Consider the following 57,671-nt stretch of genomic DNA (forward strand, 5'->3'; position numbering starts at 1 on the left):
TGTTCAGCTGCCTGCCAATCATTGCGCGCCTCGGGTAGGTGTACTGTTTGACCGGATTGTAACGCGCGTTCGTATTCGTATTCAACAGAGTAATAGCTTCCTCTTTTTTCCTACAAGAAGTCCCGGGGCATCCGGGACTTCAACCTGGAAATCAAAAAACATGAGAATCACCTCAAAAATGTCCTCTAAGATATAGGGTAATATTACCCTATATCTATTCTATCAAAAATCCTGCATTTCTGCAAGTGAAACAGCGCAGAAATGCAGGAAAATCAACGTTTTTGGTCACTCCGGATCAAGACGGTGTGACGTATAGGGGACTATTTTTCAGGAAGTTCACACTTAACTATTCTCATGATCAAATGCCCTCTTTCTCTTCTCATTAAGAACCTTATAAGCAATCAAACGAAGAACATACTCCGGCATAACGCGGCGACCAAGCTCCCATTCCTGCATCGTCCTATAAGGAATGCCAAGCCAATCTGAAAAATCCTTACGGTTCATTCCTGACTGCTCTCTGATCATTTTAAAAGCATAAGCCATCATGCGTCTCGATGAATCCGTATCATTCTTTTCCATTGCTTCAATCTCAATTTCAAGTCCCTCAATATTTAGAAAGTTTTGCATATAGTCACCTTTACAAAGGTAGTCATTGCATATATACTATGACAATTATAATGTAGTCACTGACTACATGTCAACCTCGATCAGATATCTATAATTTGTCACTTTTTATTTTTTTGCCGAATTATAGTTGTATTATCAGCATAAAGGTGCTATCATCTTTACTATGAAACGGCAATTTTCTTTATTTTTGCCGAATTATAGTTTTAGAGAGATCGAGGTGAACATTCGCTATGAATGCAAATAATATACTACCATTACTTCCGAACGATGGAGCCTTCAATAAGACAACCTTTCGCGAAACAGTCCACTCCATATACCCGGACTGCACCGAAGCCTCCATCAACTGGATGCTTGTCACCCTGCGCAAACAAGGCAGCCTTGCATCCGCAGGCACCGGGAAATACTACCGCATCCCTCAGGATGCTCCTGCAAAGAAACAGTATTTCTACCCTCATTCCCCGGAATACCTTGATCTCGAAAAAGAGATTACCGAGGCCTACCCTCTTGTGAATTTTCAAATATGGGAACTGATCCAGATGAACGATTTCGTCAATCATCAGATCGCAAAGAACGTAATATTTATAGAAGTGGAAGCAATGCTTGTGGATACCGTCTACGAACTGCTGCATGAAAAACACCCTTATGCCATGATCCAGCCGACATATGACACCTTTTACAAACAGCGTGCTCCCGAAACAGATATCATCGTCCAAAAGCTCCTCTCTGAGGCTCCCTCACCGGACGCAAATCATTCTTGCGTGATAGAAAAGCTGTTGGTGGATCTGCTGTCCAAGAAGCTTTCAGGAAGCCTGATCGAGCGAAGCGAATATCCACGCATATATGAAGATGTCTTTCGCAAATACAATATTGATGAAACCCGTATGTTCCGGTATGCCAAACGCCGCCATCTCTATGACAGCCTGCTATCCTTCATAAAGACAAAAACCGACATACAACCGATGACCATTTGATAAGGAGAACCCCATGATAACAAAAGAAACCTACACTATAGAATATGTGAACACGCTTCGTGAGAAATATAAGAAAGACCCTTCCCTTTTGGAAAGAGTCCTGTTTGCCTTTGGTCTGTTGGAAGCCATCACCCGTGTCGGAATGCCCTTCATTTTTAAGGGCGGTACATCACTGATGCTAATTCTTGACCATCCCTTACGGCTCTCAACCGACATTGATATCCTCGTACAACCTGGCACGGATGTTGACCACTATATAGATGAAGCAGCCAAGATATTCCCGTTCAAGACCTTCGAGGAAGACCGACGTGTCGGCAAAAACAATATAGAGAAGCGCCACTTCAAGTTCATCTATGACTCACCACTGAGGAATGATGACTTTTATATCCTTCTGGATATTGTCTTTGCTGATAGTCCATATCTTGCCACACAGACCTGCGAAATAAAGAACGACCTGCTTGTCACCGACAGTACACCGATAACAGTAACCGTTCCATCACCGGAATGTATCCTCGGAGACAAGCTCACTGCCTTTGCTCCGCACACCACCGGCGTACCATTCGGAATAGACAAAGAGCTTGAAATCATCAAGCAGCTCTTCGATGTTGCAAACCTCTCGAAAAAGATAGACAACTACCAGAATCTCATTGCCACCTATGACCGCGCTATTCTGGATGAGATCGGCTACCGCGACATAACGGCAACCCGTGAAGATGTCCTCCGGGATACCATCCGCTCCTGCGCCTGCATCATTGGAAAAGGTGTCTACGACAAAGATGAATTCCCGCTCTTTATCAAGGGAATTCACTCCATCGGCGGCCATGTCCTGTCCATGAAATACAGTACCACTATCGCCGCCAACCAGGCAAGCCGTGTGATGTACCTCGCCTCCTGTATGCTCACAGGTCAGCCCTTCACACCTATAGAAGATCCCGGACCATATCTTCAGGCAAATATAGGAAAAAGCCAATACAAAAAGCTTTCCTATATGCGCAGCCAAAGCCCTGAAGCCTTTGCCTACATTGTTGAGGCTCTGCGAATGATTGAAGGATGAGAAAAAGCCTGTACCCTGTGTATATTCCACGTGAGTAGCCCACTTTGCACGGCTGAATAGCCCACCTGCCACGGCCATTTAGCCCAGTTTTCACGGAAACGAGCCCAGTAGGATCAGTCACCTTCCGCCAGCCTTGACAGTCGACATCTGCGCGATATGCCCACATCGGCGATGGGGACTCAGGGATATCAGATACATAAGCCTTTTCATCCCCATCGCAGCAGCCATTGTATTGCGCATCTGCCGCCGGTCAAGTCCAGGCCGCTTGCGCGGTGGCTGTTATTCTGGCCGCCATAAGAATGGTGGCTCAGAATGATCTTGGGATATCAACTGCGGCTGCGCCGCCTGAACAAGCCGCTATGGCCTGCCCAGACGGTCAGCATCCTCAGTTGTTACAGATATCCGTGCCAGCAGGGCAGTTGCCTTTGCAGGCTTTCTGTACCTTGACATGATAATCGCGGAATTCCATCGGATCACCGCCGCTGTAGAGGATGCTTTTGAAGAGCTCCTAGACGGGATCTCCTTCATATCTGCCAGTCAAATGTGACAGGATATCCATGCGAAGCAGTTCTCCTTCTTCTTGATTGTGAACTTCCTGAAAAAATTCCCCTAAAGCCCCTCAGGTGAACGGCAGGTCTTTATAGTCGTTCAAGATATCCAGTAATTCGTCAAGTGACATCCCACTCTCCTGATAGGCTTTGTAGAGAGCCTCCTTGAGATTCTCTTCCCTTCTTTCGGGATACCGCTCATCCAGCAGTTCTTCAAGCTGTTCTGTCAGTTTGTTGTATTCGTCACGATTGACAGACAGCTTCTTTTTGATATTTTCGATTTTTTTGTCGAGTTCTTTCTGACGATCCGTTTCTTTCATAATTTATGCTTCCTGCTCCCCGGTATCCGCGCCCGGATCCGATCTGACAAAGGCAAGGATCTCGCTGTATGTACGTTTACTCTGACGGATTGCTTCCGCCAATTCCTTATTTCGCAGAGCCTTCCTCTCATCTGTCAGCTTCTTCAGCTCTTCAACCGCTGTATTGTGAGCAGCTCTGGTCTTTGCAACCTTTTCTTCAGTCTGCTCGATCTTCCGCTCCAGCAGCCGCATTCCTGTTCTTCTGATCCCGGCCATCATTGTGCCTCCTTTTCTCCACCGCCCATGATCTGTTGCAGGAGTTTCCCGATCTTTCCCGTTCTGTACCGGACATTTGCATCGCTGATTCCGAATGCATCAAGAATCACCTTTTCATGCTTTGTTACTGCATGATCCAGCCGGTAAATGCCGTCGAGCTGACGGATCATTACTATCTTTTCCAACTCCTTCAGTGCTGCCGGGACCGTGAGATAATTAGGGCGTTCACTCATGGATTCCTGCCTGTCTTTCAGCACGGTGTAGAGCCGGCACCGTATGATCAGCGCAATAAACTCGACAAAAATCCTGGCAGAAGCGGCGTCACCGGATCCCGTCCGCATACTCCTGTTGCCGAGGAATGTCTTGTCGGAGCGAAACAGCTTCTCGGATGCGTCGCGGCTCTTGTAGAGCGTTATGGCTTCCCTGGCTGTCATCTTTTCGGATGTGATGATTGCAAAATAGCCGCAGAGCGACAGCTCCTGCTCGATAACGTCTGTTCTCTCTTCTGCAATCGCGAACGTCTTCCCGTCTTTCTCATAGTGGAGATAGAAGTATTCCTCAAATCCGGCTCCGAGTTCCTTCTCTTTTCCCTCGCAGTTGTCCAGAAATGCCTTCATCCGGCAGATTTTTTCTTTCACCTGCTGTTTCCCGCTCAACGCCTTGACATCACTGTAGTAAACATGGATATATCTAGTCTGTTCATCCCCCTCATACAGTTCATCGGAAACAGTGGTCCCATATACGTCGTACCTGTCGATGTATTTCGCCCGTTTGTTCTCGAAAGCGCCCATCTGCCTAAGAATGATGCCGCGGATGAACTTCTTCATCCCTTTCACCATGATGATGAAGCTGTAATCGTTTTTATCCATGTAGGCCAGGTTCGCACGGCTGAAGTAACCGCGGTCCAGGATAAATCCAAGTTTCCTGTATCCATAGGAATACGCTTTATCCACGGCGTATCTCAGCTGTGACACGTCGTTGATGCTGCCTGGATACTGCTCATAGAAGAGAGGCTCGCGGTTGGCAGTGTCATAGGCGACAGAATAATGGAAGACCGGAAGCCCCGCATCTTCCTTTGGATGGCCGAACTCCACCATGTCGATGTCCCCGGACTGACAGTTCTTGTTGGTGGAGTCATAGGAGATATAAATCTTTTCTCTCTTATTCCTTCTTTCATTCCAGCCGTTCAGAAAACCGACCGTCTGTTCCGCTCTGATGCTGTGAAGGAAATCTGACACCTTCGAATCACTGTAAATTCTCATGTCACTGGTGAACAGAGGATGGCAGTATGCGTAATCAGGATAATACTGGCCTGCATTATCCTCCGAAACAATGGAGTAGCACGCAAGATCGAGTAGGAGTCCCGCGTCCTTCCTGTTCATGTATTTCTGCAGAAGCTCAGGCAGATGATACTCATCGATGAGCTTCTCCAGCACGATGAAGCTTCCTGCGCTGAGATAAGGACTTCTTGCTGTCCTGTCCATCGCTTCCGGAAGCTCCGCATCTGGAAAATATTTCAGGAAGTTCTCGTTGGGCCACATTTTCCGGTCATCTTTGTTCAGCTGCCTGCCAATCATTGCGCGCCTCGGGTAGGTGTACTGTTTGACCGGATTGTAAGCGCGTTCGTATTCGTATTCAACAGAGTAATAGCTTCCTCTTTTTTCCTTACAAGAAGTCCCGGGGCATCCGGGACTTCAACCTGGAAATCAAAAAACATGAGAATCACCTCAAAAATGTCCTCTAAGATATAGGGTAATATTACCCTATATCTATTCTATCAAAAATCCTGCATTTCTGCAAGTGAAACAGCGCAGAAATGCAGGAAAATCAACGTTTTTGGTCACTCCGGATCAGGACGGTGTGACGTATAGGGGACTATTTTTCAGGAAGTTCACACAAACACTGCTTCATTCCCTCGAGGTTTCCTCTGAGCGGAACAAAAGCGCTCGGAATATGCCTTACGGAAAAACAGCAGAAACAGCGCCAGTGCTGCAGCTCTCTCCCACTCTCCTTTGAATCCTTACCCAATATAAAAGAGCCGCCCGTGTAAATGAGGCAAGCTCTTAAACAAAAGCACATTTCAGGCGGTCATCGGAGAGAGCATCCTGTTTAGCGCAGTCTGGATCTTCAGTTCTTCTCTTCCTCCTCGGAAAAGCCCGTGAGATCCATCCCCTTCAGCGTCTTTTCCAAAAGCTCCGGAAGGCGCTGCGGCGAACAGGCGAAGCAGGGGATCTGCATCTGGGCAATGCGCTCCGCGATCCGCTTATCATAATAGGGTTTTCCGCCGTCCTGAACCGCGAGGAGACAGACCACGGTGACGCCGCTCTCCTTCATCCCCTGAAGTCTCCTCAGCATCCCCGCCTGATTTCCACCCTCGCAGAGATCAGAGATCAGAAAGAACATCGTCTTCCCCGGATTTTCGATCAGACTTTCGCAATAAGCGATGGACCGATTGATATCCGTCCCGCCGCCAAGCTGAAAGCCGAAGAGGAGATCGATCGGATCATCGGACTTCTCCGTCAGATCTACGACATTCGTATCGAAGGCGACGATCCTCGTCCTGAGAGAGCTCATGCTTGCCAGAATGCAGCTCATGATCGAAGAGTAGATCACAGACTCCCCCATGGAACCGCTCTGATCAATGTCCAGGATAATAGTATGCTTATTCGCGGCAGTGCGCGCACTCCGCTCGAAAAAATAGTACTTCTCCGGCACAAGCTTTCCAAACTCCGGTCTGTAATTCCGGATCCCTCTCCGGATCGTCGTCTTGAAGTCGAGAGCGGAGGCAGAGGGGATCGGGGAATGCGCCCTTCGGTTCAGCGCCGCTGTCACAGCTCTCCTGAGGTCTGACTCGAGAAGCGCATTGATTTCCTCCACAATCTTCTGAATGAAGGCTCTCGCATCCTCCTTGCTCCGCTTCGGAATTTCGTCCTTCAAAAGAAGGAGCGTGCTCGCGAGATGAATATCCGGCTCCAGACTCCTCAGAAGCTCCGGCTCGAAGAGAAGCTGCTTCAGGCCGCATCTCTCCATCGCATCCGTCTGAATGATCTTCACAAGCTCCGGATCAAAGAGCGTCCTGATATCCCCGAGCCAGCGGCTGATCGTCGGATTTGAGGGACCGCGTCCGCCGGGTCCGCCCGGGCCATTCTGCGGACCGCCCTCACCGAAACGAAAACGGGAATTGCTGTTGTAGATCGCGCTCAGCGCCGCATCCAGCATCTGATCCTCCTCGCTGAGAGCGGGCCCGCCGGCCTCAGAGTGTGAAAAGCGCTCCTCGCTCTCCTCTCCGAGAATCAGACGCCATCTCCGGATCCGGGCCGCCGTCTCATCTCCGAGCGCTGCCTCCCCTTTCTTGCCCATTTTCTTCACCCTCTCTCCTGTCAAAGGACTCCTATGCCCTTCCTTCGCGCATGCTGTATCCTCTGCACTGCCTGCAAAAGCAGACTGCGCCGTGCTTCACTTCTCCCAAGACCCGCCGTCCCGGCGTTTCAGGACTCGGCTTCGCCCGGGTGGCTTCAGCCGATCTCCCTCCGGGAGACACTTCTCCTTGAGAAGACTCAAGGACGCTCCGAACTGCCGCCCTGCCAGTTTGTCTGTCCGCGTACAGGCCGTCTGCCGCCCCGGCGACTCGGCTTCGCCCGGGTGGCTTCAGCCGATCTCCCTTCGGGAGACACTTCTCTTCGAGAAGTGGTCAAGGACGCTCCGAGTCTGCCTGATGGCAGACTTCTACGCTTTTTCTTCGCTTCTTCGAAGCTCAGAGACTCGGCTTCGCCCGGGTGGCTTCAGCCGATCTCCCTTCGGGAGACACTTCTCTTCGAGAAGTGGTCAAGGACGCTCCGAGTCTGCCTGATGGCAGACTTCTACGCTTTACAACAAGTCACCGAAGTCAAACTCCGAGAGCTCCTTCACGCTTTCCGTCTCCTCTTCATTCAGTCTGTCATTCAGGATTTCGCTGAGCTCCCGCGGATTTACGCCCCAGATCTCCGAGAGATTCTCCGCGATTCGGTCCTTTTCCTCCGCGCTGTAGTTCGAAAAAGCACGGCGCAGGAAGACAAGCGCCCGTCTGAATTCCTCCTCCGACAGACTGTCGAGATAGGAAGCAAGTCCCTCCCAGAGAGAGAGCCTTGCGATGATGGCGTAGTGATTTTTCAAGGACAGGCCCTCGAACCAGCCTGCCCCGAGCTCCGCCGGCATTCCGGGAGAGAGTCTCCTCGCAAGCTCCCGGGAGAGCTCCTCCGGGCTGAGCTCGGAAAGATCCAGGAGAAGAGCGGCGGAGAGACCGGATATCCGGGTGTTCCGATCATCAGAGAGCGCGACCTCCCGGAGCGCTTTCTTCCAGAGAGAGAAATTCAGTTCCTCCTGCTCGCTGAAAACCTCGTGGAGCTTCAGAAGATCCTCCGCAAGAAGAAGGGAGGCCGCCTCATCACAGGCGGACTCCTCAAACAGCGTGAGGGAGGCACGGACTGTCAGGCGGCTTAGGATCGGAAGCAGGGGTCTCCTGTCCAGCTTCCGGATATCGCCGTAGCGAAGGAGACCCGAGAGGGAGCGGGAGGTATCTGCGATTTCTCTCATGGAGACAGCGGATACCGTTCTCTCATCCAGAAGGGAAAGCGCATTTTGGAGAAGCTCCGGCATCCCGCAGTAAAAGGCGGTCTCGATAAGAGAAGCGATCTCCGAAGCGGAGTTCGCATCCTGAAGCTTTTCCTGAAAGGCAAAGGCCGCGGCCTTTGCCACGCTGTCTCCCTTCAGTACAGCCTCCACGATCTGGATCTCCGCCTCCGGCGTCCATTGCAGCACCCAGTTCTCCGCCCAGGTCGCGTTCTCCTGCTCCCCTCCGGCGGGACGCGCGAAGTCGATTCCAAGAAGCAAAAGGCGATGCAGAAAGAAGGAGCGGTTTAGATCCAGGAAGGCACTCTCCTCTGACTTCACCCGAAGATTCTCTCTGAGATCCAGGCGGAGAGGCCTGGCCGTCATCTCCCGGTACTGCTCGAGGCGAAGCCGCCGAAGCTCGGAATAGAAGTCCTCCTGGATCGAGGTCCGGGAAAGACCTCCCGGGACCGAGCCGATCTTCGTCCCGATGTCTGCCGCGGCGAAGCCCAGGGCGAGCTCTCCGAAGCTCCCGTGCCCCATACAGCTCACTGCCGCGTCCCGGAGGTCCCCGTGGGTCGGAATCCTGCCGCCCCGCAGCGCGGCGAGGCTTTCCGCGAGAAGCATCGCTTCGATCAGCTCTGCGGAGGAAACGATGCCTCCGTGCTCCCGGAGCTTTTCCGAGAGCCGGCTCAGATAGGAAATCCCCGCGTAGGAGGGGTCCCCCCGCCGAAGCCCCTCAAAGAGAAGCTCGTAATAGGCGGGAGCACGGTTTCCCGCCCCATAGCCGGAACGGCTTGTGAGCCGGTAGTAGGAATAGGGCATGAGCGTCCTTTTTGCGGGAAGGTGCGGAAGGCGCTGAAGCTCCTGATCCGAGAGAGGAGGGCAGGAGGATGCCCTCTCTTCCTCCGAAGAAGCTGATCCGACACAGACCGCATCGGTATGAAAGGCCCCCGTGATCACGGCGATCCGCTCCGCCGGAATCCCGGATGAGATCTCCTCTCGGATCACACGCCGCATATAGGCTTCCCGGATGAGATTCTCCGCGCGCTCCTTCTGTCCGTCCTCCGAGAGCTCCCGGAGGCTTTCCCCGAAAAGGCGGCTCCCGGAAAGATAGGCGGAGAGATCGGCGCTTTGCTCCAAAACCCTCTCCCAGAAAAGCTCACTGTCCCCCTCCTCCGTCGCCCGGTCAAGGCGCTCCGAAAAGCTCCGCTTCGGAGCAGGGCCCTGATTCGGAGAAAAATCCCGGCTCAAAGAAGAATCCTGTCCCTCCCGGAGCAGGACATTCTCCTCCTCTTCCTTTTTCTGCATAAGCCCGAGCATGATCTCCGACGGAAGATCAAAAAACGAGGAGCGCACTCCGTGCTCTTTGCACCAAAGAAGCGTCTGATACTCCGGGGAGTAGCGCGCAAAGGGATAAAGCAGCGTTCTGACCGGCGTGGAATCGCTGTAGGCCATGACGGCGAAGGGCGGCTCCAGCCCCGGATCCGAGAGATCGGAAAGCAGCTCGTTAAAATCGGCGGGCCCCTCGATCAGGACGAGCTCCGGCTTCTGCTGATCCAGAAACTCCCCGACAAAATGTGCCCCCGCCGGAGACAGATGCCGGATGCCGAAGGCCCGGACCTCTCCTCTTCTTTCCTCTTTTCCTTCTCGCATAATTCTCCGCTTCGCTCTCTTCTCAATGATTCCGTGCCCTGCACTCCCGGTAGTTTGTACAGCACGAGAAATTGCTTTCATTGTCTTTCCTTCTCAATGATTCAGCGCCCTGCACTCCCGGTAGAGCGGAAGCCACGCACCGCCCCGCTTTTTCATGATATTTTCCAGATACTCTTCCCAGATCTTCTGATCCTTCCTGTCATCTTTCACCACAGCGCCCTGGAGCGCGGCCGCAAGATCCGCATCCGTCACCCCGCCGTCGCCGAAGCTCCCGGCAAGAGACATGCTGTTTGCGAGGAGAGAGATCGCCTCCGCGGTGGATAGCACGGATCCCGTCGTCTTCACCTTCTGCTTTCCGTCCAGGCTCTGCCCAAGACGGAGCTCTCGAAAGACCGTACAGATCTTCCGGATGACCTCTTCCTCCGGGATCTTCGCGCTCAGATCCAGCCCCCTGGAGAGCTGTGTGATCCTCGTCCCCACGATATCCATCTCCTCCTCCAGACTTTCCGGACTCGGGAGCAATACGATATTGAAGCGGCGCTTCAGGGCGGCGGACATCTCGTTCACGCCCCGGTCCCTCGTATTCGCAGTCGCGATGATGGAAAAGCCCTTCCGAGCCGGGATCTCCTCGTTGAGCTCCGGGACGGAGACCCTCTTCTCGGAGAGGATGGAAATGAGGGCGTCCTGCACCTCCGAGGCGCAGCGGGAGATCTCCTCCAGCCTCGCGATCCTTCCTCCCTCCATGGCGCGGAAAATGGGGCTTTTCACCAGTGCCCTTTCCGTGGGCCCCTCCGCGATCAGCATCGCATAGTTCCAGGAGTAGCGGATCTGCTCCTCCGTAGTCCCCGCCGTGCCCTGTACGACACAGGTGGAATCCCCGTTGATCGCGGCGCTGAGATGCTCGGAGAGCCAGGACTTCGCCGTCCCCGGCTCCCCGATGAGAAGGAGGGCGCGGTCCGTGACCAGTGTCGCGATCGCGATCTCCACCGTGCGCTTCTTCCCGATATACTTCGGCGTGATATCGATATCCCCGCATTTTCCGCCGATAATATATCGGAGAACGGAGCGGGGCGACATGCGCCAGCCCTCCGGGATCTCATATTGCTCCGCCGCAATGAGGGCATCCAGTTCCTTCTGAAAAAGCTGCTCCGCCGGGAGCCGCTGCATTCTTTCCTCTGCCATTCCCTGTCCTCGCTGATTCTGATCCTTTTCCATCACATTTCCGATAGCGGCTCTCCCCGCTTAAGCTTCTCGATTCCCTCCCGAAGCCTCTTCCCCTGAGTCCCCGGAGAGAAACGCACCGCCCTGTCATAGAGCGTCTCCAGCTCTCCGATGAGCGCCTCGCGGCTGAGCGGAAGCTCCTCCGAGACGGTCCGCAGACACCAGTGCTGATAATAGGAATATTCCTTCTTATAGCGCGCCTCACATCCGGAAAAGACCCCTCGAAAGTCCTTCCAGCCCCATTCCTTAAGACTCTGGACATCCTCTGCCTGCACCGGCCGCCTCTTGATGCAGCGAAAGAGGAAGCCGGCGTAGAGGAGATCTCTCTCCGGGCAGGATGGCTCTCTCAGATCCTTTAAAATCCTCTCGTAGCCCGCATGGGATCCCTCGCCCAGATAACGAATATATTTCTCCGGCATCTCATACTTGAGAAGAAGCGGATACCAGCGGGGATCCAGCTTCTCTTTTCGAAGTGCCTTTCGGGAAGAAAGTGTCGACAGCGCCTCGAATATCCCAACGATAGGGGAATTCTCCGGCGCCGGAAGCTCTCCTCCTCCGAAAAAGTCCTTCAGACCTCCGATCAGACCCTTTCCCCCCGAAAAATAGGGAGAGAAGCTCTCGTAGATCTCCGGAGCCGTTTTTTCCCTTAGGGCGAGAAGGAAACGATACTTCACAGAGCGCCCTTCGGAAACGCTCCCGGACAGCTTTTCCACAGCCTCTGAAAAGCGCGGGCTGAAGTTCCGGTAAAGTCCGTTTACAAGGTAAATCTCTCTCTCCTCCGGGACCAGGCTTCCCGAGCGGGGGAGCTGCAGGAGGAGCTTTTCGCTCTCCTTCCCCACGGCGGCTGTCCAAAGGGAGGGGAGATTCGATTTCCGAATCTCCTCCGAAGATCCCCTCTTCCCCTCTCCGGAGAAGCTCTGATATTCCTCCTCCATCTCCTCCGCGAGGAGATCGGAGACCCAGTCCTGTCCGCTTCCTCTGATCAGCCGGATCCCCTTCTTCGGATCCTTTCGGAAGATCTCCGTGATGTAATCCTTGGATGCCGGGAAATTGCTGAGCGCCTTGAGCGCGCTCTCCCGCATGCTTCCCCGCTCCGTCAGGGAGAGCTCCTTGAGGATGGTGAAATTCTCCTCGGAAGAGCCAAGAGCAAGAATCGCCTCCGCCCGGAGCTCTCCCTTCGCCTCCTTCACAAGGCGAAGATAAAAGGGATTTTCCTCTGCCTTCCCGATCTCCTCTATGATGTGAAAGCGGCGGAGCATCTCCTTTCCCCCGGACTCCGGATCAAAGCCGTCCTTTAAAAGCGGAAGGATCTCCCTCCCCTCCTCCTTCAGCCAGCCCTCGATCATATCCGCAATCTCCGAGTAAGAATCCCCGAGACCGGAGATCAGCCTTCTCCGGAGCCGATAGTCCTGAAAAAGCTCCGGACTGTCCCGTCTCGCTTTTTTTAAAAGCTCATATCTCCCGCTTCCCCTCGTCGTGAGCGCACTGAGAAGGGGAGAGAGCTGCCGGTAGCCGGGCGGAGAATAGAGTCCCTCCGGCACCGTCTCCTGATCCTCCACCGCTTCTCCACGGGGAAGCGGAGAAAGCTCCCCCTCTCCCCCGGAATGCGCCTGCGTGACAAGAACCGCCGAAAGCAGCGCAAGAAGGTCGAGGAGCTGATCTGCCCTCTCCTCCTCCGGCGCACTCAGAAGAGCGCGCCCTCTCTCCTCGATTTGACGAAATACGGGAGCCGCTTTACTGAGAAGAGCCGTGTTCTCCACCGCCCTTTGCAGCCGAAAATCCTCCGGAAGAAGCTTAACTCCCGCGATAGCCGCCTGCTCAAGCCTCTCCCTTAAATCATAGATCGCTTCCAGATTCATAAAAATCCTCTTCTTTTTCGGAAACTCCGCTTCCCTTTAGCTCGCTTTTTGGCATCTCTCTCCTGCAAAATGCCCCGCCGCGACATCAAAACATCAGGCGGACGATCCCCTGCTCTGTCACAATACTCCGCGGCAAAAGCAGGAGCTCCTCTCCCTTCCTTTCGTAGCAGACCAGGCCAAAGAGCACCTGCTCCCGGAAAAGCCCGGGATAGGGGAGCGCCCTGAGGGAAAAAAGCGCGGTATCGTTCCCCGCATCCTCTGAAAGCCGGATTCTCTCCCCCAGCCTGTCCTCGAGATAGAGCTTTCCCTCTCCGCTTTCCCCGATCCGCTTATAATGGATGAGGATCCCGAAAGTATTGTCGGAGAGTGTATTTTTCAGCTGTGCCTTCGCCTTCTTCAGCGCCTCCCGAAGCTCCGTCTCTGAAAAGGAGCGAATCCGGGAGAAGCTCTCCGGCGGGATCTCCCCGAGAGAGGCTTTTTCCCAGCGAATTCTCCGGAGCTCTCCCTCCGCGGCGGGATAGATGCTCACGCTCTCCGCTCTTAAGAGCGAAAAGGAGCTGTCCTCCGAGCGGATATACTTCGCGGCCTTCTCCGGGCGGTAGTTCGCGCTGTAGGAAATCTCCCCGTCCCTCAGATCGATCCAGTAGGCAAGATCCGTATAGAGCTTCTCCACGGGATCATAGCGCTCCTCAAAGGAGAGCTGAACGAGCTCCGCATTCTCCTTTTTCAGCCCGAGGGCGTTCAGCTCTTCCAGCCTCCAGATCCCTCCGAGCGCCTCATAGAGAAGATTATCGTCCGCCTCCGGACTATCGCTTTGAAGCCTCTTCTTTAAGTATTCCTCCGATCTCCGGCCCAGATATCGGAGCTTCGTGAGATAGGAGAGTGCCTCCCTGTAGCGCTCCCCGGGATCCTCCCCCCTTCCCCGCGCTCTGGCAGCGCTCCAGCACAAAAAGGAGCTTCCGAAAAAGAAGCTGGGGACCCGGCAGATAATAATCTCCCAGCTGCCGGGCGAGCTCCTTATAGTCCTTAAGCGGCGCACTGGAAAGCGCGGCGAGTCCGCTTCCGAGAAGACGGTCCGTAAGCGCCTTTAAAAGCGCCAGCCCCTCGAGCTGCTTTTTGAGCTTTCTGGTCCTCGCAGCCTTCCCGGCCGCGCTCAGCTTCTTCGGCTTTGCCTCTCCCTCTGCTGCCTTCTCCTCCTTCTTTTTCTCCCTGGCCGAGAGCTTCCTCTGCTTCTCCAGGATATCCTCCGGAATTTCGCAAAGCTCAAAGTCCTTCTTCGCCGCCATCTCAAACATCAGGGCAATGCTGTGCTTACAGGGAAACTGCCTGCTCGGGCAGGAGCAGCGAAATACCGGGGCCGCGCCCTCCTCGAAGAAAACGGAAACCCTGTAATTATTCTTCCCCGATCCCTTGCATTCCCCGCCGTAATAGCGCTCATCCTCGGAGCGCATCCTCCTCACAAAGCCGCCGGATCCGGAGATTTTCCGTCCATTTGAAAGCGCATTCTGGTTCGGCGCCGCCGCTGTGATTTCCTCTTCGCTGAATGTTCTCATCCTCTTCCCTCAGATCTCATCGTCCCTTCACCCGCACTGCCTAAGGCCATCCGCCGTCCGAAAGCCCCCATCCATCCCGCCCGGCAAAAAATGTCCTTAAGGGAACGGCAGATCCCCACGTTCCCTTCGCATTCACATTAAAACACATATTCCCCGTATCATCAATACTTCGCTGCGGCCATAAGTCTTTATGATGCTGACGGGGCTCTGTCGAGCCGTCCTGCCGCTCTTCCTGGCGCTTTTCCTGCTGTTTGTCTGCCTGGCGCAGGACGCTCTCGCTTCGGCTGCCGCAGCCAGCGGCGCATAAGCGATCTTTAAAAACCAGATCGCTAAACGCCGGGGCGGCAGACGACCTGTGCCTAGACAGACAAAGCAGCAGAGCGGCAATCTAAACCGATAAGCCGAGTCACTGAGCGTAGAAGTCTGCCATCAGGCAGACTCGGAGCGTCCTTGACCACTTCTCGGAGAGAAGTGCCTCACGAAGGGAGGTCGGCTGAAGCCACCCGGGCGAAGCCGAGTCCTTAAACGCCGGGGCGGCAGACGGCCTGCTTATGGGCCGGCAAAGCGTCAGGGCGGCAAAATATGGACAGCTGTTGTTGAAGCGGAATCTTCAATGGAGAAAACTGTCTCCCGAAGGGAGATCGTAAACCGACGGCAAAAATTCAATTCACGAAACAAACTTGATATTATCCATACAATTTTCCATTTACGGATAATCAGCTGTAAAAATAAAAAAGAGGGAGAAATCTTCTGACATTTCAAGCAGAAAGGATCTCCCTCATATTCCGAACTTTCCATATCTCATTTTGACTTTAAGCATTCCTTTCATCAGATGCTTCCACGATATAATGTTCCTTTGATTCTTCTCGTTTTGCAAGGAGTTCTTCTCTCCTTTTCCATATCAAAAAAGCTATGATCGTGATTATAATATAGTTTACCGCCAGATTTGCGAGATTATGGTTTAACAGAGGGAAAAGATAGACTTGTTTCTTCGCAACAAAGCAGCTTGCCAAGATGGAATAAACTGCCATGGAACTTATAAATGAAATGGCGAAGTTTAGAATTTTCCCAATGAACCCAAGTTTTCGATGAATGATTTTAAACAGAACAGAATATATCACGACCGCCAATATACCAGCTAACACATCCCAGAAATAAACTGCATTTCCGGACGAGAATCTCACCGAAAAATAGTAGTGCGTATAATACCAACTTGCAATAAATATGGTAAGCTTATCCATTGAAAAAAGGCTAGTTTTTACTAATTTCGCCACTGCAAACAGAATAAGGCCCAGCCATGCGGCTACAATAATAATTCCCATATCACTTCCTCCTTCTCTAACAGTTTTATTTTTTAGTATAACACTCCTTATACATACTCACATAGCGTGATGGGATTGCGGTAGATATAATACTTTCGCTGATCCAGCTCAATTCTGATAATATGATCTTCTGTGCGAGAAGGTGTTTATAGAAAAAGATCAGAAAACAAGATGGACCTTCCGCAGCGCCAGATACCGGTAACGATTTTGATTTATCCATTCCACATATTATATAAATGAAACGATCAAGGTAACAAACACGTTTTATATATACATTCACCTCAAACTTTTGGCGCATTCGTCCTAAGTATGATGGGAATATAGCATGAGGATGTGAACAAATCAATATGACACAGCTCCCGCGACGGCGTAAGTTTACTGTAGAATTCGATAGTGTGAGAACCTCCTTTCTGGGATTCCGGGAGACACGGTTCTGAGTCCAGAGAGGCATTTCTTATTTCAAAGATAAGTGCCTTCCGGGCGAAGCCGAGAGAGATGAGATTCTGCCGATTTTTGCCGCCGATCCGACGCTTTGACCGTCGAAAAGCAGGCCGTCTTCCGCCCCGGCGCTTAAGGACTCGGCTTCGCCCGGGTGGCTTCAGCCGACCTCCCTTCGGGATGCACTTCTCTCCGAGAAGTGGTCAAGGACGCTCCGAGTCTGCCTGATGGCAGACTTCTACGCTTACGCGCCGCTGGCCGCGGCAGCCGGAGCGAGAACGTCCTGTGTTAAACGGGCAAACGGCGGATCGAAACACTCCTATCTAATTCTAAGGCCGAATCTCGAGTACAGAGCACAGCGAAAAAAGGGCGGCCAATGGCCGCCCGAAAATCTCATCCCTGAAAAGCCCGAAAAAGCTTTCCCCTTTTGAAGCTCAAATCACAGCACCTTGGAGAGAAAGGCTCTCAACCGTTCGTTCTCCGGATGAGAGAAAAAGCTCTCCGGAGCTCCTTCACTCAGGAAGCATCCTCCCTCCAGAAAGATCACTCGGTCCGAGACCTCCCGCGCGAATCCCATCTCGTGCGTCACGACCACCATGGTCATGTGCTCCCCGGCGAGGTCTCTCATGACCTGCAAAACCTCTCCTACCATCTCCGGATCAAGGGCGGAGGTGGGCTCGTCAAAGAGCATCACATCCGGCTTCATCGCGAGTGCCCTGACGATCGCCGCGCGCTGCTGCTGCCCTCCGGAGAGCTGGAGCGGATAATTCTTCGCCTTCTCCGAGAGTCCGACTCGCTTTAGGAGCTCCATCGCCTCTCCCTCCGCCTCGTCCTTCCCCCTGTGGAGGAGCCGGATCGGCGCGAGTGTCAGATTCTCGAGAATCGTCATGTGCGGGAAGAGGTTGAACTGCTGAAAGACCATGCCCATCCTCTGCCGCACCTTGTCGATATCCGTCTTCGGATCCGTGATGTCCACCCCCTCGAAGAGGATTCTCCCGCTGTCCGGCTTCTCCAGGAGATTGAGACAGCGGAGAAAGGTGGATTTCCCGGAACCGGAGGGGCCGATCAGGCAGAGCACCTCTCCCTTTCGGATCTCCGTCGATATCTCCTTCAGCACCTCCAGCTTCCGGAAGGTCTTTCCGAGTTTCTCCACCCGGATCAGAACCTCTCCCTCTCCCGTCCTAGCGCTCACCTTGCTTCAGCCTCCTCTCCAGCTTCTTCTCCAGCGTCGTGAAGAACATCGTCAGAATCAGGTAGATCAGTCCCGCCGCAAGGAGCGGAAGCCAGGCGTCATAGGTCTGCGCGCGGATATTGTCGGCTCCCTTCGTCAAGTCCCGGACGGAGACGTAACCTGCCACCGCGGTCTCCTTGATCAGGACGATAAACTCATTGAAAATCGCCGGAAGCACATTCTTAAAAGCCTGCGGCATGATGATATAGCGCATGGTCTCCACATAGTTGAAGCCGAGAGAACGGCCCGCCTCCATCTGCCCCGCCGGAATCGAGAGGATACCGGAGCGGATGATCTCCGCCACATAGGCCGCGGAGTTCAGTCCGAAAGCGATGGAAGCCACGAAGACACCGGAGAAAAAGCGCCCCACAAAGATGCAGTAATAAAAGATCATGAGCTGAATCATCGTGGGCGTCCCGCGGATTACGGTCAGATAAATCCTGCAAAAGAAATCCGGGATCCTCCATTTTCCGGTCCTGTCCGCCGTCGTCCGGATGATCGCGATCAGAAGTCCCAGCGCCACGCCGATCAGAAGGGCAAAGACCGTGATGGTCATAGTGTTGAGAAGGCCCCCGAAGAGGTCCATCCAGCGCTGATCCTTCACAAAATCCACATAGAATCTGTCGATAAAATTCAAGCTGTCCTCCGCTCTCTCTGGCTCATTCCGCCCTGATACAGCCTCCGCTTAGTCCGCCTTGATATACTTCGCGACGATCTCATCGAGCTTCCCGGACGCCTTGAGCTCCTTTAAAGCCGCGTTGATGCCGTCCCTAAGCTCTGTATTCCCCTTCTTCACGCAGATCGCGTATTCCTCCTCCGCATAGGCGCTGTCCAGAAGCTTCAGCCCCTTTTGGTCCGCCACAAAGGCCTTTGCGGTATTTCCGTCGATGATGACCGCATCGACCTTCCCCGCTCCGAGCGCAAGGACCGCATCCACTCCCTTCGGGAAGGGCTGAATGGCATCCTTTCCGTAGTCCTTCGTCGCATAAATATCCCCGGTCGTTCCCTGCTGCACGCCGATCTTCTTCCCCTTCAGATCATCGATCGACTTAATGTCGGAGTTCTCCGGTACGATGACGGACTGCACGGATGTCGCATAGGTATCGGAGAAATCGACATTCTTCTTCCTGTCCTCCGTGACCGTCATCCCCGCCGCGCCGAAATCGGCCTTCCCGGAGTCCACCGCGGAGATAATCGCGTCAAAGGCCATGTCCGAAACCTCAAACTTCGCCCCCATCTGTTCCGCGACCGCCTTCGCGATCTCCACATCGATACCCACGATATCCTTCCCCTCATGATACTCGTAGGGAGGAAATTCCGCATTCGTCGCCATGATCAGGGTCTTCCCGGCATAGCTTCCCTCCGCCTTTGCCTCCCCCGCACTCTCCGAAGACGTATCCTTTGCGCTCTCCGTCCCGCCGCTCTTTGCGGCGGAGGACGCGCAGGCCCCCAGAGAAAGCGCCGTTACTACCGCCATCGCCGCTGCCAAGATTTTTTTCATAGCATCCTCCCGCAAATTCAAAATGGATATTTATTCATCTATGATGGATATTATAGGGCACGGAATTCATTTGTCAAGCAGATTTTTTCCAAGCCGCTCCGTCACAAGCCCCGCGAGGAGCCCGATGACGCCCCCGGAGAGGACGCCGGCGAGAAGGAGCACAGGGAGGTAGGAAAAGAGGGCGGAGGATCGGAGAAGGAGGACGGCGGAGAAAATCTGTCCGATATTATGTAAAACTCCGCCTGCGATGCTCACCGATACCCGGGAGAAGCCGCCGATTTTTTTAAGAAAAAGCATCCCGGAAAAGCTCAGAAGAAATCCTGAGAGAGAGTAAAGGAATGTGACGCCGTTTCCAAAGGACGCGGAGATCAGGAGAATCCTGAGAAGGGTGATCAGAAAGGCCGGAAGCGCTCCGATCGAATAGAGAGCGATTACCGTCACGATATTCGGGATGCCGAGCTTTACACCGGGAATCCCGAGCGGAATGGGAATCATGGACTCCACATAGCCGAGCACGATGGAGAGCGCAAGCAGCATGCCGTAAAGACTCAGTTTCCTCGTCGATCTCTTCATAGACCTCCTGATTCTGCTCTCCAAAGCGGAGCGGGAGAGACGAAAAGGGCGGTGCCCTTCGGCACCGCCCCGCTTCTCATTCCTCGTTTCGATTCGATTGCAATTCGCTCTTTGCGCTCTATGGGCATAAACGGATACTGCAAGCTGTATTGACAGTAAAGTTTGATCTATCCTATCAAAATCAATCTATCAGAGAAAACTTAAAGCTTCACCACGTTCGTAGCCTGGGGACCCTTCGCGCCGTCCACGACATCGAACTCCACCGCCTGTCCCTCCTCCAGAGACTTGAAGCCTTCGCCCGCAAGTCCGGAGTAATGGACGAATACGTCCTTGCCTGTCTCATCAGAGATAAAGCCATATCCCTTCTGATTATTGAACCACTTTACTGTGCCTCTCATTGCGATAACCTCCAAAATCCGATTGCAACCGAAATTGATTACAATACTGGAATATTAGCATAAAGCCCTTTCAGCGTCAACGGTAAACTATACAGGAAATTACGGTATATTTCCGCTTATTGTGTCCCTTTTCCTAATGTTTATTCTCCGTTCTCTTCTAACATTTGGGGCCTTCGAAAGGGGAAGGATATCAATAATCTTCCTAAGCCGCTATTCTCTTTCTTCCTCTGATACTTCTTCTTTTGCGCTTTTAAGGTAGGAAAGAACGATGAAAATAAGACCCGTTATAAATAATAAAACCGTAACAGTGAGGAGAAGAGGAAAAGAATCAGGGAGATCCGAGTAGGCCCCGATTCTGGTCCGAACGCTCCAATAGATGACCCTCGCGATAAGTGCCAGAGCAAAAGTAAGAGACGCAAAACAGATCCAGAGAGAGCCCAGAAATATATAAAATTGTTTTTTACTCATAAATCTGCTCCTTAGATTTTTCTGTTCCAGATCCATTTATCACGCCGTTCTCTAATTCTGCTGAAAGCAACAGTTTCTTCCTTAAGAATTCATCCTAATATCCGCTTTTCCAGCTATAGTCCCACCCGTTAAAGACTCGCACATAAGAAGTTTCCTTTTTTATTAATTTGGCTCTTCCAGCCGCATTTACAGGTAATTTATAATACCCCGTCACGACTCTATATATCTTGATTTTTGGTCTAAGAAGAATTGTTTTAATTTGTCCCTTATTCAACTGGATAGTATACGAAGTACCATGAGTTTCACTTTTTCCGATTGAAACTCCAAGGGAAAGTCCTATATTTCCCTCTCCCCAAGAATATGCACCTGAAATCGTATTCGTGAAATTTCTATTTAAAGTAGAGCCCTCATTTATTGATAAACTACCAGGTCCTCTTCCTGTAGGGCCCTTTCTCCAATTTCCAAAAGAATATCCTGACACAGATTTGGAAATCACTCGCCATGAGTATGTATAATTCTCCACAGGGAAAATATCTGCACTTGCATTCAACATCCTATCATCTCTTGCAAGTTCACGCTCATTAGCATACACATTAAATGAGCCAGCCATAGCAAAGAGGCAGCACACAAGCAATATAGTTATTTTTCGGAATCCTCTCATAGAAAATTATCCTCCTTATAAAATTCCGACACCATGAAAATATTAGTTAATATGTTTTTAAAAAACATATTACTCCAGCAAGTTCGCAGAAGGCTCGCTTTCCGTTATGATAGTAATCTCTTTTGATCTTTTATGTTAAATTCTATTTTATACTACACATGCTGAAACTATATGTCAATAATAAACCAAAAAGGCGATGGAGTCAAGTCTGGATTTGTGTGTAAATTACTCTACCTGTAGGATTACCATACATGTGTTGCAGCAGAAAAAACAGAAAACGGAAGAACTCGCTTTGTGTTAAAGTGAAGTTCGCCACAGACAACCACTCACCCAAGGAGGTCTCCCGTTGTGGCTACTGTAAACACAGGATATGCGTTTTCGACTATCCCTCATTCACTATGCGACGGCGTAAGTTTACTGTAGGATTTGATTGTGTGAGAGCCACCGATGATGCGAAAGAGTATCCGCATTTCGTCTATAAATATAGTCCTACGATGCAGCCCATGTCAAATCAGAGTAATTCCAGTGTTGTTCACTAAATTAAACGCGACTTCATTCTTCACTTTATTTGCCGCCATTTTGCTGAGAAAAATGAGATTACAGCATTTTATTTGATGCTGTTTAGTCACTTTGTTTCTTATAAAGATGGCCTCCCGCAGATTATCCACGGGAGTCCATTGCCTTAAATACTCCGTCGTTTTCTTAAAAGCGATAGTGCCCTGGCTCTTGCCGTGACATCCTCGTATGTAATCAGGGGTGTTCGCCTCCGCATCGAATTCATGTCCCGATTCTCACCATCCAGTTCCGCAGGCTCAAAGCCAAACTGCCAGTTGGGGATGCACAGGAAGAATCCATTGATCTGGTGTCCGAAGATCAAATAGAAGCTTCTGTCCATGGTGTCCGCGCTTGCTTCGTATGGCTCCTGTTCTAGATTTAAGGGTCAGAGAATTGCCTTTTCCGTCTGGATTTCTGTATCATCAGGATCATCGCCTAAAAGTAAACAACAGGAAATTCAAAGGTTGGTTTCATCCTGTACCTCTTGTTCAGGCAAGTATGCTGTCATTAACTGCCTGCATAACTGTGTCCGCAGTTATCAGGTTCTGGCCCTGACTGTTCCCAATCATCAGCGAAGCATGACAGAGTTTGCTGATCATCCGAGCGGTGCCGTCAGAGGCATTCAGTGCTGCCTCTATTGCTTCCTCTTCGAAGACAGTCTGGCTGCAGCCTGCACCAGACAGTTTCTTTTCAATGTATTCTCGTCCCGGGGATGCGGGCAAAAACCTGGACTCTGACAGGACCCGGGAGGGTATGAAAGAATGTATTCTAAGAAGCAGGGAATGAAAGCATTAAAGCTACATCACAAATGTGGTTCGGTGACAAAAGCAATCCAAACACTGGGATATCCCAGCAAAGAAATGCTTTATCAATGGGAGAAAAGCAGTGATGGGAAGGAACTAAGAGAGCATCTGGGCGCATGCGCCATCTATCCGTTGAAGAGAAGAAAAATTTCTTGGTGCTCCCTCTTGACAACGCGGGCACTTCATAACAGTTTTATGATACAACACAAAAAAAGATGTCACTCAATCGAGCAACATCTCCTTTAGAACACCTTGTTCTATTTGTACTGCCCAGCTGACAGCTAATACAACATTTACAAGGAGTTCCGACATTTCTCTCCTCTTCTCACGCCTGACGCCAGGATAATTATTCAGCATTCTCCCTCATGCAGCACTTTTTATATTTCTTTCCGGAGCCGCAGGGACAGGGATCATTCGGATAGATCTTTCTCCCCTCCCTCCGTACCGTTCCGGACCTCTTCTGCTCCTTGTAGAGCTCCTCTCTCCTCTCCTTCGTGAGGATCTGATCCCACTCGGGGAGGCCGTAGAGCCAGTTTGCCTTCGCCTCCACCATATTGTAGTAAAGCTTCTCGGGATCGATCTCAATCTTCACGACCGTATCCTCATCCATGCTCTCGATCGGATTGTGATAGCCCTTCAGAGATTCGTCGATGCCGTCCAGCACTCCGGTAAAGAAGAAACTGTCGATCTTAAAATGCTCTGCGAGCTCCTTAAGGCTCCCCTCATAGACATGGGAGGGGTCCTTCAGAATCTCCTCATAGAAGCCCTTCTCCAGGGAAAAATACTTCTGCCAGAGCTTTTTCTGCTCCTCCTTCCCCAGCTCATCTCCGTAGGCCTTCGTTCTCCAGTTCTCCAGCAATGTCGCCATTTCAAAACTCTCCTTTTTTCAATCTCCCTTATTTCAGCGAAGCTCCTCCATCTTCACGGGATCCATATCATCAAATTCCTGGTTCTCGCCTCCCATCGCCCAGATAAAGCTGTAGTTGTGGGTGCCCGCCGCGCTGTGAATGGACCAGGAGGGGGAGATCACCGCCTCCTCATTCCGCATGACGATATGCCGGGTCTCATCCGGCTCCCCCATCAGATGAAATACGACCTGGTCGGAGGGAAGCTCGAAATAGGTATAGATCTCCATCCTCCTCTCATGCGTGTGGCAGGGCATGGTGTTCCAGACCGAGCCGGGCTTGAGCTCCGTGAGTCCCATGGAAAGCTGCGCGGTCTTCAGGACCTCCGGGTGGATGAACTGATTGATCACGCGCTCATTGGAGAGCTCCTTCTTCCCCATCGGCCGATGCTTCGCCTCCTTCATCGTGAGAAGCTTCGTCTCATAGGCGGCGTGGGCCGGCGCGGAGACCATATAGAATTTGGCGGGCTTCTTCCCGTCCTTTGAGCGGAAGCTAAGCTCCTTCGTGCCCCTCGTGACATAGAGGCAGTCCTTATAGGAGAGCTCGTATTTCACGCCGTCCGCGCTGATCTCTCCGTCTCCTCCGATATTGAAGATCCCCATCTCCCGTCTCTCGAGGACATAGTCCGTGCCGAACTCCTTCCGGCTGCTGATCTCCCGATCGAGCGTCACGCTTCCCTTGACCGGCATACAGCCAAAGACCACCATGCGGTCCACATGGGAATATACAGCGTGCACCTTGTCCGCCTCGTAGAGCTTTTGGATCAGAAATTCCTCTCTGAGCTCCTCGCTGTCATAGTATCGTGCATCCTTTTGATTCGCGCTGTATCGAATATCCATTTTTATTCCTTTCCGTCTGCATTTTTTCCGTCTGCATTCTTTCTGTATGCGTTCTCTGTATCACTTCTTCTCTTCTCCGCGTGCGCTCTCCTTCTCCTCCTTCCCCGGATCTCCCCGCGCCCTCTTCTCCGGCAGCTCTCCCTCCCGGTAGGCCTCCGAGGAAAGGGGAAGCCCCTTCTCCCGCAGCCTCCGGTTTGAGATCCGCGCGATCAGATTCAGAATCACCGCCCAGGTGGGGACAGCGATAATCATTCCGACAAAGCCGAAGAGCCCTCCGAAGAGAAGGATGGAAAAGAGCACCCAGAAGCTGGAAAGCCCCGTGGAATTTCCGAGAATCCGGGGACCGATCACATTGCCGTCCAGCTGCTGGATCACCAGGATCGCGATGGCGAAGTAAAGTCCCTGGAGCGGATTTGCGAGGAAAATCAGCACAAAGCAGGGGATGGCGCCGATGAAGGGCCCGAAAAAGGGGATCACATTGGTGATGCCGACGATCACGGAGACCAGCATGGCGTAGGGCATCCTCATGATGCTCAGCACGAAAAAGGTCAGGATGCCGATGATGATGGAGTCTAGGATCTTCCCGATGATGAAGCCGCCGAACATCCTGTTGATATAGTCGAGCTCCTCCACCACCGAGCGCGCCGCGTCCCTCGGAAGCAGTGCGAAGAGGAGCTTATGGAACTGCGCGATCAGCAGCTCCTTCAGGTTCAGAAGGTAGGCCATGACGATGAGTCCGATCAGGATATTCTTCACCCAGGTGAGAGTGGACCAGATCCCGCTGGAAAGCTTCGAGAGGTAGAGCGCCGCCATCTGCAGATTCGGGATCAGCGTGCCGCCGCCGGAGCCGGAGGAGGATCCGGGCCCGGAGAAGTAGCCGTAGGCCTCTTCATACAGAGCGCTCAGGGCCTCCCTCGCCTCGGGATAGGATTTCAAAAGGCCGCTGATCTTCTCATAGTAGAGCGTAATACTGTCCGGAAGCGTCGAGCTCAGCCTCGTCAGGGACTTCATCAGCTCCGGAATCATAATATAGACTAAGCTGCCGCTCACAAGGAGGAGGAGAAGGAGAGCGGAAAAGGTCGCAGCGAAACGGGCAAAGGAATGAGGGAAACGCTTCCCCGGAAAATAGCGCTCCATCCTCTCCCTGAGCTTTCGCTCCGTGAGATCATAGACCGGTGCCATGAGATAGGCCATCACTGCCCCATAGATAACCGGCGTCAGGATATTCAGAATCCTTCCGAGTCCAGCCCGTATGATATTCAGGTTAAATACCAAAAAGGCGACTCCCACCGCCGCAGAAATCACCGCGAAGGCCGTAAGTCCCCATTTAATCTGCTCATCCCACTTTTCTCTGTCCATGGAACCTCCGAAGGTCCGCGCCTCCTACCCCGCAATTCTGAAAGCTTCGACAGCCGGCTCCTGTCCTCTCAGGTCCTCTCAGATGCCGAAATCCTATGGCATCCATTCTCCGCCTTCTGGCGGAGGCCTATACAGTAAAAGCAGCTCCACACCCCGCGGGATATGGAGCCGAATGCTCTTCTTGGTACAGGGGCCCCGGAGCGCCGTGCTGCGCGTTTGACTCCTAGCATATTGCCAGGTGGGTTACCTCACGGATAGCTCTATAGTCCTTAACCAAACGGAAGGCATTATATCAATATCACAGATATTTGGAATCCCGTACGTCATATTTGTAGGTTCAAATTGCGAAGACGCGCACGTTCCAGAAGCTTCCCTGCAAATGGATTATAGCAAAGGCCGGGCGACTTCGCAAGTTGAAAGAAAGCCCATGAACAGCCGTAAGTTTGTTGCAGGAATCAAGGGTGATATTGTTAATGCTACTTGAAACATTTTCTTCACGGAGCTTTATGCGGCCTGCCTCAATGAGTCATAGTATTGCTGCCTCCTGATTTATGATATCGCTTTATCTATCTAAAGGAACCTTCAAATAACGCCTCCTGTTCGTCTCTGCTGTTTTATTCAGCAGTCCCTTATCAACAAGATCATTTAATAATTCTCTTGTGCGTGAACCTTTGATCCCAAGAATTCCCGCAAGCTCTGCCGCACTATATTCTACCCCATACTCCATTTTGCTAAGAACTTCTTTTTGCCGAGCATTTAACTGGTATTTATCTGCCGGATCTGCCGGATCTGCCGGTCTATCTGCTGGTCTATCTGCCGGAATTTCTGCCAAATAGTTTAAATTAGGCAATGTCACAAGGAACTGAGACCGGTCCGAATAGAAGACAGGTTCCTTGTCCTTTGAATAGTTGGCCGAAAACTCATAGGCTTCCCGCATCTTGCTCAATCCGCTGCCGGAGCGTTCCATATAGCCGAGTCTTGCAAAAATATCAGCAAGTACCGGATTTCGGCGGACGGATGGAACCCCTTTGATATTACGGTCTTGTATGAACGTTCCGTCCGGCATTCCGCCGGGGGAGTAAATCTCCAGACGGTCATCAAAAATATCCAGATGTACTTCACTGCCATTGATCAGGTAGTCTCGATGAATCAGGGCATTGACCAAGGCCTCAAAATAACTGCGGTGCACATAATCCGGCAGTTCAAGCCTTGAGTCGGGTAATTTCCTCCAAATGGTTTTAGAATTATTCTTGATAAAAGATTCCGCATCATTCAAAAGAGAGATCAGACTTCCTGCATACTCAGAATGATTCAGCGCATCCACGATACCTCCGCCTTTTGTTTTGCCGTTCCAGCGAGTGCAGAATACCCTTGAGCACCGAACAGGAGATTCATCCGCAAGAAGGGCACCTGCATTCGTGAGCTTCCCATTTGCAGCGATCATCTCAAAAGATGAGAAGTCCTTCTCTTCCAAACTCTTCCCGGTCCAGACTTTGAATCGCTCTTTCAGCTTGGTAAAGGAATAATCCGCAGCTTCAAAAGATGAATTTTGCGAATCATAGCTCGAATTTCGTCCTCTGAGAACTAATCGCTTCAAATCGGTCGAATCCGCGGGGACGCTTTCGTTTCCGATACGAATATAGGCCTCTGTTGTCCCATCTGCGGAATAGTAATATGGCGTCTCTTCCCCTTTGAAAATATGCAGCAGCAAAAGTTTCTTTCCATTTTTTGCCGCATAAAAAGACAGCTTAAACTCCGGAACAGGAGATAAGCGGTTTTTCATGATTTCACTGATTGTTTCTGCATCATGCTCTGCATCCGGAAGGCCGACAATAGAATCGTCATTGGCAATCCCAAAGATCAGGGTGCCTCCGGATGTATTGGCAAAGGCACTCACGCTTTTACACCAGCTTTTGGGCTTCTTAAGCTCTACCGCTTGTTTTTTATCATACTCAGTTGCTTCACCGATCAGTTCTTCAATATGGTTGAATTTCAGCAAATTTATCCCTTTTCAGCAGCTTATCCTGCAAAACTTTACGCCAAGAAGCCCATGCCGACTTCATAGTGCCAGGACAGGGGCTCAATACGGCGGTCCATAGATGAGCAGGAGCGTGCCCTCCCGGACAGAGATCTCCGCCTCCTCTCCGATAAATTCGTTGGAAAGTCCCGTCGGGAGGAGGTTTGTGAGTCTGACATCCTCTATGAGATAGCGAAAGCCTCTTTCGCTCACGCCCAATGAGAAATCCGTGAAGGAGAGGGCGGAGAAATATCCCCTCCTCTCCGAGGAGAAACGGCGGCTCCCGTTTCGAAGCGCAGTCACAATCTCCGTCTCTCCGTGGAGATAGGCCCTGCATCCCTTCTCCGCGAGAAAGGCAAGGAGCTGGAGGTTCGCTATACTGTGATCGATCCTCTTCCCTCCCGCTCCGAGGAGGTGGAACTCCCGGAAGCCCTTTTTCAGTCCGATGCGGCAGGCGGCGAGCAGGTCGGAATCATTTTTCACCGGATCGATCCTCCCGGTCTCCACGCCCTCGTACTCCCCGCGCACGATCCGCGAGAGATAGTCCGCCCTCTCCGAATCAGAAAAGATAGAGATCCCCTTCCTCTCCTCTCTGCCCCGCTTCCCTCCGGGAAGCTCCATGGAATCAAAGTCTCCGATCAGAAGGTCCGGCTTCACAGAGAGCGCCTTAAGATGGAGATATCCCGCATCCGCCGCGATCAGATAATCCGTCTCCCCGATAGGAAAGGGAAGGCCGAAGAAATCCCCGGCCCCGACCAGGATGCACCTTCCCTCATGCCCGTTCTCTCCCCGCTCTCCTCCCGCTCTTTCCTCTCCCTCCTCCTTCATCCTCTATCCTCTCTTTTCCCTCTCTACAAGGCCTGCTCTCTCAGTATCTTTCTTCCGGCATTTCCATTCTGCTCATTCTTCACTGTCGGAATGAGCCCGGAGCCTTCCGAAAAAATCCGTCATAAGCCTTTTACAGTCCTCCCGGAGAACCGGCGGCAGGAGCTCTACCCGGTGATTGAGTGCCGAAAGCTGCAGGATATCCAAAACGGAGCCGCAGAAGCCTGCCTTCGGATTTTCCGCCCCGAAGAGAAGCCTCGGTATCCGCGCCTGCAGGATCGCCCCCGCGCACATAGGGCAGGGCTCCAGCGTCACAATCATCGTGCAGTCCTCCAGCCTCCAGTCCCCGAGCCTTCTGCACGCCTTCGAAATCGCGCTGATCTCCGCGTGCTTTAAGGCGCTTTTGTCGCGGTTTCTCCGATTATAGCCCCTTCCGATGATTTCCCCGGGCCGTATCGACTGCTCCTCCGCCCTTTGATCTGCGCGGCTCCCCGGGAGTCTCCCGTCATAGACGATGAGGCAGCCGATCGGAACATCGCCGTTTCGCTCCGCCTTCTTCGCCTCCCGTATCGCAAGGCGCATGAGCTCCTCCGGGGAATAGGGAAGCTCTCTCATCGAAGGAGCGGAAGGAGAGAAGCTCCGATGCAGTTTTCCGGAAGGCTCAGAGAGAAATTATCCGCGATGCTCGCGCCGATCACCGCGAAGCTCTCCTGCTCCGGCAGCTCTCCTCCGGACAGTTTCTCATTATAGAGAAGAAGAGGAACCTGCTCTCTCGTGTGATCCGTCCCCCGGAAGGTCGGGTCATTGCCATGGTCTGCACTGAGCAGGAGAAGATCGTCTTCCCTGAGAAGCGGGAGAAGCTCCCCGAGCTTTGCATCGAATCTCTCGATCTCCCCCGCGTAGCCCTCCGGATCCCTTCTGTGCCCGTAGAGCGCGTCAAAATCCACGAGATTTACAAAGCAAAGCCCCGTAAAGTCCCGCTCTCCCGCGATCTCTATCGTCTGCTCCATGCCGTTTACGGAGCTTTTGGAGCGGATCGCCTCCGTGATTCCCTCCCCGACAAAGATATCATTGATCTTTCCGACGGAGATCACGTCATAGCCCTTCTCCTTCAGCACATTCAGCACCGTGCGCCCCGTGGGCTTTAATGCGAGGTCATGACGGTTCGCGGTCCGCTTGAACTCCCCTCTTTTCTCACCGACATAGGGTCTTGCGATGACTCTTCCGACTCTCCACTCATCCCGCATCGTGATCTCCCTCGCGATCTCACAGCAGCGGTAGAGCTCCGAGAGGCCGAAGATCGCGGGGTCCTCATGGCCCGCGATCTGAAGGACAGAATCCGCGGAGGTATAGACGATCATACTTCCGTCCCGGATCTGCTCCTCCCCGAGCTCATCCAGAATCTCGGTCCCGGAGGCCGCCTTGTTCCCGATCACTTTCCTCCCGCAGCGCTTCTCAAGCTCCTCCACGAGCTCCTTCGGAAAGCCGGTCTCCGTAAAGGTAATGAAAGGCTTATCGGTCCGAATGCCCATCATCTCCCAGTGTCCGGTCATCGTATCCTTTCCGTTGCTCGCTTCATTCAGTCTGCAATAATAGGAAAGAGGCTGTGCTGCGGGGCTTATGCCCCTTAGGCTTGTCAGGTTTCCGATCCCCAGGCGGCCCAGATTCGGGATCCGCATCCCGGGGACCCGCTCCGCGATATGCGAAAAGGTGTTGGCCCCGCTGTCGGAAAAGCGCTCCGCGTCTCTCGCATTCCCGATCCCCAGGGAGTCCAGCACGATCAAAAATATTCTCCGATATCTCATAGTCCGCATCCCGTCCTTTCTGCGCCTCCGCGTTTTCTTCTCTCTATTTCCGGCATTCCTTCTCCGTTTCGGATTTCCCCTTCTCCTCCCGGATCAGCTGTCGGATCGCCTCGACAGAGCAGCGGATCGCCCGGTCCGTATCGTGCTCTATGGGGTTGGACAGCCCCGCCTTATTTCGCTCCTGATTGGACATGATGAAGAGGACCGCCGCGGCCCGGACCCTGAGATAGGAAGCCACCGTAAAGAGCGCCGCGCTCTCCATCTCCGAGGCCTTGCAGCCAAGCTTCTTCCAGGCCTCCCACTTTTGAAGAAGCTCATAGCCCACGGGAAGCTCCTCCGGCTTATGCTGCCCGTAAAAGGCATCCTTACATTGCACGACTCCGACATGATATCGAAATCCCAGCGTCTCCGCCGCCCGGACCAGCATCTCTGTTAGATGAAAATCGGGCACGGCCGGCCACTCTATGGGGGCATACTCCCGGCTCGTCCCCTCCATGCGCACCGCGCCGCTCGCGATGACCAGATCCCCGCTCTCGACGGAGAGCTCCATCCCTCCCGCCGTGCCGACCCGGATGAAGCAGTCCGCGCCGCAGATCCGAAGCTCTTCCATCGCAATGGAAGCCGAGGGCCCTCCGATCCCGGTCGAGCAGACACTGACCGGGACTCCCTCCAGCTTTCCCGTATAGGTGACGAATTCCCGGTGCTCCCCGACCTTTTCCGCTCCCTCGAAATAGGCCGCAATCTTCTCCGATCTCCCCGGATCCCCCGGAAGGATCACATATCTCCCCACCCGGGACGGCGCAACTCCGATATGATAGAGTCTCTCGTCCTCAGAATAATTGATCATCTGCTCTCCCTGTCCGTTCTCAATCGATCTTGAGCGCCGTATTCAGCGCGATCTCCATCATCTCCGTGAAGCCGTTCTGCCTCTCCTCCGCGCTCAGCTCTCCCTCCCGGAAGAGGTGGTCCGAGATGCTCAGAATGGCGAGAGCCCTCTTCCCCGCGGCAATCGCGTTCATATAGAGCGCCGCCGCCTCCATCTCCACGCAGAGAACCCCCATGGAAGCCCACTTCCGGTTCACATCCGTGAACTGATTGTAAAAGATGTCGGAGGAGACGACATTCCCGACCCTGGGCACTGTCCCGCGCTCCCTCGCGGACTGCACTGCTTTCTCCAAAAGTCCGAAGTCCGCGATCGGCGCAAAGCTCCCGGGAAGCTCATATTGATAGGCGTAGTTCGAATCCGTGCACGCTCCCATCGCGATCACGATATCCTTAAGCTCAATATCCTCCTGGAGCCCTCCCGCTGAGCCGATTCTTATGATATTTTCCACAGCATAGTGATGGAAAAGCTCATAGGAATAGATCGAGACAGAGGGGATGCCCATCCCCCCTCCCATGACGGAGATCTCCTTTCCCCGGTAGCTCCCCGTAAAGCCGAGCATATTCCGGACCGTGTTGAAGCAGCGCGGCCGATCCAGATAATTCTCCGCGATGAACTTTGCCCGGAGCGGATCCCCCGGGAGCAGGACCGTTCCTGCGATCTCGCCCTTTTTTGCGGCGTTGTGCGCTGTTGGCATGATATCCTCCTTTATGATAAATCCATTCTGTCCGTTTATCTCGAAAGGTGAGCGGGGAGAAAGGCGTGCGGAAGCAGCTCCCCGAGCCTTAAGATCCTGTAGTCCGTCTCCGATCTCGCAAGAAGGACCTGAAAGCTCTCAAGATCGCAGAATTCAGCGAGAGCCTGCCTGCAAATGCCGCAGGGCTCACAGTAGGAGAATTCCCCGCTTCCGGAGGCTCCGCCGACAATCGCGATCTTACGGAAGCTTCTCACTCCCTCGCTGACCGCCTGAAAAAGGGCGCTCCGCTCCGCGCAGTTCGAGGCCCCGTAGGAGGCATTCTCGATATTGCATCCCCGGTAGATTCTCCCATCCTCCGAGAGCAGCGCAGCCCCGACCTGAAAGCCCGAGTAAGGGCTGTAGGAAAAGTCTCTCGCGCGGAAGGCCTCCCGGATCAGCCGCGCGTCCTCGAACTTCTCCATTCCCTCTGCTTTGATCTCCTCTCTTCTCTTGCTCTCCTCCGCCATCCTCCGGCCCCTCCCTCTTTCCATAACATTTTGTCCCTCTGAACGCCCTATATCATGCTGCCTCTTGCCCCCACTGAGTCCAGTCCATCATCTCCCTATGACATTCTTTCTTCGGAACGCCTTATCTCATGCTGCTGCCCTTTCCTCTTTGAAGTCCGCCTTCGTCCCATGGCATTATCATCGGAATGCCGTGAGTATCGCTACTTCAAAGAAGGGAAAAAGCGCATGGCTTCTGCCTATTCTTATGCCAAAGGCCCCGGAATAAAGCTCACAGTATCAGCATCGCATCCCCAAAGCTGAAGAAGCGGTAGCGTTCTCTCACGGCCTCCGCATAGGCCTTGAGGATATGCTCCCTCCCAGCGAAGGCGGAGACCAGCATGACAAGGGTGGACTCCGGGAGATGAAAGTTCGTGATGAGGCCGTCCATCGCCCGGAAGCGATAGCCGGGGTAGATGAAGATATCCGTCCAGCCGCTTCGCGCCGGGATCCTGCCGTCCTCCTCCGCCGCGGACTCGATGCTTCGGCAGGAGGTCGTCCCGGTGCAGATTAGTCTCCCGCCCTTCGACTTACAGCGATTCATCTTCTCGGCCTCCGACTTCGGGATCCGGTAATATTCCGAGTGCATGTGATGCTCCTCCAGCCTCTCCGCCTTCACCGGGCGGAAGGTCCCGAGTCCCACATGGAGTGTGAGGCGCGCGATCTCCACTCCCATCTCCTCCACCCTCTCGAGGAGCGGCTTCGTCCAATGAAGTCCCGCCGTCGGCGCTGCCGCGGAGCCGTCGTGCTTCGCATACACGGTATTATAGCGGCTTCTGTCCTGGAGCTTATGGGTGATATAGGGAGGAAGCGGCATCTCGCCGAGCCGGTCCAGAACCTCCTCGAAGATCCCCTCGTAGAAGAAGCGGACCACACGGCTCCCATCCTCCGCGGTCCGGAGAATTTCCGCTCTCAGAATTCCTCCCCCGAACTCGACTCTGGCTCCCTCCCGAAGCTTTTTCCCGGGGCGGACGAGACACTCCCACTCATCCTTCGTCTCCCGCTTCAAAAGAAGGAGCTCGACCTTCGCTCCGCCCCCCTCCCTGCATCCGAGAAGCCGGGCCGGGATCACCTTCGTGTCATTCAGGACAAGGCAGTCGCCCGGGCGGAAATAGTCCGTAATCTCATAAAAATGTCTGTGAGTGAGCCTCCCGCTCCTTCGGTCCATGACGAGGAGACGCGAAGAAGCGCGGTCCTCGAGCGGATCCTGAGCCACCAGCTCCTTTGGCAGCTCAAAGTAAAAATCCTTTGTATCCATCCGTCTTTGATCCTTCTATTCTCTGGCGGCCTGCCGTTTTCCCGCCCGGCCCAGGACGCTCTCGCTCCGACTGCCGCAGCCAGCGGCGCGTAAGCGATTTACAAAACCAAATCGCTAAACGCCGGGGCGGCAGACGGCCTGTGCACAGACAGGAAAACGGCAGGTCGCCAGGCATAAGTGTGAATGTCCGCCAACGATGCAAAAGCGCAGAAGTCTGCCATCAGGCAGACTCGGAGCGTCCTTGACCACTTCTCGAAGAGAAGTGCCTCCCGAAGGGAGGTCGGCTGATGCCTCCCGGGCGAAGCCGAGTCCTTAAACGCCGGGGCGGCAGACGGCCTGTGCACAGACAGGAAAACGGCAGGCCGCCAGGCGTAAGTGTGAATGTCCGCCCACAAAAGTCTTATCCTTGCAGTGCTCTCTTGCTGACAGCCACAGCGGATAGAACTGCGGTGCCGCTGTTTTTCAGCGCCGATCTGACGTCTGTCCGTCTATAAGCAGGCCGTCTGGCGCCCCGGCGCTTGGCGATTTGGTCCCTCAAAATCGCTTACGCGCCGCTGGTCGCGCCAGCCGGAGCGAGAGCGTCCTGCGTTGGACGGGCAAACGGCAGATCGATTCGTTCCTATCCAAAACCCGATCCTGAACACACGGGACTTATCTTCACAGTGATGCTAAACGCCAGGGTGGCAGACGACCTGTGCCCAGACGGGCAAACGGCAGATCGAATCACTTCTATCAGAAGCCGAGTCGTAACCACACGGTACTTATATTCATGCTGATTCGAAACGCTGAGGCAAGACGCGGAAATGCTCAGGCCCCGGGGTTCTCCCCGGCTTCGATGACATCCCCGCTTCCGGCCGGGCTCTTCTGCTCTCCGGCTCCTCCCGCATCCGGGCTCTTGCTCTCCCCCGATGAGGCATTGCTCTGCTCCTGCGCCGTCGTCTGCGCGCTTTGAGACTCGCTCTGCTTCGCAGACGGCGCGGACGAAGCGCCTCCCTCCGTCGGCGCCTGTCCGACGGAGATGACGTCATTGGAGGGCGAGCTGCTCTCTGTGCTCCCCGCCGCTCCGCTCTTCTTCCCCGAGGCGGAGCTCTTCCCGCTCCCGGAGGAGGCGTTGGCCGCCGCGCTCTCCCCAGAGGACTCCGAGCCGCCGTCGACGGAGATCAGGGAGACCTCGGAATCGATCTTCGACTGATCCTCTTTATAGATCCGTCCCGTCTGAAACGCGTCGTAAATCACAGCGAGGCGGGAATCCGAGGAGAGAGCCTGCAAAAGCCTGGAGTTCGTGGAATTGATCAGCTCCACTACCTCCTGATGATTCGTCGTGTAGTCGTTCACGAACTTCGCCTGCTCCGGGCTCATATTCTCCACAAGCTCGAACTGATTCGCCTCATTCACCTTCATATAGCAGTACATAATGGCCGGAGCCAGAGTGTCGGAGCGGCGGAATTTCACATTATAGGTGATGAATACCAGCTTCGCATTCTCCTCCAGGCCCTTCACGGCATAGATCGCGATGTCCTGGTAGCGCTCGATATAGCCGGCCTGCGTCTTCAGCTGGGAGGCGAGCTGCGCCTTCTGCGCCTCCGTCTGATTGGTGACGCCGCTCATCTGGTAGAGCGTGTCCACATCCGCCGCGAGCTTTGCGTCGAAATATCTCTTAAAGAAATCCTCCAGGACATTGTCGTGATATTCCTTCACAATCGTCGGATCCTCGGTCTCCGGGACGGTTGTCTCCTCCGTGCTCTCCGGAAGCTCGCTCTGCGTCGCGGCTTCAGGGGAAGGCGGGGAGCTCGGATCTCCCTTCATTCCAAAACCCGCCCTCTCGAGGATCAGAACGAGGACGATGAGCACCAGAATGGCAGCGGGAAAGCGGAGGAGGGAGCCCGCCCCCGCAAAATCCTCCGGCCTGAGCCAGCGGGAGAGGTCGAGCGGGATAATGGAGCTTCCTCTTCGCAGCTTCCTGAGCTCCTCTTCCCTCTTCGGGCCCCCGCTTCCCTCCGCCTTCCCCGTTCTCAGCTCCCGATTGACGTCGTCTAAATCCTTTATCCTTCTGTCCATAGTACCTTCTCTGATTCTGCAGTCCCCCGGACCCGTCCGGGTGGAAATTTTTCGAAAACCGCAAACATATCATACACGAAATCGACGCAAAATACAGTCAAAAGGAAAAGAAATCCTCAAAAGAAATCCATCTCCCGTCAAAAGCGATAGGAAAAGAGCCACCGATTCCGAAGAATCGATGGCTCCCTCCTATGAAATCGGATCTCAGAATCTTAGATCAGTCAAGAATCTTGACAACTCTTCCGGAGCCGACCGTTCTTCCGCCCTCACGGATAGCGAAGCGGAGTCCCTCCTCCATCGCTACCGGATGGATCAGATCGACCTCCATCTCCGTGTTGTCTCCGGGCATGCACATCTCCGTACCCTGCGGAAGCATGCATACTCCGGTCACATCCGTGGTTCTGAAGTAGAACTGCGGACGATAATTCGTGAAGAACGGAGTGTGGCGTCCGCCCTCATCCTTGGTCAGGACATAGACCTGCGCCGTGAACTTCTTGTGGCACTTCACAGAACCCGGCTTGCAGATGACCTGTCCTCTCTCGATCTGGTCGCGGTTGATGCCGCGGAGCAGAAGACCGACATTGTCTCCCGCCATGGCCTCATCCAGCTGCTTACGGAACATCTCGATTCCGGTGATAACGGACTTCTCGGTCTCCTCGGAGATTCCGACGATCTCAACCTCATCGGCGACGTGGAGCACACCTCTCTCCACTCTTCCCGTCGCGACGGTTCCGCGTCCGGTGATGGTGAAGATATCCTCTACAGGCATCAGGAACGGCTTATCGGTCTCACGGGCCGGCTCTGGGATATAGCTGTCCACAGCGTCCATGAGCTCCATGATCTTGTCGCCCCACTCGGACTTCGGATCCTCCAGCGCCTTCAGCGCGGAGCCCTTGATCACAGGAACCTCATCGCCCGGGAAATCATACTCGGTGAGGAGGTCGCGGACCTCCATCTCCACAAGCTCAAGCAGCTCGGGATCGTCGACCATGTCGCACTTGTTCAGGAATACGACGATAGCCGGAACACCGACCTGGCGGGCGAGCAGGATATGCTCTCTGGTCTGCGCCATGACGCCGTCCGTAGCCGCGACGACGAGGATCGCGCCGTCCATCTGTGCGGCACCGGTGATCATGTTCTTGACATAGTCCGCGTGGCCCGGGCAGTCGACGTGGGCATAGTGCCTCTTCTCCGTCTCATACTCGACATGGGCCGTGTTGATCGTGATTCCTCTCTCTCTCTCCTCCGGCGCCTTATCGATATTTGCGAAGTCGGTCGCCGTATTGCCGGCCACTCTGTCCGCAAGCACCTTGGTGATCGCAGCGGTCAGAGTCGTCTTGCCGTGATCGACATGTCCGATGGTTCCGATGTTACAATGCGGCTTCGTTCTTTCGAAATGTGCCTTTGCCATTTTAAAAACCCTCCTGATTCTGCATGTAATACAACGAAAATCATGCCAAGCACCAAGGCATGCGTAGCATGCTCCGTGCAGTACATCACCGCCCCCCGCGGGGAGCCAGTATTTATGATTTTATCATCTGTTTCTTTATTTCGCAAGCCCCCATTCCGGGGGCCCGGGCCCTTCCGAAAAGGGCCTCTCTCCGCCCTTTCCGCTTCCGCATTCCGCCCTCGTTTTGGCTTTAGGGGCCGGAATGCGCGGATTGTGGATTGCTGCGAAAAGCAGCAGGGCCATAAACGCGGCAAAGCGTTTCCGGGCTTATCGCTCATCCCGATCGCCGCGCGGCAGGCTCCCGGCCTTTCCTCAGCGCTTCAGATCCGAGAGGATCTTGTCCTGTACGTTCTTCGGGCACTTCTCGTAGTGGTCGAAGAACATGGAATAGTTCGCTCTTCCCTGGGTCTTGGAGCGGAGATCCGTCGCATAGCCGAACATCTCCGCCAGAGGGACGAGACCGTTGATCTGCTTTCCGGACGGGATATCCTCCATGCTCTCGATGCGGCCGCGGCGGGAGTTCACGTCTCCGATGACGTTCCCCATGTACTCCTCCGGCGTCGTGATCTCCACCTTCATGATCGGCTCAAGGAGGATCGGATCCGACTTCTGCATCGCATTTTTGAAGGCGATGGAGCCCGCAAACTCGAAGGCTCTCTCGTTCGAGTCGACCTCGTGATAGGAGCCGTCGTAGACATTCGCATTGACGCCGAGCACCGGGAAGCCCGCGAGTACGCCGCTGTTTGCAGCCTCTCGGATTCCCTTTTCGATGGCGGGGATATACTCCTTCGGGATCGATCCGCCGACGACCGTCGACTCGAAGTGGAAGATCTCCTCTCCGTTTGGATCCATCGGAGTGAACTTGACCTTGCAGTGCCCGTACATTCCGCTTCCGCCGGACTGGTGAATGTATCTTCCCTCGGCATCCACGGCCTTTGTGAAGGTCTCCTTGTAGGCGACCTCAGGCGCGCCGACATTCGCCTCCACCTTGAACTCGCGGAGCAGTCTGTCGACGATGATCTCGAGATGCAGCTCTCCCATACCGGAGATGATGGTCTGACCGGTCTCCTCGTTTGTCTTCACGCGGAAGGTCGGATCCTCCTCGGCGAGCTTCGCCAGGGCATCCGACATCTTCCCCTGGGAGACCTTCGTCTTCGGCTCGATCGCGACGGAGATCACGGGCTCCGGGAACTCCATGGACTCCAGAATGATCGGATGCTGCTCATTGCAGATCGTATCCCCGGTGGAGGTGAGCTTGAAGCCTACGGCCGCCGCGATATCTCCGGAGAAGACCTCTTCGAGCTCGGTCCGCTTGTTCGCGTGCATCTGGAGCAGTCTTCCGACTCTCTCCTTCTTTCCCTTTGTGGAATTCAGGACATAGGAGCCGGTCTTTAATGTGCCGGAATATACCCTGAAATAGGCGAGCTTTCCGACGAAGGGGTCCGTCATGATCTTGAAGGCGAGGGCCGCGAAGGGCGCCTCATCCGAGGACGGCCTGCTGTCCGCCTCTCCGTCCGGATCCGTGCCCTGGATATCCGGGACATCCGTGGGAGCCGGGAGGAAGTCAATGACGGCATCGAGGAGCTTCTGCACTCCCTTGTTCCGATAGGCAGTGCCGCAGAGGCAGGGAATCGCCCTTCCTTCAATCGTGCCCTGCCGGAGTGCCTTCTTCATCTCCTCCGCGGAGGGCTCCGTGCCCTCCAGATAGAGCATCATGAGATCATCGTCCAGCTCCGAGATCTTCTCGACCATCTTCTCGTGATACTCTTTGGCCAGCTCCGCGTACTCCTCCGGAACATCCGTGATCTCGATCTCCTCTCCCTTGTCGTCCTTATAGAAGTAGGCTCTCATCTCGAAGAGGTCGATGATACCGACGAAGCTGTCCTCTCTCCCCATCGGAACCTGCGTGATCACGCAGTTCTTTCCGAGGCGGTCCACGATGGTCTGCACGGAGTGGAAGAAATCCGCTCCCACGACATCCATCTTATTGATGAAGGCGATTCTCGGGACATTGTAGGTGTCCGCCTGCCGCCATACATTCTCGGACTGAGGCTCCACGCCGCTCTTTGCATCGAAGACGCCGACAGCGCCGTCGAGAACGCGGAGAGACCTCTCGACCTCCACCGTGAAATCGACGTGGCCCGGGGTATCAATGATATTGATGCGGTACTCCGGCGCCCCGGGAATCTTTACGTGCTCCTTCTCCGGCGTCCAATGACATGTCGTTGCGGCCGAGGTGATGGTGATGCCCCGCTCCTGCTCCTGCGCCATCCAGTCCATGGTGGCGCTTCCCTCGTGCGTCTCTCCGATCTTATGATTTACGCCGGTGTAGAAGAGGATACGCTCCGTCAGAGTCGTCTTTCCGGCATCGATGTGGGCCATGATGCCGATATTTCTCGTGTGCTCAAGGGAATATTGTCTCTCAGCCAATGTCGTTCCTCCTCTCCCTTAGAATCTGTAATGAGCAAATGCCTTGTTGGCCTCGGCCATCCTGTGCATCTCCTCTTTCCGCTTCACGGCCGCGCCGGTGTTGTTCGCCGCGTCCATGAGCTCATTCGCCAGCCTCTCGGCCTGGGTCTTCTCCGAGCGCTTCCGGGAGAACTCGGTGAGCCAGCGGAGAGCCAGCGTCTGTCTTCTCTCCGGCCTGACCTCCATCGGAACCTGGTAGGTGGCGCCGCCGACCCGCTTTGCCTTGACCTCGAGGACCGGCATGATGTTGTTCATCGCCTCCTCAAAGATATCAAGCGCATCCTTCCCGGTCTTCTCGGCGACTCTCTCGAATGCGCCGTAAACAATCTTCTGTGCGATTCCCTTCTTGCCGTCCAGCATAATGGAGTTGACAAGCTTTGTCACAATCTTGGAATTGTAAATCGGATCCGCCAGAACGTCTCTGTGCAGAGTATGTCCTTTCCGTGGCACGTTACTTCCCTCCTTAAATATAAAATTCAGATCACAGGTACTGCCCCCTGGGGCTTCATGCGGTTGCTGGACAACTCCGTGCGGGGCCAAGGCCCCGGAATTCTCTTCTGAAAAATTCTATATCGAAATGTTGACCAAAACAATCCGTCATAACCATGTCTAAAATGTTTTCCCGAAAGTATCAGGACTTCTTCGCCTTCGGCCTCTTTGCGCCGTACTTGGAGCGGGCCTGCATGCGGTTTGCGACGCCTGCGGTATCCAGAGTCCCTCTAATGATATGGTATCTGGTACCGGGCAGATCCTTCACACGGCCGCCGCGGATCATGACGACAGAGTGCTCCTGGAGGTTGTGTCCCTCGCCCGGGATATAGGAGGTCACCTCGATTCCATTGGAAAGACGGACTCTCGCGATCTTTCTGAGCGCGGAATTCGGCTTCTTCGGGGTGGCGGTCTTCACCGCCGTGCAGACGCCCCTCTTCTGGGGCGCATCGTTCGTGGTCGCTCTCTTTCTCAGGGAGTTGAAGCCTCTCTGGAGCGCCGGGGCCGTGGACTTTTTCCGGGAAGTCTCTCTGCCCTTTCTGACTAGCTGGTTAAATGTTGGCATTTTGGTCTCCTTTCCTTTGGCTTTTCTTCTCCGCCCGGAGGAAAAACCGGCGCGAAGAAAGGCGCGCGAAAATCGCACGCCCGCTAAATATAGTAAAGATTTTCCGCTTTGTCAAGGCGGAGAGCGCCGCTTTCCTTCCTGAGCCGCGCTCTCAGAGCCACCGGGCCGAAAGCGGAAAATCCGCTCTCGCCCCGGTGCCCGGCGGGCAGGCTCACGCACTCTGAGAGAGATCAGAGTTCGTTGTGAATTTCCCGGTTGAGCAGCTCTTCCTCCGCCGCCGTCTCGACGGCCGCCGCATTCACATCGAAGGCTTCGTCCTCCGTGAAGATACTGTCGGCATTGGCCTCCAGGTCCTCCGGATCCGTGGAGAGCTGTACGCTCCGATAGCGTCTCATGCCGGTTCCCGCGGGAATGAGCTTTCCGATGATGACATTTTCCTTCAGTCCCACGAGGTGATCGACCTTTCCATTGATCGCCGCCTCCGTCAGGACCTTCGTGGTCTCCTGGAAGGAGGCCGCCGACATGAAGGAGTCCGTCGCGAGAGAAGCCTTGGTGATTCCCAGCATCGTGCGCTTCCCCTCCGCGGGTTTTTTCCCTTCCCTTATGAGGCGCTCGTTTTCGTCCTCGAAGTCGAGGCGGTCCACCGCTGTGCCGGGGATGAAGCCGGAGTCGTTTGCCTCGCTGATCCTCTCCTTCTTCATCATCTGATGGACGATCATCTCGATATGCTTATCGTTGATCTCGACGCCCTGAAGGCGGTAGACCCTCTGGACCTCGGAGATCATGTAATCCTGCACCGCCTTGACTCCCTTGATCCGAAGGAGATCGTGGGGATTGATGGAGCCCTCGGTCAGGGTGTCCCCGGCCTCAAGCCTCTTTCCCTCGTTGACCTTCGGACTGATCCTGGAGCCATAGGGAATCAGGTAGGTCTTCGACTGCCCGCTCTCATCATCCGTGACGATGACCTCCCGCTTCTTTCCCTCCTTGATCTCCGCCATGCCGGGGATCTCCGTCAGAATCGCGAGTCCCTTCGGCTTCCTGGCCTCAAAGAGCTCCTCGACTCTGGGAAGACCCTGGGTGATATCTCCTCCCGCCACGCCTCCGGTGTGGAAGGTTCTCATCGTGAGCTGGGTTCCCGGCTCCCCGATGGACTGCGCGGCGATCGTGCCGACGGCCTCTCCGACCTCCACCGGCTGCCCAGTCGCAAGGTTTGCTCCGTAGCACTTCGCGCATACCCCGGCGCGGGAGCGGCAGGTCAGAACCGTCCGGATGCGGATGGAATCGCGGCTCGATTTATTGAGAGCGGCGATGATCTTCGGCGCTCTCTTCGGCGTCACCATGTGATCCGCCCGGATGACGATCTCCCCGGTCTCCGGATCCGTCACATCCTCCGCGACGAATCTCCCGGTGATTCTCTCCTCCAAAGACTCTATCTTCTCCTGTCCGTTGGAGAGGGCCGTGATCTCCATGGAGGGGATCGTGTCTCTCCCCGCCGCGCAGTCCAGATCCCGGATGATGAGATCCTGGGTGACATCGACAAGACGCCTCGTGAGATAGCCGGAGTCCGCGGTGCGGAGCGCCGTGTCGGAGAGTCCCTTCCTCGCTCCGTGGGCGGAGATGAAATACTCGAGCACGTCGAGGCCCTCCCGGAAGTTTGACTTGATGGGGAGCTCGATCGTCTTTCCGGTCGTATCCGCCATGAGGCCACGCATGCCGGCGAGCTGCTTGATCTGCTTATCGGAGCCTCTCGCTCCGGAGTCCGCCATCATGAAGATATTATTGTAATTATCGAGTCCCTCCAGGAGGTCCTTCGTGAGCTGCTCATCCGTCGTCTTCCAGGTGTCGATGACCTCCTTGTAGCGCTCCTCCTCCGTGACCAGTCCCCGGCGGAAGTTCTTCATGATCCGGTTCACCGTGCTCTGCGCGTTTTCCAGAAGCTCCTTCTTCGAAGCCGGGACCGTCATATCGTGGATGGAAACCGTCATCGCGGCTCTCGTGGAGAAGCGATAGCCGATCGCCTTGATCTCATCGAGCGTGAGCGCGGTCTGCGTCGCCCCGTGCACATCCATGACCTTCTCCAGGATCTGCTTCAGATTCTTCTTCTTCACAAGGAAGTTGATCTCCGGCAAAAGCTCATTCCCCGGAACCGAGCGGTCGACGAAGCCGAGGTCCTGCGGGATGATCTCATTGAAGAGAAGTCGTCCCACCGTGGTGTCGATCACTCCCTCGCAGCGCTTCTCCGTGCCGTCCTCCCGTCTTTCGATCCGGTCCACCCGGCAGTGGATCTTCGCGTGCAGGGTGACATACTTATTCTCATAGGCGAGGATCGCCTCATTGATGGATTTAAAGAACTTCCCCTCTCCCTTGTCCCCCTCTCTCTCCTGCGTCAGATAATAGACCCCCAGCACCATATCCTGGGAGGGGACAGCGACCACACCGCCGTCCGAGGGCTTTAAGAGATTGTTCGGGGAGAGCAGCATAAAGCGGCACTCCGCCTGTGCCTCCTGGGTGAGGGGGAGATGGATCGCCATCTGGTCTCCGTCGAAATCCGCGTTGAAGGCCGCACAGACCAGCGGATGGAGCTTGATCGCCTTTCCCTCTACCAGGATCGGCTCAAAGGCCTGTATGCCCAGACGATGGAGCGTAGGGGCGCGGTTTAACATGACGGGGTGCTCCTTGATCACGCCCTCCAGGATATCCCAGACCATCGGGTCCAGTCTCTCCACCATCTTCTTCGCATTCTTGATATTGTGCGCCTTCTGGGACTTGACGAGCTCCTTCATGACGAAGGGCTTGAAGAGCTCGATCGCCATCTCCTTCGGCACGCCGCACTGATAGATCTTTAACTCCGGTCCGACGACGATTACAGAACGGCCGGAGTAGTCCACCCGCTTTCCGAGCAGGTTCTGACGGAAGCGCCCCTGCTTTCCCTTGAGCATATCGGAGAGAGACTTCAGGGCCCGGTTTCCGGGGCCTGTGACCGGGCGGCCCCGGCGGCCGTTGTCGATCAGAGCGTCCACCGCCTCCTGCAGCATTCTCTTCTCATTTCTCACGATGATCTCGGGCGCTCCGAGCTCCAGAAGACGCGCAAGACGATTGTTCCGGTTGATGATCCTCCGGTAGAGGTCATTCAGATCCGAGGTCGCAAAGCGGCCGCCGTCCAGCTGCACCATCGGGCGGAGATCCGGCGGAATCACCGGGAGATTCGTGAGAATCATCCACTCCGGCCGGTTTCCGGAGGATCGGAAGGCCTCCACGACCTCGAGGCGCTTCACGATGCGGGCTCTCTTCTGCCCGGAGGACTTGTCGAGCTCCGAGCGAAGGTCTGTATACTCCTTCTCGAGATCGATGGCGCGGAGAAGCTCCAGAACGGCCTCCGCCCCCATGCCGGCGCGGAAGGTTCCGCTCCCGTACTGCTCCAGTGCGTCCCGGTACTCCTTCTCGGAGAGGACCTCCTTATACTCGAGCCCCGTATCCATCGCATCTAACACGATATAGGAGGCGAAGTAGAGCACTCTCTCCAAAACCCTGGGGCTGATGTCCAGGATCAGTCCCATCCGGGAGGGGATGCCCTTAAAATACCAGATATGAGAGACCGGAGCCGCGAGCGCAATATGGCCCATTCTCTCCCGGCGGACGGAGGACTTCGTCACCTCGACGCCGCAGCGGTCGCAGATCACGCCCTTATAGCGGATCTTTTTGTACTTGCCGCAGTGGCACTCCCAGTCCTTGACCGGTCCGAAAATGCGCTCACAGAAGAGACCGTCCTTTTCGGGCTTTAAGGTCCTGTAGTTGATGGTCTCCGGCTTCTTCACTTCGCCGTGAGACCACTCCAGGATCTTTTCCGGAGAGGCGAGGCCTATCTTGATCGAATCAAACTGAATCGGCTCATTTACATTCTCAAGCTGTGCCATTTATTCCTCCTGTGATTACTGCTCTTCGCCGTCTTCCGGGTCCTCCCCCTCTTCGGCTTCCTCCTCGTCCAGTGAAAGCACCGGCTCCGTCTCCGCGGGCTCTGCGTCCTCCGCCTCGCCGAGACTTGCCGCAAAGTCGGAATCCTCGGAGAGATCCTCCTCAAGCTCCGTCTCGAGCTCCGCCTCCAGCTTATCCTCCGGCTCCTCGTCCACAAGCTCGCCGTCCCTGAACTCCTGCTTCGTATAGCCATAGGAGGCGAAGTTCTCCTCCTTTCTCCCGAAGCGGTTCTCCCCGCCGGAGAGCAGACGATGCATATCCTGGTTCGCGTCGTAGAGATCCTCGGTGATCTCCACCTCATTCTTCTTCTCGTCCAGCACTCTCATGTCGAGGCAGAGCGCCTGCATCTCCTTTAACAGGACCTTGAAGGATTCCGGGACGCCGGGGGCCGGTATATTCTGTCCCTTGATGATCGCCTCATAGGTCTTCACACGGCCCGCGACATCGTCGGACTTCATGGTCAGGATCTCCTGAAGCGTATAGGCCGCGCCGTAGGCCTCGAGCGCCCAGACCTCCATCTCCCCGAAGCGCTGTCCTCCGAACTGTGCCTTACCGCCGAGGGGCTGCTGCGTGACGAGGGAGTACGGTCCCGTGGAACGCGCATGGATCTTATCATCCACCAGGTGGTGGAGCTTCAGATAGTGCATGAAGCCGATCGCAGTCGGCCCGTCGAACATCTCCCCGGTGCGGCCGTCCCGGAGCTGGACCTTTCCGTCGACGCTGATCGTGACGCCCTTCCACTCCTCCCTGTGCTCAAGGTGCTTTCCGAGGTAGTCATATACCGCCGGGTCCAGCTCCTCCTTATGCTTCTTCGAGAAGTCCTCCCAGGACTCATTCACATAGTCATTGGCGAGGATCAAAGTCTGCTGGATATCATTCTCATCCGCCCCGTCGAAGATAGGCGTGGAGACATCGAGCCCCAGCGCCTTCGCCGCGAGAGAGAGATGGAGCTCCAGAACCTGTCCGATATTCATTCGGGACGGCACGCCGAGGGGGTTCAGGACGATGTCCAGCGAGCGGCCGTTCGGGAGATAGGGCATATCCTCCACCGGAAGCACGCGGGATACGACGCCCTTATTTCCGTGGCGGCCGGCCATCTTATCCCCGACTCCGATCTTCCTCTTCTGCGCGATATAGATGCGGACGGACTCGGAGACACCGGGGGCGAGCTCATCGGAGTTCTCCCTCGTGAAGACCATCGTATTGATGACGGTCCCATAGGCACCGTGCGGCACCTTCAGGGAGGTATCCCTGACCTCTCTCGCCTTCTCTCCGAAGATCGCGCGGAGCAGTCTCTCCTCCGCCGTGAGCTCCGTCTCCCCCTTCGGCGTGACCTTTCCGACCAGGATGTCCCCTGCCCGGACCTCCGCACCGATCCGGATGATGCCGCGCTCATCCAGGTTCTTCAGGGCCTCCTCCCCCACTCCGGGGACATCCGAGGTGATCTCCTCCGGGCCGAGCTTCGTATCCCTCGCCTCGCACTCGTACTCCTCGATATGGACCGAGGTATAGACATCCTGCTGAACCAGTCTCTCGGAGAGGAGAACCGCGTCCTCGTAATTATATCCCTCCCAGGTCATAAAGCCGATGAGGGGATTCTTCCCAAGGGCGATCTCCCCCGCGCTCGTGGAGGGGCCGTCCGCGATGATATCCCCCTTTTCCACATGCTCATGGGGGGAGACGATCGGCTTTTGATTGTAGCAGTTCGAGGGGTTACTGCGGACGAACTTCATCAGCTTATACTCGTCCAGCACCCCGTCCTTGTCCCTCTTTATGACGATGCGGTTCGAGGCGGAGACCAGAACCTCGCCGGAGTTCTCCGCCACCACACAGGCTCCGGAATCCACCGCGGCCTTCGCGGACATTCCGGTGTCCACCACCGCAGGCTCCGTCACCAAAAGCGGCACGGCCTGCCTTTGCATGTTCGAGCCCATCAGGGCGCGGTTTGCGTCGTCATTTTGCAAAAAGGGGATCATGGAGGTCGCCACGGAGAAGACCATCTTCGGGGAGACATCCATCATGTCGATCGACGCCTTCGGAAAGGCCGAGGTCAGCTCCCGGTATCTCCCGGAGACGCTGTCGTTTACGAAATGCCCCTCGGAGTCGATGGGCTCGTTCGCCTGCGCGACGCGGTAATTGTCCTCCTCGTCCGCCGCAAGATATACCACCCGGTCCGTCACGACCGGGTCCTTCGGATCGGACTTATCCACCACGCGGTAGGGGGACTCGATGAAGCCGTATTCATTGATCCTGGCATAGCTCGCAAGAGAATTGATAAGTCCGATGTTCGGGCCCTCCGGCGTCTCGATCGGACACATCCTGCCGTAGTGCGTGTAGTGGACATCCCGCACCTCAAAGCCCGCCCGATCTCTGGAAAGCCCGCCGGGTCCGAGGGCGGAGAGCCTTCTCTTGTGCGTGAGCTCCGAGAGCGGATTGTTCTGATCCATGAACTGGGAGAGCTGAGAGGAGCCGAAGAACTCCTTCACCGACGCTGTCACGGGCTTTATGTTGATGAGGGACTGCGGCGTGATCTCCTCGATGTCCTGCGTGGACATGCGCTCCCTGACCACTCTCTCCATGCGGGAAAGACCGATCCTGTACTGGTTCTGCAAAAGCTCCCCCACCGCGCGGATCCTTCTGTTTCCGAGATGATCGATATCGTCGGGATTTCCGATCTCCTCCTCCAGATTCATGCAGTAATTGATGGAGGCAAAGATATCCTCCCTTGTGATATGCTTCGGAACCAGCTCATGGATATGCTTCTTCACGGCCTCCCGGAGCTCCGCCTCGGAAGCCCCCTCCATTTCATCGAGAAGCGCGCGAAGTGCCGGATAGTAGACAAGCTCGCGAATTCCGAGGGATGCGAGATCGAAGTCCTCCGGAAAATAAGAGGAGGCGTCCACCTGCAAAGAGGAAAGGACCTTCTCCTTCCGGCTCGGCCCGTCAATCCAGACATAGGGAACACCGGCGTTCTGAATCTCCTCCGCCTTCTCCCGGCTCAGCACGGTCCCGGCCTCTGCAAGGAGCTCTCCGGTTGCGGGATCCGCCACGTCCTCCGCGAGGCTCAGACCGCGGATCCGGTTTTTGAAATGAAGCTTCTTATTGAACTTATATCTTCCGACCTTCGCAAGATCATAGCGCCTCGGGTCGAAGAACATGGAGCGGAGCAGGGATTCCGCGGAATCCACGGAGAGGGGCTCTCCCGGACGGATCTTCTTATAGAGCTCCAGAAGGCCGTCCTGATAATTGTCAGAGGGATCCTTCTCAAAGGAGGCGAGCAGCTTCGGCTCCTCCCCGAAGAGCTCGATGATCTCCGCGTTCGAGCCGATGCCCAGGGCGCGGATAAAGACCGTCACCGGGACCTTTCTCGTCCTGTCCACACGGACAAAAAAAACATCGTTCGAGTCCGTCTCGTACTCGATCCAGGCGCCCCGGTTTGGGATAACGGTGCAGGAGTAAAGCTCCTTTCCGAGCTTGTCACGGTCAATGCTGTAGTAAATTCCCGGGGAGCGCACGAGCTGGGAGACGATGACCCGCTCCGCGCCGTTGATGACGAAGGATCCGGTCTCTGTCATGAGAGGGAGATCTCCCATGAAAATCTCATGCTCGTTGATCTCGTCCTTGTCCTTATTGATGAGGCGAACCTTGACCTTGAGCGGCGCGGCATAGGTGGCGTCCCGCTCCTTGCACTCCTCGATCGTGTACTTCTTCTCCTCCTCGCAGAGCTTGAAATTCACGAATTCGAGGCTCATGTGACCCGCGAAATCCTGGATCGGGGAGATGTCGTCGAACGCCTCCCTCAGCCCTTCCTTCAGAAACCATCGATAGGAGTCCTTCTGAATTTCGATGAGATTCGGCATCTCCAGAACTTCCTTGCTCTGAGAGAAAGTCATTCTGACGTTTTTTCCGGTTCTCACCGGGCGCATTTTGCTTTTTTTCATTGACCGTTCACCCCTGCTGTTTCGGACGGGTTTCCCCACCTTCTCGTTGAAATTCACAAAAAAGCTTGTCATATACCGTCCTGAGCGGTATAATCGAGAAAAGCAGCATGCTTTCTTATCGTTTTTTCGCGAATCAGGTTCTGAATTTTCTGACAATCAGGGACGTCTGCCTGAGACAAGCCAAAAAAGGGCACACTTATCCCCTGCACCTCCATGAAGCCAAAATCGCAACTTTCATTTTAACATCCTGAAAATGGGATGTCAAGAATTCCCCTGCTCTTTTCCGCACGGAGCGGCCTTGACCCATAAGGCCGTCCAAGCCGCCAAAAAGCCTTTCCTCTGCGCCTTCAGACTGCACAGGGGAAAGGCTTTTGAGCGCGAAAATACCGATAAGGATAAGTCCCTCCGATGGGCCTTTACTTCCTCCCGGAGGCGATGCGATCGCGGAGTCCCGAGAGAAAACCCTTCTTCGCGGGCGGCTCCGAAACGGCACCCCCCCGGACGGATTTGATGGAGCGGATATAGAGCCCGGAGGCCGCGACCTTGACCTCCTTTTTCAAAGGGAGAAGCTCAAAGACCTTCGGCTCCGCGATAAAGGTCATGACTCTCGGTCCCACCTTCGCCTTTACGATCGGGAGCCTCGAGAGCTTAAGATAAAACGGCGTCTGCGCTCTGACCTGCTCCGGGAGTCCCGCCCGGACGGCATCCGCAATCCGCATCTTTTTTTTATCAATGACAAGGATGGAGACATCCATCGTGTTCGCTTCGATGAGGGGCTGCTGCTCCTCCTGCTTCTTCTGCATCCTTCTTCCGAGAAAATAAAGTGCGACCAGAATAAGCAAAAGGACAAAGAGAATCGAAAAGAGCGCGGTCAGCACCGTCCCGGCATGTATCGCAAGCATAGAGAGCCTCAACTTTCCAGATAAATATTCCTGCCGGAAGCACCGGCAGCGCAGCAGCTGTAAATCCCCTTGGCGTCTGAATCATTCTACTATTCCAAGGGTGAAATTGCAATGCTGAGTTCACAGTCGCAGATCGCCTCTCCGTATTGGGAAATGCGGTAGCTGAGTGAAAGTCTCGCATCCCCTCCCGTGAAATTCCCTCTTTCCAAAAGGATACTCTTCGTCTCAAAGCTTAAGTCCATAGAGCCGGCCGGAGTCTCATAGCGCACCGTATGCTTCCTTCCGCTCTCGTAGAACAGGCTCTGTCCCTCCTGCCAGTTTCTGGTCACGGATACGGAGGGAGTCCGAAAGTCGATGAGCATCTCATGATGGATGCCGTCCAGAAGATAGGTGAGGACCGCATCCTCCTCTCCCAGGCGCATCACAGCCCTGGCCTCATGCCGAATCAGCTCCGTCTCCCCATCCACAGTCTGCCTGGTCTCCATCAGGATCCTGACCTTCATGCCGTACCCCGTCTCCCCTGCCTGATTTCCCGCCGAAATCACAAAACCCTGCTTCCCGAAGGAAGCAGGGCCTTGTGAAAAAGGAGAAAGGAAAATCATTCATACATTTATTATGTCCCTATCCTAGCACAGTCGCCCGTAAAGTGTGTGAAATATAATCGAAAAAAAAGTTATGGAATTCTTAAATCATCTCTTTCCCGACTTTTTCTCCCTCTCCCCCGTCTTCCGCTCTCAAAAAAAGTGCAAATCCCATCCCCGCTCCTTCGCGTTTTCAAAAAAGCAGGGAGAAGTCAGAGCGAGCTTCCCGGCCTTTGACAGGCGCTGTCAATCAGGCGCTGGATCAGTTCTCTCTTCCCTATGCCCTTTGCCTCCCAGAGCATGGGATACATCGAAATCGCGGTAAAGCCCGGCAGTGTATTGATCTCATTAAAGACCGGTCCGTCCTCCGTGAGGAAGAAGTCCACTCTGGCGAGGCCATAGCCGTCCACCGCGGCAAAAATCGCCTTTGCCGCGCTTCGGATGAGCTCCGCATTCTCTGCATCAAGCTCGGGGTTCACATCCGTCACGGAATCCGGATTATTGTACTTTGCGTCATAGTCATAGAAGCTTGCCGCCGCGCGGATCTCCCCCAGGCCGCTCGCGTGGATCTTCATATCAGGGCCGCGGAGGAGCGCGCACTCCAGCTCCCTCCCATAGACCGTCTCCTCTACGAGAAGCTTTCTGTCCACCTTCGCGGCGGCCCGCAGGGCATCCGGCAGCTCCTCCCGCTTCTCCACGCGGCTCACCCCGCAGGAGGAGCCCGCATTGGCCGGCTTCACAAAGACCGGGTACTGAAAGGACTTTTCGACCCTGTTTAGAATCTCCTCCATCCTCCCGAGCTCCGCCGCATCGACGGGAAGGCAGCGGGCCTGGCGGAGTCCGAGCTTCTTGAGGGGCTGCGCGGCGATCACCTTCGTGAAGAGCTTGTCCATGGAGACTGCGGAGGCGAGGACACCGGAGCCGACATAGGGGATGCCGGAGAGCTCAAAGAGCCCCTGAATACTGCCGTCCTCTCCGTATTTTCCGTGCAGGGCCGGGAAGATCACATCAATCCTTTGGAGACGGCTGCTCCCGTCCTTCTCAAAAATCAAGAGAGAGCGAAGAGAGGCATCCGGGAGAAGCATCGCCCGCTTCCCCTCCCTCCAGCTTCCGTCTTCGATCGAGGAGAGATCCTCGGCGAGCCGCCATTCCCCCTCCTTTGTGATGCCGAGAAGCACGAGCTCGTAGCGCTCCCTGTCGACATCCCTCGCGATATTCTGCACCGAGCGGCAGGAGACCTCGTGCTCTGTGGACCTGCCGCCGAAGATTACCAGTAAAGTCTCTTTCTCTCTCATTGATCTTCCCTCAGATATCTTCCCTCAAAAAAGGCGGACCGAGACGATCCGATCCGCATAAATTCCTGTCCTCTCCCTATGCCGGTTTTTCGATCTGTACGATCGCGGTCTTCTGCATCGGAATGCGGCAGTTTTTATTGCCCCCGAACTCCACGATCACCGTGTCGTCCGTCATATCGATGATGACTCCGTAGAAGCCGGAGCTTGTGAGCACGGTATCCCCCACCGCGACGGAGGACAGCATCTCCTGCTGCTTCTTCCTCTCCTTCTGCGAGGGACGGATGCCGATGAAATAAAACATCCCGCAGATCACGACAATATATAAGAGCCAGCCGACATTACCCATAGATCCCATGATATTTCCTCCTCTAAGCAGCGCTGCGGCTGCTCCGCAGTTCGATCAAGGCCTTAATGATAGCACAGTCGAGGATTGATTTCCAGCGGCAAGTTCCCGGAAGCACAGCGATTTAAGGCGCCTGTCTCCGACCTCCCGCTCCTCTCAATCTCCCTCCGAGAGACTCCGCAGCGTCTTCTCCTTGAAGTCCCGGAAGCTCCCGCTCCGGATGCTCTCCCGGATCTCCTCCATGAGCCGATTATAAAAGTAAAGATTATGGAGGACGCAGAGCCGGAGTCCGAGCAGCTCCTTTGCCTTCAGAAGATGACGGATATAGGCCCGGGAATAGCCCCCGCTTCTGCTCCCGTCCTCTCTCCTCCTCCCCGCACAGACCGGGCAAAGGCAGCCCTCCTCGATCGGCCTATGGTCCTTCTCATAGCGGAGATTCAGGAGATTCCTTTTCCCCTGATGGGTATAGACATTTCCGTGACGCCCATTTCTCGTGGGATAGACACAGTCGAAAAAGTCGATGCCGCGCTCCACCGTTTCCAGTATGTTTTCCGGAGTTCCCACGCCCATCAGATAGCTCGGCTTCTCTCTCGGAAGATGCGGAAGCACGAGGTCCAGGATGCGGTACATCTCCTCATGGCTCTCCCCCACTGCGAGCCCCCCGACCGCATAGCCGTCCAGATCCAGGGCGCTGATCTCCTCCGCATGCCTGATCCGGATGTCCCCGAGTATCCCTCCCTGATTGATCCCAAAGAGAAGCTGCTCCTTATTCAAGGTATCCGGAAGGGAGCGAAGCCTCTTAAGCTCCTCCATGCAGCGGAGAAGCCAGCGGGTCGTTCTTTCGACGGAGGGCTCGATATAGTCCCTCTCCGAGAGGGCGGGAGGACACTCGTCGAAGGCCATCGCGATGGTGGAGCCGAGCATGGACTGGATCCGGATGGACTCCTCCGGCCCCATGAAGATCCTCCTCCCGTCGATATGGGAGCGAAAATACACCCCTTCTTCCGTGATCTTTCGCCCCGTCCCGGAAAGACTGAAGACCTGGAAGCCCCCGGAATCCGTGAGGATCGGCCTCTTCCAATTCATAAAACGATGGAGGCCCCCCAGCTCCCGGATCAGCTTCTCCCCCGTCCGGACATGGAGGTGATAGGTATTGGAGAGCTCCACCTGCGTCCCGATCTCCTCCAGATCATCCGAGGACAGGCCCCCCTTGATCGCCGCCGCGGTCCCCACATTCATGAAAACCGGCGTCTCGATCACACCGTGCACCGTCTCCATATGGGCAGACTTAGCTCTCCCCTCCTCCGCTACGATCTCATACCGCAAGCTCTTTTCTCCTCTCCTCTTTCGCAAAAAGAGGGAGGGTCTCTCTCCCCAGGCCGGAGAGACCTTCCCCCTTGATCCGGGTTTTCCTCTACCCTTAACCCTTTTTCTTCTTTGTCTTTTGCTTCGGCTGCTGCGCCCTCTGCTCCGCCGCCGCCTTTTCTCTTCGCTTTTCGGCAAGCTGGACGAAGTCATACCAGAGCGGTCCCGCGATCATGACGGAGGACCAGGCGCCGGAGACGATACCGACCATCAGGGGCATCGTGAAATCCCGGATGGAGCTCACGCCGAAGAGGAAAAGCATGAGGACCGTGATAAAGGTCGTGAGCGAGGTGTTGATCGAACGGGTCAGGGTCTCGGAGACCGCCATATTCACGGAATCCCTGAGATTCTTCCTCCCTCCCGGCTCATTCAGGTTCTCGCGGATCCTGTCGAAGATGACGATGGTCGCATTGATCGAGTAGCCGACGATCGTCAGCACACAGGCGATGAAGGTCGAGCCCACCGCCCAGCGGAAGACCGCATAGAAGGTGATCGTCACGAGAACATCGTGCGCGAGGGCCGCGACGGAAGCCGATGCGAACTTCAGATCCTTAAAGCGCACCCAGATGTAGATCAGCATGAAGAGAATCGCGATGAGAAGCGCCCAGGCGGCGTCTCTCTTCATCTCCAGAGAGACTGCCCCGGAGATATTCTCCGTCGTGATCTTCTGCTCATCCACAGAGAATTTCTCCGCGATATCCTTGTAGAGCTCTGTCCTCTCATCCGTCGTCAGGGTCCGGGTCTTTATGATAACCTCATTCGTCCCCGCGACCTTTGAGGCCTGTGTGGAGGAGTCCCCTCCCGTCACCGCCGTAAAGACCGGGACGAGCTCCTTATCGATCTGATCCAGGGGGAGATCCTCATTCAAGGTGATATTCGTGGAGGAACCGCCCTTAAAGTCGAGATCATAGTTAAAGAGATTTCCGATGCTCCTCTTATTCATCCCCATCGCGACAAAGCCGCTGAGGATGAGCACGGCAGAAAGCAGATAGGCGACCTTTCTCATGCCCACAAAGTCGATGAGCTTCGCCGGCTTTTTGATCCCGTAGAGCTTCGGGGAGGAAGCGCCGAGCGTCAGGAAGCACCACATGAAGCCTCTCGTCACAAAGAGAGCTGTGATCAAAGAGACGACGATACCGATCGCCAGGGTCGTCGCAAAGCCCTTGACCGTCCCGGAGCCCCGGAGATAGAGCACCGCCGCCGCGATGAGCGTCGTGATGTTTCCGTCGAGGATCGCGGAGAGCGCCTTGCTGTAGCCGGCCTTGATCGCCTTCTCCACCGTATTGCCCTGTCCGAGCTCCTCCTTGATGCGGGTGAAGATGATGACATTCGCATCCACCGCCATTCCGATGGAGAGGATGATGCCCGCGATGCCGGGCAGAGTCAGCGTCACCTCAAAGGCCTGCAAAAGCACCATCTCGAGTCCCACATACATGAGGAGCGCAAAGGACGCGGAGAGACCCGGAAGGAGGTAGAAAATCAGCATGAAGAGCATGACCAGGGAAAGCCCGATCGCCGCGGCCTTCAGAGAGCTTGTGATGGCCTCCTGTCCGAGCGTGGCGCCGATCACATTGGAACGAAGCTCCGTAAGCTTAAGGGGAAGCGCCCCGATCCGGATGGTGGAAGCGATGGTCGAGGCCTTTTCATAGCTGTCCATCCCGGTGATGGAGGCCTCCCCTCCGGTGATCGCTTCCTGCACGGTAGGAGCGGAGATCGTCTTCCCGTTGTAGACGATGTAGAGGGGCTTTCCGACATTATCGGATGTGGCCTGCGCGAACTTCTTCGCCCCCTCCTCCTTAAAGGCGAGGCGGATAATGTATTCCTTATTATTGTTTTGGTTCGTCATGGCCGGGGACGCGGTCTTCACATCATCTCCGGTGAGGAGCACATTTCCGCTCTGATCCTTGAACTGGAGAGATCCGGGCTCTCCCAGCTCCTTCAGGATCTCATTCGCATCCGTCGCCCCCGGGATATCGATATTGATCCGGTTCGCGCCCTCCTGGTAGACCTGAGCCTCCGTGGAGTAGCTCTGCGCCTTAAGCTGAAGCTTATAGCGGGTATCCGACATCTGCTCCGCCGTAGGATTCGGCTCATCGGTCTGATAGGTGATGGAGACACCGCCGTTCAGATCCAGTCCGAGACGGATAGTCGGTGCGCCGCGATAGCCGAGAAAGCAGAAGCCGGCCGTCGCAAAAAGCAGAATGAGAAGCAGCAGAAACGCTCTTGATTTCCTCTTCATTTTCGTATCTTCCTTTGCATAATCCATGATTTTGATCCGCCGCTTCCCCCCGCGGCAAATCAGCGCCTTTTATCTTAACATAATCTTAATGAAGATTCCACCTTTCTCTTTCTCAGTGGCTGAGAAGGAAAAGAGTCGAGAGGAAGATGGATGCCAGATAGAGCCCAAGGGGGAGAGCGATCGCGAGCGTTTTTACGCCGAGAAGACGCCGGAAGATCCAGATCGAGGAAACGATATCCAAAGGGAAGAGAAGCTGCGCCAGGGAATTGAGAATCACAAGGAGAAGTGAAATCTCCTTCCGGCGGAAGCTTCGAGATAAAAGCCTTATCGCAAGCAGCTTTCCGGGCAGTATCAGAAGCCAGATGAATATAAAGAAGCTAAGCCCCACCGCGATCGCCACAATCCCGCCGACAGCCATGACGTTGCTGATTAGGACCGGAATAATAAGCCAGGGGCCAAAGAGAGGACTTGTGCCAAGCACCACTCCGGCCAGGGGGAAGGCGAGAAGGCCGCAGATACAGACTCCGAGAGAGCCGAGCATCAGGATAAAGCTGAGCGGGAAGAGCCCGTACTTATATAGGAGGAGCGAGCTCTCCAGAAACTGCGGCTCGGAAGAGCGCCTTCCATCAAAAACCATCTGCCTTATCATAAAGGAAAAGAGAAGGAGGAGAAGGATAAGGAAGGGGACAGACGAAAACAGAAAGCGCATTCCCCCATCTTCTTTTCTGCGCTGAATGGAGAGGCAGAGCGCGGAAAGCGGGAAAAAAAGGTAGACGAAGAGAATATAGAGAAGCTGCGAGAAATGAAAACCGATATACCGTTTAAGCTTAGTTATCATACTTCCTCCCATCCAGTGAAGCTCTCCCTCCGAAAGCATGCCTGATAAGAGCGGCAAAGAGAGAAAAAAGCAGAGAGATCGCATAGAGCAAAGCGCCGCTTTGAATCATGAGATCCCCGATATTTACGATGGAGCGCCGAAAGCTCCCGATCCGGATATTGAGGTAATCCGTGACCCTCCCCCTCCGGATCCGGTCGATGACATTGGAAGCGGCTCCGCCGATCGCGAGAGAGATCCCGAGCTTCCTCACAAAAAATCTCCCGGGGCAAAGCGCGCAGAAAAGCTGCAGTGCCCCCAGCAAAAATGCCGTGATGGAGAGAGAGGAGAGCTTCACAAACTCCGGCTTATCCGACATGCGTCCCATCGAAAAGCCGGGATTATGGGCCCGGACGATCCGGATCTTCCCTTTGGTCCCGGGCATGTCCCGCGGGAAATTCTCCTCCGGCTCCCCGTCGATCCGATGCTTTACGGCCTGATCGAGTCCGCAGAGCGCAGCCGAGGCAAAGAGAAGGCGCGGAAATTCCGGACTGCTCCTCCAGAGGAGACCGAGCCCGAAAAGCCTGCGAAGCATTCTTTTTTTTCTCATGAATTTCTCCCTTCTGCCCTTCTCCTCCGCCTGACGCGGTTGATATGTCTCTCGAAATCCCCGCTTTTTAAAAGCTCTGTGAGGAAATACTGGTCGAGAACCGGAACCGTACAGGAGTAGGCGGAAATCCTTTTCGAAAGCTCTCCCGCTCTCTCCCGGGGGAGCAGCAGATAGCCGACCCGGATGGACGGTGCAATCGTCTTCGAAAAGCTGTTCACATAGATCACGAGCCTCTCCGGCTCCAGAGAAAAAAGCGTATCCTCCGTCTTTGTGGAGCCGGAAAACTCCGAATCAAAATCATCCTCTATCACAGTGACCCCCCTCTCCCTCGCAAAGCGGATATATTCGTGGCGCTTGGAGGCACTCGCGATCACGCCGCTCGGATAGCTGTGAAAGGGTGTGACGTGGAGAACCTCGGCCCTGCTTCTCCGAAGCTCCTCGCTCAGGATTCCCTCCCTCCCGAGCCGAAGTCTCTCTATCCTCGCCCCGCTGTCCGTATAGACCTTCTCGATCATCCGGTAGGATGGATCCTCTATCCCGTAGAGCTTTTCTCTCCCTAGCATCTGCACGATGAGCAAATAGAGATACTCCGCCCCGGAGCCAAGGAGGATCTGCTCCCGGGAGACCCGGATTCCGCGGCTTCTGCGAAGATAGGCGGCGATCGCCTCCCGAAGCTCCGGAATCCCTCCCCCGGGGGACTTTCTGAGAATGCGCTCCCCGTATTCCGATAGGGTTCTCCGCACCGTGCGGGCCAGGATCGGATAGGGCATCCCCTCGCCCTCCCCGCTCTGCCGCATTCCCTTCTCTCCGCTCTCCCTCTCCTCCCCTTCCCTTCCTCTCCTCTTCT

The 57,671-nt window shown here is 54.9% G+C and carries 47 protein-coding genes (1 of these 47 only partly in view); 2 read left to right on the plus strand and 45 right to left on the minus strand.

The features are described 5' to 3' along the window. Positions 1–342: 342 nt before the first annotated feature. On the minus strand, positions 343–627 hold the full coding sequence (locus GCWU000341_RS08445; protein WP_009215496.1) for a helix-turn-helix domain-containing protein: 285 nt from the start codon (positions 625–627) through the stop codon (positions 343–345). 230 nt (positions 628–857) lie between these two features. Here GCWU000341_RS08445 and GCWU000341_RS08450 point away from each other — a divergent pair, with 230 nt between their 5' ends. Next, the gene (locus tag GCWU000341_RS08450; RefSeq protein ID WP_009215497.1) at positions 858–1,598 is read left to right on the plus strand and encodes a DUF6577 family protein; all 741 of its coding nucleotides are present in this window, start codon (positions 858–860) and stop codon (positions 1,596–1,598) included. 13 nt (positions 1,599–1,611) lie between these two features. After that, positions 1,612–2,652: a nucleotidyl transferase AbiEii/AbiGii toxin family protein gene (locus GCWU000341_RS08455; protein WP_009215498.1), complete on the plus strand. Its 1,041-nt coding sequence runs from the start codon at positions 1,612–1,614 to the stop codon at positions 2,650–2,652. A 619-nt stretch (positions 2,653–3,271) separates the two neighbouring features. On the opposite strand, the gene GCWU000341_RS08460 is transcribed toward GCWU000341_RS08455, so the two are convergent. The 44 genes from GCWU000341_RS08460 to pdxR form a co-directional block, all read right to left on the minus strand. Then, positions 3,272–3,520, minus strand: a complete 249-nt coding sequence (locus GCWU000341_RS08460) for a hypothetical protein (RefSeq protein ID WP_009215499.1) — start codon at positions 3,518–3,520, stop codon at positions 3,272–3,274. 3 nt (positions 3,521–3,523) lie between these two features. Then, entirely contained in the window at positions 3,524–3,775 is a 252-nt protein-coding gene (locus GCWU000341_RS08465) for a hypothetical protein (RefSeq protein ID WP_155812749.1), read from the minus strand. Continuing rightward, positions 3,775–5,352 carry an IS1634 family transposase gene (locus GCWU000341_RS08470; RefSeq protein WP_009215501.1) on the minus strand — a complete coding sequence of 526 codons (1,578 nt, stop codon included), beginning with the start codon at positions 5,350–5,352 and terminating at the stop codon, positions 3,775–3,777. The genes GCWU000341_RS08465 and GCWU000341_RS08470 overlap by 1 nt, the downstream gene beginning before the upstream one ends. Positions 5,353–5,902: 550 nt before the next feature. Continuing rightward, positions 5,903–7,135: a VWA domain-containing protein gene (locus GCWU000341_RS08475; protein WP_009215503.1), complete on the minus strand. Its 1,233-nt coding sequence runs from the start codon at positions 7,133–7,135 to the stop codon at positions 5,903–5,905. 507 nt (positions 7,136–7,642) lie between these two features. Continuing rightward, complete coding sequence (locus tag GCWU000341_RS08480) at positions 7,643–10,018, minus strand: DUF5682 family protein (RefSeq protein WP_040653932.1); 2,376 nt, start codon at positions 10,016–10,018, stop codon at positions 7,643–7,645. Positions 10,019–10,111: 93 nt separating this feature from the next. Next, positions 10,112–11,200, minus strand: coding sequence for an AAA family ATPase (locus GCWU000341_RS08485; protein ID WP_040654064.1), 1,089 nt, complete (start codon positions 11,198–11,200; stop codon positions 10,112–10,114). A 32-nt stretch (positions 11,201–11,232) separates the two neighbouring features. After that, positions 11,233–13,098, minus strand: a complete 1,866-nt coding sequence (locus GCWU000341_RS08490; RefSeq protein ID WP_009215507.1) for a hypothetical protein — start codon at positions 13,096–13,098, stop codon at positions 11,233–11,235. Positions 13,099–13,904: 806 nt separating this feature from the next. Continuing rightward, positions 13,905–14,651: an SWIM zinc finger family protein gene (locus GCWU000341_RS13990; protein WP_009215509.1), complete on the minus strand. Its 747-nt coding sequence runs from the start codon at positions 14,649–14,651 to the stop codon at positions 13,905–13,907. An 812-nt stretch (positions 14,652–15,463) separates the two neighbouring features. After that, positions 15,464–15,973, minus strand: a complete 510-nt coding sequence (locus GCWU000341_RS08500) for a hypothetical protein (RefSeq protein WP_009215512.1) — start codon at positions 15,971–15,973, stop codon at positions 15,464–15,466. 877 nt (positions 15,974–16,850) lie between these two features. Further along, positions 16,851–17,603 (minus strand): amino acid ABC transporter ATP-binding protein, encoded by a 753-nt coding sequence (locus GCWU000341_RS08505; RefSeq protein WP_009215515.1) that lies wholly within the window; start codon positions 17,601–17,603, stop codon positions 16,851–16,853. After that, positions 17,593–18,279, minus strand: coding sequence for an amino acid ABC transporter permease (locus GCWU000341_RS08510; protein ID WP_009215516.1), 687 nt, complete (start codon positions 18,277–18,279; stop codon positions 17,593–17,595). Before GCWU000341_RS08510 ends, GCWU000341_RS08505 begins: the two co-directional genes overlap by 11 nt. 48 nt (positions 18,280–18,327) lie before the next feature. Next, positions 18,328–19,143, minus strand: coding sequence for a basic amino acid ABC transporter substrate-binding protein (locus GCWU000341_RS08515; protein ID WP_009215517.1), 816 nt, complete (start codon positions 19,141–19,143; stop codon positions 18,328–18,330). A gap of 66 nt (positions 19,144–19,209) precedes the next feature. Next, a complete protein-coding gene (locus GCWU000341_RS08520; protein WP_009215518.1) occupies positions 19,210–19,716 on the minus strand; it encodes a Gx transporter family protein in 507 nt (168 codons plus the stop codon). A 200-nt stretch (positions 19,717–19,916) separates the two neighbouring features. Then, the gene (locus tag GCWU000341_RS08525; RefSeq protein WP_009215519.1) at positions 19,917–20,114 is read right to left on the minus strand and encodes a cold-shock protein; all 198 of its coding nucleotides are present in this window, start codon (positions 20,112–20,114) and stop codon (positions 19,917–19,919) included. Positions 20,115–20,324: 210 nt separating this feature from the next. After that, entirely contained in the window at positions 20,325–20,582 is a 258-nt protein-coding gene (locus tag GCWU000341_RS08530; RefSeq protein WP_196794828.1) for a hypothetical protein, read from the minus strand. Positions 20,583–20,676: 94 nt separating this feature from the next. After that, on the minus strand, positions 20,677–21,243 hold the full coding sequence (locus GCWU000341_RS13570; RefSeq protein ID WP_155812751.1) for a hypothetical protein: 567 nt from the start codon (positions 21,241–21,243) through the stop codon (positions 20,677–20,679). A gap of 1,580 nt (positions 21,244–22,823) precedes the next feature. Beyond that, on the minus strand, positions 22,824–22,958 hold the full coding sequence (locus GCWU000341_RS14095; protein ID WP_009215525.1) for a hypothetical protein: 135 nt from the start codon (positions 22,956–22,958) through the stop codon (positions 22,824–22,826). Beyond that, positions 22,948–23,469, minus strand: coding sequence for an SEC-C metal-binding domain-containing protein (locus tag GCWU000341_RS08550; protein WP_009215526.1), 522 nt, complete (start codon positions 23,467–23,469; stop codon positions 22,948–22,950). Before GCWU000341_RS08550 ends, GCWU000341_RS14095 begins: the two co-directional genes overlap by 11 nt. A 33-nt stretch (positions 23,470–23,502) precedes the next feature. Further along, positions 23,503–24,345 carry a 5-dehydro-4-deoxy-D-glucuronate isomerase gene (gene kduI / locus GCWU000341_RS08555; RefSeq protein ID WP_009215527.1) on the minus strand — a complete coding sequence of 281 codons (843 nt, stop codon included), beginning with the start codon at positions 24,343–24,345 and terminating at the stop codon, positions 23,503–23,505. A gap of 60 nt (positions 24,346–24,405) precedes the next feature. Beyond that, on the minus strand, positions 24,406–25,704 hold the full coding sequence (locus GCWU000341_RS08560) for an AI-2E family transporter (RefSeq protein ID WP_009215528.1): 1,299 nt from the start codon (positions 25,702–25,704) through the stop codon (positions 24,406–24,408). Positions 25,705–26,266: 562 nt separating this feature from the next. Beyond that, entirely contained in the window at positions 26,267–27,703 is a 1,437-nt protein-coding gene (locus GCWU000341_RS08565; RefSeq protein ID WP_009215530.1) for an ATP-binding protein, read from the minus strand. An 81-nt stretch (positions 27,704–27,784) separates the two neighbouring features. After that, positions 27,785–28,549, minus strand: coding sequence for a thiamine diphosphokinase (locus tag GCWU000341_RS08570; RefSeq protein WP_009215531.1), 765 nt, complete (start codon positions 28,547–28,549; stop codon positions 27,785–27,787). A gap of 72 nt (positions 28,550–28,621) precedes the next feature. Further along, positions 28,622–29,128, minus strand: a complete 507-nt coding sequence (locus GCWU000341_RS08575; protein WP_155812805.1) for a nucleoside deaminase — start codon at positions 29,126–29,128, stop codon at positions 28,622–28,624. Positions 29,129–29,157: 29 nt separating this feature from the next. Beyond that, positions 29,158–30,351: a phosphopentomutase gene (locus tag GCWU000341_RS08580; protein ID WP_040653935.1), complete on the minus strand. Its 1,194-nt coding sequence runs from the start codon at positions 30,349–30,351 to the stop codon at positions 29,158–29,160. A 43-nt stretch (positions 30,352–30,394) separates the two neighbouring features. Next, a complete protein-coding gene (gene udp / locus GCWU000341_RS08585; protein WP_009215534.1) occupies positions 30,395–31,198 on the minus strand; it encodes a uridine phosphorylase in 804 nt (267 codons plus the stop codon). 19 nt (positions 31,199–31,217) lie between these two features. Further along, positions 31,218–31,931 (minus strand): purine-nucleoside phosphorylase, encoded by a 714-nt coding sequence (gene deoD / locus GCWU000341_RS08590; RefSeq protein ID WP_009215535.1) that lies wholly within the window; start codon positions 31,929–31,931, stop codon positions 31,218–31,220. Between the two features lie 35 nt (positions 31,932–31,966). Then, positions 31,967–32,437, minus strand: a complete 471-nt coding sequence (locus GCWU000341_RS08595; protein ID WP_196794829.1) for a cytidine deaminase — start codon at positions 32,435–32,437, stop codon at positions 31,967–31,969. A gap of 268 nt (positions 32,438–32,705) precedes the next feature. Then, positions 32,706–33,731: a tRNA preQ1(34) S-adenosylmethionine ribosyltransferase-isomerase QueA gene (gene queA, locus GCWU000341_RS08600; RefSeq protein WP_009215538.1), complete on the minus strand. Its 1,026-nt coding sequence runs from the start codon at positions 33,729–33,731 to the stop codon at positions 32,706–32,708. 807 nt (positions 33,732–34,538) lie between these two features. Further along, on the minus strand, positions 34,539–35,789 hold the full coding sequence (locus tag GCWU000341_RS12720) for a hypothetical protein (protein WP_009215540.1): 1,251 nt from the start codon (positions 35,787–35,789) through the stop codon (positions 34,539–34,541). Positions 35,790–36,006: 217 nt separating this feature from the next. After that, entirely contained in the window at positions 36,007–37,200 is a 1,194-nt protein-coding gene (gene tuf, locus GCWU000341_RS08610) for an elongation factor Tu (protein ID WP_009215541.1), read from the minus strand. A 351-nt stretch (positions 37,201–37,551) separates the two neighbouring features. Further along, the gene (gene fusA / locus GCWU000341_RS08615; RefSeq protein WP_040653937.1) at positions 37,552–39,669 is read right to left on the minus strand and encodes an elongation factor G; all 2,118 of its coding nucleotides are present in this window, start codon (positions 39,667–39,669) and stop codon (positions 37,552–37,554) included. An 18-nt stretch (positions 39,670–39,687) separates the two neighbouring features. Next, positions 39,688–40,158, minus strand: a complete 471-nt coding sequence (gene rpsG, locus GCWU000341_RS08620; RefSeq protein WP_040653939.1) for a 30S ribosomal protein S7 — start codon at positions 40,156–40,158, stop codon at positions 39,688–39,690. A 181-nt stretch (positions 40,159–40,339) separates the two neighbouring features. Next, positions 40,340–40,762: a 30S ribosomal protein S12 gene (rpsL, locus tag GCWU000341_RS08625; protein WP_009215545.1), complete on the minus strand. Its 423-nt coding sequence runs from the start codon at positions 40,760–40,762 to the stop codon at positions 40,340–40,342. A gap of 230 nt (positions 40,763–40,992) precedes the next feature. Further along, on the minus strand, positions 40,993–44,676 hold the full coding sequence (gene rpoC, locus GCWU000341_RS08630) for a DNA-directed RNA polymerase subunit beta' (protein WP_009215547.1): 3,684 nt from the start codon (positions 44,674–44,676) through the stop codon (positions 40,993–40,995). 15 nt (positions 44,677–44,691) lie between these two features. Continuing rightward, entirely contained in the window at positions 44,692–48,675 is a 3,984-nt protein-coding gene (gene rpoB, locus GCWU000341_RS08635) for a DNA-directed RNA polymerase subunit beta (protein ID WP_081443181.1), read from the minus strand. Positions 48,676–49,091: 416 nt separating this feature from the next. Continuing rightward, a complete protein-coding gene (locus tag GCWU000341_RS08640; RefSeq protein ID WP_009215551.1) occupies positions 49,092–49,577 on the minus strand; it encodes a hypothetical protein in 486 nt (161 codons plus the stop codon). A gap of 89 nt (positions 49,578–49,666) precedes the next feature. Continuing rightward, positions 49,667–50,080 carry a DUF1934 domain-containing protein gene (locus tag GCWU000341_RS08645; protein WP_196794830.1) on the minus strand — a complete coding sequence of 138 codons (414 nt, stop codon included), beginning with the start codon at positions 50,078–50,080 and terminating at the stop codon, positions 49,667–49,669. A 290-nt stretch (positions 50,081–50,370) separates the two neighbouring features. Continuing rightward, positions 50,371–51,453, minus strand: coding sequence for a D-alanine--D-alanine ligase family protein (locus tag GCWU000341_RS08650; protein WP_009215553.1), 1,083 nt, complete (start codon positions 51,451–51,453; stop codon positions 50,371–50,373). 76 nt (positions 51,454–51,529) lie between these two features. After that, the gene (gene yajC, locus GCWU000341_RS08655) at positions 51,530–51,799 is read right to left on the minus strand and encodes a preprotein translocase subunit YajC (protein WP_009215554.1); all 270 of its coding nucleotides are present in this window, start codon (positions 51,797–51,799) and stop codon (positions 51,530–51,532) included. Positions 51,800–51,952: 153 nt separating this feature from the next. Further along, on the minus strand, positions 51,953–53,122 hold the full coding sequence (gene tgt, locus GCWU000341_RS08660; RefSeq protein ID WP_040654070.1) for a tRNA guanosine(34) transglycosylase Tgt: 1,170 nt from the start codon (positions 53,120–53,122) through the stop codon (positions 51,953–51,955). A 94-nt stretch (positions 53,123–53,216) separates the two neighbouring features. Beyond that, positions 53,217–55,400: a protein translocase subunit SecDF gene (locus GCWU000341_RS08665; protein ID WP_040654071.1), complete on the minus strand. Its 2,184-nt coding sequence runs from the start codon at positions 55,398–55,400 to the stop codon at positions 53,217–53,219. A 112-nt stretch (positions 55,401–55,512) separates the two neighbouring features. Further along, the gene (locus GCWU000341_RS08670) at positions 55,513–56,238 is read right to left on the minus strand and encodes a hypothetical protein (RefSeq protein WP_009215557.1); all 726 of its coding nucleotides are present in this window, start codon (positions 56,236–56,238) and stop codon (positions 55,513–55,515) included. After that, complete coding sequence (locus GCWU000341_RS08675; protein WP_009215558.1) at positions 56,228–56,824, minus strand: signal peptidase II; 597 nt, start codon at positions 56,822–56,824, stop codon at positions 56,228–56,230. Before GCWU000341_RS08675 ends, GCWU000341_RS08670 begins: the two co-directional genes overlap by 11 nt. After that, on the minus strand, positions 56,821–57,671 hold the 3' portion of the coding sequence (gene pdxR, locus GCWU000341_RS08680) for a MocR-like pyridoxine biosynthesis transcription factor PdxR (protein WP_009215559.1). It continues 265 nt past the right edge of the window; the window shows 851 of its 1,116 coding nt (coding positions 266–1,116); its start codon lies off the right edge, out of view; it ends in the stop codon at positions 56,821–56,823. The genes GCWU000341_RS08675 and pdxR overlap by 4 nt, the downstream gene beginning before the upstream one ends.

Source organism: Oribacterium sp. oral taxon 078 str. F0262 (assembly GCF_000160135.1).
GTDB lineage: Bacteria > Bacillota > Clostridia > Lachnospirales > Lachnospiraceae > Oribacterium.

Bases quoted from the DNA above. Each gene is read 5' to 3' on its own strand.
- GCWU000341_RS08550 (WP_009215526.1), bottom strand. From the start codon at position 23,469: ATGGCGACATTGCTGGAGAACTGGAGAACGAAGGCCTACGGAGATGAG.
- GCWU000341_RS08490 (WP_009215507.1), bottom strand. From the start codon at position 13,098: ATGAATCTGGAAGCGATCTATGATTTAAGGGAGAGGCTTGAGCAGGCG.
- GCWU000341_RS13570 (WP_155812751.1), bottom strand. From the start codon at position 21,243: ATGAGAGGATTCCGAAAAATAACTATATTGCTTGTGTGCTGCCTCTTT.
- GCWU000341_RS08445 (WP_009215496.1), bottom strand. From the start codon at position 627: ATGCAAAACTTTCTAAATATTGAGGGACTTGAAATTGAGATTGAAGCA.
- GCWU000341_RS08645 (WP_196794830.1), bottom strand. From the start codon at position 50,080: ATGAAGGTCAGGATCCTGATGGAGACCAGGCAGACTGTGGATGGGGAG.
- GCWU000341_RS08650 (WP_009215553.1), bottom strand. From the start codon at position 51,453: ATGAGAGAGAAAGAGACTTTACTGGTAATCTTCGGCGGCAGGTCCACA.
- GCWU000341_RS08570 (WP_009215531.1), bottom strand. From the start codon at position 28,549: ATGAAGGAGGAGGGAGAGGAAAGAGCGGGAGGAGAGCGGGGAGAGAAC.
- GCWU000341_RS08560 (WP_009215528.1), bottom strand. From the start codon at position 25,704: ATGGACAGAGAAAAGTGGGATGAGCAGATTAAATGGGGACTTACGGCC.
- udp (WP_009215534.1), bottom strand. From the start codon at position 31,198: ATGATCAATTATTCTGAGGACGAGAGACTCTATCATATCGGAGTTGCG.
- yajC (WP_009215554.1), bottom strand. From the start codon at position 51,799: ATGGGTAATGTCGGCTGGCTCTTATATATTGTCGTGATCTGCGGGATG.
- GCWU000341_RS08595 (WP_196794829.1), bottom strand. From the start codon at position 32,437: ATGGCGGAGGAGAGCAAGAGAAGAGAGGAGATCAAAGCAGAGGGAATG.
- rpoC (WP_009215547.1), bottom strand. From the start codon at position 44,676: ATGGCACAGCTTGAGAATGTAAATGAGCCGATTCAGTTTGATTCGATC.
- rpsL (WP_009215545.1), bottom strand. From the start codon at position 40,762: ATGCCAACATTTAACCAGCTAGTCAGAAAGGGCAGAGAGACTTCCCGG.
- GCWU000341_RS08580 (WP_040653935.1), bottom strand. From the start codon at position 30,351: ATGAGATATCGGAGAATATTTTTGATCGTGCTGGACTCCCTGGGGATC.
- GCWU000341_RS08455 (WP_009215498.1), top strand. From the start codon at position 1,612: ATGATAACAAAAGAAACCTACACTATAGAATATGTGAACACGCTTCGT.
- rpoB (WP_081443181.1), bottom strand. From the start codon at position 48,675: ATGAAAAAAAGCAAAATGCGCCCGGTGAGAACCGGAAAAAACGTCAGA.
- GCWU000341_RS08665 (WP_040654071.1), bottom strand. From the start codon at position 55,400: ATGAAGAGGAAATCAAGAGCGTTTCTGCTGCTTCTCATTCTGCTTTTT.
- GCWU000341_RS08640 (WP_009215551.1), bottom strand. From the start codon at position 49,577: ATGCTTGCGATACATGCCGGGACGGTGCTGACCGCGCTCTTTTCGATT.
- GCWU000341_RS08515 (WP_009215517.1), bottom strand. From the start codon at position 19,143: ATGAAAAAAATCTTGGCAGCGGCGATGGCGGTAGTAACGGCGCTTTCT.
- kduI (WP_009215527.1), bottom strand. From the start codon at position 24,345: ATGGATATTCGATACAGCGCGAATCAAAAGGATGCACGATACTATGAC.
- GCWU000341_RS08480 (WP_040653932.1), bottom strand. From the start codon at position 10,018: ATGCGAGAAGGAAAAGAGGAAAGAAGAGGAGAGGTCCGGGCCTTCGGC.
- tuf (WP_009215541.1), bottom strand. From the start codon at position 37,200: ATGGCAAAGGCACATTTCGAAAGAACGAAGCCGCATTGTAACATCGGA.
- GCWU000341_RS08675 (WP_009215558.1), bottom strand. From the start codon at position 56,824: ATGAGAAAAAAAAGAATGCTTCGCAGGCTTTTCGGGCTCGGTCTCCTC.
- GCWU000341_RS08525 (WP_009215519.1), bottom strand. From the start codon at position 20,114: ATGAGAGGCACAGTAAAGTGGTTCAATAATCAGAAGGGATATGGCTTT.
- GCWU000341_RS14095 (WP_009215525.1), bottom strand. From the start codon at position 22,958: ATGCTGAATAATTATCCTGGCGTCAGGCGTGAGAAGAGGAGAGAAATG.
- GCWU000341_RS08520 (WP_009215518.1), bottom strand. From the start codon at position 19,716: ATGAAGAGATCGACGAGGAAACTGAGTCTTTACGGCATGCTGCTTGCG.
- GCWU000341_RS08460 (WP_009215499.1), bottom strand. From the start codon at position 3,520: ATGAAAGAAACGGATCGTCAGAAAGAACTCGACAAAAAAATCGAAAAT.
- GCWU000341_RS08485 (WP_040654064.1), bottom strand. From the start codon at position 11,200: ATGGCAGAGGAAAGAATGCAGCGGCTCCCGGCGGAGCAGCTTTTTCAG.
- GCWU000341_RS12720 (WP_009215540.1), bottom strand. From the start codon at position 35,789: ATGGACAGAAGGATAAAGGATTTAGACGACGTCAATCGGGAGCTGAGA.
- GCWU000341_RS08450 (WP_009215497.1), top strand. From the start codon at position 858: ATGAATGCAAATAATATACTACCATTACTTCCGAACGATGGAGCCTTC.
- GCWU000341_RS08465 (WP_155812749.1), bottom strand. From the start codon at position 3,775: ATGGCCGGGATCAGAAGAACAGGAATGCGGCTGCTGGAGCGGAAGATC.
- GCWU000341_RS08475 (WP_009215503.1), bottom strand. From the start codon at position 7,135: ATGGGCAAGAAAGGGGAGGCAGCGCTCGGAGATGAGACGGCGGCCCGG.
- GCWU000341_RS08575 (WP_155812805.1), bottom strand. From the start codon at position 29,128: ATGCGCCTTGCGATACGGGAGGCGAAGAAGGCGGAGCGAAACGGCGAT.
- GCWU000341_RS08670 (WP_009215557.1), bottom strand. From the start codon at position 56,238: ATGATAACTAAGCTTAAACGGTATATCGGTTTTCATTTCTCGCAGCTT.
- queA (WP_009215538.1), bottom strand. From the start codon at position 33,731: ATGGATACAAAGGATTTTTACTTTGAGCTGCCAAAGGAGCTGGTGGCT.
- deoD (WP_009215535.1), bottom strand. From the start codon at position 31,931: ATGCCAACAGCGCACAACGCCGCAAAAAAGGGCGAGATCGCAGGAACG.
- GCWU000341_RS13990 (WP_009215509.1), bottom strand. From the start codon at position 14,651: ATGAGAACATTCAGCGAAGAGGAAATCACAGCGGCGGCGCCGAACCAG.
- GCWU000341_RS08470 (WP_009215501.1), bottom strand. From the start codon at position 5,352: ATGATTGGCAGGCAGCTGAACAAAGATGACCGGAAAATGTGGCCCAAC.
- GCWU000341_RS08530 (WP_196794828.1), bottom strand. From the start codon at position 20,582: ATGAGTAAAAAACAATTTTATATATTTCTGGGCTCTCTCTGGATCTGT.
- GCWU000341_RS08500 (WP_009215512.1), bottom strand. From the start codon at position 15,973: ATGGGAATTATTATTGTAGCCGCATGGCTGGGCCTTATTCTGTTTGCA.